Below are 43,819 nucleotides of genomic sequence, written 5' to 3'. Positions count from 1 at the left end.
GCGGCCCGGGCCCGCCTGCCCGCGCCCGGCGCCGCGCCCGCGCGCCGATAGCCGGGCCAAATCCCTTTTCCGACAGTAGCTTGCGCCTGCGCGCCGGGCTCGGGCATAATGCGCGGCTCCCCATCCCGGGGAGACCCTTGCTCCACGGCAGATGGCTCGCCATCTGAGGCCGGGGGCTGCCAGGCCGAATCACCGGCCGCATCCACAAGGAAACAACCCATGCGTCACTATGAAATCGTGTTCATGGTCCATCCGGACCAGAGCGAGCAGGTGCCGGCCATGATCGAGCGCTACAAGTCGCTGATCGAGGCCGAGGGCGGCAAGATCCACCGCCTCGAGGACTGGGGCCGCCGCCAGCTGGCCTACGCCATCGACAACCTGGTCAAGGCCCACTACGTACTGATGAACGTCGAGTGCGGCCAGAAGGAGCTCACCGAGCTCGTCGACGGCTTCCGCTTCAACGACGCCGTGCTGCGCCACATGGTCATCGCCCGCGAAGAGGCCGTCACCGAGCAGTCCCTGATCATGAAGACCAAGGACGAGAAGGGCGAGCGCCGCCCGCGCCGTGACGATGACGAAAACAGCGTTGGCACCGCCAACGACGACGCCGCCTGAGCCGAGACCGGAGACCGAACATGAGCAAGTTTTTCCGCCGCCGCAAGTTCTGCAAGTTCACGGCCGATGGCGTCAAGGAGATCGACTACAAGGATCTCAACACCCTGCGCCAGTACCTGACCGAGAACGGCAAGATCGTCCCGAGCCGCATCACGGGCACCAAGGCCAAGTACCAGCGCCAGCTGCAGACCGCGATCAAGCGCGCCCGCGAGCTCGCCCTGATCCCGTACACCGACAACCACCAGAACTGAGCCGGGGGCCCCGCCGGGGCCTTCGCTCCACCCGTCCCAACGGACAGCCAACAGTTGCGGGGCCGCGCGCCCCGCTAACGTGACGGAGCACTACCCATGAAACTGATCCTCCTGCAGAAAGTCGTGAACCTCGGCGGCCTGGGCGACCTGGTCGACGTCAAGCCGGGTTACGGCCGCAACTACCTGGTGCCGCAGGGCAAGGCCGTGCCGGCCACCCAGGCCAACATCGCCTCGTTCGAAGCCAAGCGCGCCGAGTACGAAGCCAAGGCCAACCAGGTCCTGGCCGACGCCGAAGCCCGCAAGGCCAAGCTCGAGGGCACCAGCGTCACCATCGCTGCGAACGCGTCCACCGAAGGCAAGCTCTTCGGCTCGGTCGGCCCGCGCGACGTCGCCGAGGCCTTCACCGCCGCCGGCCACAAGCTCGACAAGAGCGAAGTGGTCATGTCGGAAGGCGCGCTGCGCCGCACCGGCGAGTTCGACATCGAGGTGCGCCTGCACGCCGACGTCCACACCACGGTCAAGGTCGTCATCGAAGCCGAAGCCTGATCTTCGCTTCCCGCAACACCCCGAAGGGCGCCCCAGGGCGCCCTTCGTCTTTCCAGACCCCGGACCTGTAGGAGGGACTTCAGTCCCGACCCGTGCGCTCTGCGCACGAAAGGCTGGTGCTCGTGGCATCGCGGCAGCGCCGCCCTGCGACGATAGGGTTCGACGAAGTGGAGGCAGGATGCCGTAACGGCGCCGCCCATGGATGGGCAAGTGTCGCGGAGGGCATGGATGCCCGTGAGCGACCCGCCCTTCAATGGGCAGGACGCCGTGTTGAAGGGCGGGCGGCGAACCCTATCGTTGCTGGGCGGAGCTGCCGGGACGTCTCAAAGTACGGCGGTTCGTGCGCAAGGCGCACGGGTAGGGACTGAAGTCCCTCCCACAGGGCTGCTGTCGCAGGTTGTGAGACGGCGGGCGGGGAGGATGTGCACGGGTTATGCACAGACTTATCCGTGTCACCGCGCAGGGAGGCTCGCTAGGATGTCCGACCCGATGTTCCGCCTCCCGCTGATGCCGGTGGGCGCCTTCCTGAAGGCCGATATGTCTGCACGTTCCGAGTCCTTCCGCACCGAAGCCAAGATCGACGCCCTCCGGGTGCCGCCGCAGTCCGTGGAGGCCGAGCAGGCCGTCATCGGCGGCCTGATGCTGGCGCCCGAATCGCTCGACCGCGTCGGCGACTTCCTGACCGAGCATGACTTCTACCGGCGCGACCACCGCTTGATCTACCGCGCCATCCGCGAGCTGAGCGAGAAGAACCGTCCCTTCGACGCCGTGACCCTGGGCGAGTGGTTCGAGTCCAACAGCCTGTCCGAGCAGATAGGCGGCACCGGCTACCTGGTCGAGCTGGCGTCCAGCACCCCGTCGGCAGCCAACATCCGCGCCTACGCCGAGATCGTGCGCGAGAAGGCCGTGCTGCGGCAGCTGATCGAGGCCGGCACCGAGATCGTCAACGACGGCTTCCAGCCCGAGGGGCGCGACAGCCAGGAAGTGCTGTCGGCGGCCGAGATGAAGGTCTTCAAGATCGCCGAGCAGGGCCGCCGCGGCCGCGCCGACTTCGTCACCCTGCGCGAGGCGATGAAGGACGCGTTCCAGATCCTGCAGGAGCGCTACGAGAACCAGGGCGACGTCACCGGCCTGCCCACCGGCTTCCACGACCTCGACGAGATGACGGCCGGCCTGCAGCCTTCCGACCTGATCATCCTCGCGGCCCGCCCGGCCATGGGTAAATGCCTGAGTGCCGACGCCGAGATCGTGCTGTCGGACGGCAGCGTGGCCACCATCGAGGAGATCTGCCGCGCCCGCGGCGGGGTCATTGGCACGCTCACCGACGACCTGCGCCTGGCCCAGGCCGCGCCCTCCGACTTCGTCGACGACGGCATCAAGCCGACCTTCGAGGTCACCACGCGCCTCGGTCGCCGGGTGGAGTCCACCGCGCCGCACCCGTTCCTGACCATGGACGGCTGGAAGCCGCTGCTCGACCTCAAGCCTGGCGACTACGTGGCCGTGCCGCGGCGCCTGCCGGTGTTCGGCGACCAGCCGATGCGGGATTGCGAAGTGAGCCTGCTGGCCTACCTGATCGGCGACGGCGGCCTGACGGGGTCCAATCCGCGCTTCACCAGCACCAATCCCGAGATCACCGCCGATTTCCTCGCGGCCGTGGCAGCCTTCGGCGGCACCGTGGCCCGGCAAGTCGAAACGCGGCGCGGCTTTGCGCCGAGCTGGCGGATGTCGGCCGATTCCGGCGCGGTGGGGGTTCGCCGGGGACAGTTCGCGCAGGCGCTGGCCGGGCAGGTCGCCCGGTCCGGGCGCCCGGCGCGGTCGCTGGCGGCGGAGCTCGGCGTCAGCCCGGCCTCGGTATCGAACTGGCAGCGCGGCAAGACCGTGCCGTCGCCCGAGTTGATCGACAACCTCTGCCGGGTGCTCGAAGTGGAACCCGCGGCGCTGGGCCTGGAGGACGGCGCCTCGGCCCGCCGCAACATCGCCAACCCGCTGACGCTGTGGTTGCGCGAAATGGGACTGATGGGCCGCGACGCGCACGCCAAGCAGGTGCCAGCGCCGGTCTTCCGCCTGCCGCGCGCCCAGCTTGCGCAGTTCCTCAACCGCCTGTTCGCCACCGACGGCTGGGCCACCGTGCTGGCCTCGGGCCAGTCGCAGTTGGGCTACGCGACCGTGTCCGAACGACTTGCGCGGCAGGTCCAGCACCTGCTGCTGCGCTTCGGCGTCATCGCCAAGCTGCGCCAGCGCTGGGTTAAGTACGGCGAGTCGCGCCGGGTGTCCTGGCAGCTAGACATCACCGACGCGGCCTCCCTCCGCACCTTCATTGCCGAGGTCGGCATCCACGGCAAGCAGGCGGCGCTCGAGGCCGTCGCCACCGCGCTGGCCTCGAAGGCACCGCACCGCAACGTGGACAGCGTGCCGCCCGCAGTCTGGACGCGCATCGAGCAGGCCAAGGGCGGGATGTCCTGGGCTGAGCTGGCGCGCCGCACCGGACATGCCGACACCAACAGCCACGTGGGCGAGCGCGGCTTGTCGCGCGAGCGCCTGGCGCGCATCGCCATGGTGCTGCAGGACCCGGGTCTGGCCGCGCTGGCCAGTAGCGACGTGGTCTGGGACCGCATCGAGTCCATCGTCACCACCGGTTCGCAGCAGGTCTACGACCTGACCGTGCCGGGCACCCACAATTTCATCGCCAACGACATCTGCGTGCACAACACCACGCTGGCGCTGAACATCGCCGAGTACGGCGCGCTGAAGACCAAGAAGGCGGTCGCCGTGTTCTCGATGGAAATGTCGGCCTCCCAGCTGGCATTCCGACTCATTTCCTCCATCGGCCGGGTCAACGCCACCCGCCTGCGCACCGGCCAGCTTGAGGACGAGGACTGGTCGCGCGTGAACATGGCGATCAAGATGCTGTCGGAAGTGAAGGTGATGATCGACGACACGCCGGCGCTGTCGCCCGACGTGCTGCGCTCGAAGGCGCGCCGCATCAAGCGCGAGCACGACCTGGGCCTGATCGTGGTCGACTACCTGCAGCTGATGCAGGTGCCGGGCTCGGCCGAGAACCGCACCAACGAGATCTCGGAAATCTCGCGCTCGCTCAAGGCGCTGGCGATGGAGCTCAAGGTGCCGGTGATCGCGCTGTCGCAGCTCAACCGCGGCCTGGAATCGCGCACCGACAAGCGCCCGGTGATGTCCGACCTGCGCGAATCCGGCGCCATCGAGCAGGACGCCGACATCATCATGTTCATCTACCGCGACGACTACTACAACAAGGACTCCAACGACAAAGGCCTGGCCGAGGTCATCATCGCCAAGCAGCGTAACGGCCCGACCGGCGCGGTGAAGCTGAAGTTCTTCGGCGAGTACACCCGCTTCGACAACCTGGCCCGCGATTCGGTCGGCAGCTTCGAGTAGCCGGCGCCGTGGCTGCCGCGGAAGCGCTTTATATCTGACGCCAGTGCCACCGCGGAAGCGAAGGTCGCTTTCCCGGTGACGACGGCGCCAGGGCCAGCCAAGATACAATCCGGCCATGACCGACACCGCCCGCCCGACCCGCATCTGCGTCGACCTGGACGCGCTCACGCATAACCTTCGGGTGCTGCGGGCTGCGGCCGGTGTTCCGGTGATGGGCGTGGTGAAGGCCAATGCCTACGGCCACGGCCTGGTGCCGGTGGCGCGGCACCTGCAGGCGCAGGGCATCGAGCAGCTCGGCGTGGCCTTCCTCGAAGAGGGCGTGGCCTTGCGTCGCGCAGGCATCACCCTGCCGATCCTGGTGATGGGCGGCATCTTCGGGCCGCAGGCGGCTGAGCTGATCCGCGAAGACCTCGAGATCACCGTCTCCTCGATCGACAAGCTGCGCCAGGTCGAGGCGGCGGCCGAGGCGCTGGGCCGGAAGGCCACCATCCATCTCAAGATCGACACCGGGATGGAGCGCATCGGCGTGCACAGCTATCGCGCCGGGCCCTTCATCGAAGCGGCGGTGGCCTCGCGCTGGTGCACGGTCAAGGGCGTGTACTCGCACCTGGCCTGCTCCGACGAGCCGGACTCGCCGATGACCGCGCAGCAGCTCGAACGCTTCCTCGAGGCCTGCGCCCACTTCGACCGCCTCGGCGTGCCGATGCCGATCCGGCACCTGGCCAATTCGGGCGGCGTGCTGAACTTCCCGGATACCTGCCTGGACCTGGTTCGCCCGGGCATCGCGCTCTACGGCGTGCTGCCCGACCCGGACTCGCGCACGGCCCTGGACCTGCGGCCGGTGATGTCGCTGGTCTCGCAGGTGGTCTACTTCAAGGTGGTGCCGGCGGGGCAGCCGGTGAGTTATGGCGCGACCTGGGCGCCGAAGGTGGACACCCGAATGGTGACCATCCCGATCGGCTACGGCGATGGCTTCCCGCGGTCACTGTCCTCGCGCGGCGAGGTGCTGGTGCGCGGTCGCCGCCTGCCGATCGCCGGGCGCATCTGCATGGACCAGTTCATGGCCGACCTCGGGCCGGGCGGCACCGGCTACAACGAGGACGAGGTGGTGCTGATCGGCCGCCAGGACGGCCAGGCGATCCGCTGCGAGGACGTGGCGCGGGCGGCCGGCACCATTCCCTACGAAATCCTGGTGGGCCTGAACACGCGCATCCCCCGCGAATACCTGGGCGGGGACCTGTAGGAGGGACTTCAGTCCCGAAGCTTTCCAGCGCAAGCGCTTCGGGACTGAAGTCCCTCCTACATTTCCTGCACGGGGCAGGGGACAGACTTCCGCCATGGCCCTACAACTCCGCAATCTGGTCCTGGTCCTCGGTGACCAGCTCGACGCCGACTCGGCGGTGTTCGACGACTTCGACCCGGCCCGTGATGCGGTCTGGATGGCCGAGGTCGCGCACGAGGCGACCCAGGTCTGGAGCACCAAGCCGCGCATCGCCATCTTCCTGGCCGCCATGCGCCAGTTCCGCGAGGCCCTTCGGGCGCGCGGGTACACCGTGCACTACCTCGCACTCGACGAGCACGCGCACCCGGACCTCGAATCCGCACTGGCCGCCGACCTCGCCGCGCTGAAGCCGGCCAAGCTGCTGGCCGTGCGGCCCGGCGAGTGGCGGCTGGCGCAGTCGCTGCCCAAGGTGTGCGAGGCCGCGGGCGTGCGCTGGATCGAGCGCCCGGACCGGCACTTCTACTGCGACGACGATGATTTCGCCGACTGGGCCGGCAAGCGCAAGGAATACCGCCTCGAATTCTTCTACCGCTGGCTGCGCAAGCGCGAAGGCGTGCTGATGCAGGACGGCGAACCGGTCGGTGGCCAATGGAACTTCGACCACGACAACCGAGGCCGTTTCGACAAGCGCGGGCCGGGGCTGCTGCCGGCGCCGCGCGCCTTCGCGCCGGACGAGACCACGCGGCGCGTGCTGGCGCTGGTCAACGAACGCTTCGCCGCGCATCCGGGCCGGCTCGACGGCTTCGACTGGCCGCTGACGGCGGCGCAGGCGCAGGCGGCGCTGGACGACTTCATCGCGCACCGGCTGCCGCTGTTCGGCCGCTACCAGGATGCGATGTGGGAGGGCGAGCCCTGGCTCTACCACTCGCGGCTGTCGGCGGCGATGAACCTCAAGTTGCTGCCGCCGCGCGCGGTCGTGGCGGCGGCGGAGCAGGCGTACCGCGATGGCCATGCGCCCATCGAAGCGGTAGAGGGTTTCATCCGGCAGGTGATGGGCTGGCGCGAATTCGTGCGTGGCGTCTACTGGCAGCGCATGCCGGGCTTCCTCGAGGAAAACGCCCTGGGCGCCGAGGCGCCGCTGCCGGACTTCTACTGGACCGGCGACACCGACATGGCCTGCCTGCGCGATGCGCTGCGGCAGACGCTTGACCTCGGCTACGCCCACCACATCCAGCGCCTGATGGTCACCGGCCTGTTCGCGCTGCTGCTGGGCGTGCGGCCGCGCGAGGTGCACGAATGGTACCTGGCGGTCTACGTGGATGCGGTGGAGTGGGTGGAACTTCCGAACGTGCTGGGCATGAGCCAGTACGCCGACGACGGCCGCATGACCAGCAAGCCCTACGCCGCCTCGGGCGCGTACCTCCAGAAGATGTCGAACCACTGCGCCGGCTGCCGCTTCAAGCCCGGCGTGGCGGTGGGCGAACAGGCCTGCCCGTTCACCACGCTGTACTGGGATTTCCTGGCCCGGCACGAGGCGAAGTTCGCCCGCCATCCGCGCACGGCGCTGCAGTGGAAGAACCTCGCGCGCAAGCCAGCGGCCGAGGTGGCGGCGATCCGGGCCCAGGCGCAGGCCCTGCGTGCGGCGCTGGCGCCGGATTCACGGTCGAAACACGGGGTGGACGGGTAGGGTGCGTGGGCTGACTTCCTGACGGGACACCCATGAAAACCTGCCTGATCACCGGCGCCTCCGGCGGCGTCGCCACTGCCCTGGCCGCGCAGCTGCGGGACGCCGGCTGGCGCCTGGCGCTGGCCTCCCGTCGCGCCGACGAACTCGCGTTGTCCGAGGGTGAGCTCGCCATCGTCGCCGACGTCGCCACCGAGGACGGCGCCGAAGCCGCCGTCGCCCGCGCCACCGAGGCCTTCGGCCAGGTCCCCGACGCGGTGGCGCATTGCGCCGGCGCCATCCTGATCGCGCCGATCGGCCGCACCACCGAGGCGCAGTACCGCGCCTGCCTGGCCGCCAACCTCGACAGCGCCTTCTTCGTCGCCAAGGCCTACGCGCCGCGGGTGCAGAAGGCGCCGGCGCCGGGCGCGCTGCTGTTCTTCAGCTCGGTGGCGGCCGGCATCGGCGTCGCCAACCACGCGGCCATCGCCATGGCCAAGGGCGGCGTCGAAGCCCTGGTGCGCTCGCTGGCCGCCGATTTCTCCGGCGCCGGCCTGCGGGTGAATGCGATCGCGCCGGGCCTGATGCGTACGCCCGCCACCGAACGCATGCTGTCGAACGAGGCCGCCGCGAAGGCCATCGCCGGCCAGTACCCGCTCGGCCGCCACGGCGAGGCGGAGGACGCGGCCGCGCTCGGCGCATTCCTGCTGTCGGATGCCGCGGGCTGGATCAGCGGCCAGGTGATTGGCCTCGACGGCGGCTTCCAGGCGGTGCGACCCTACGTCAAGACCGCCTGAGTCCGCGCCATGGCCCATGCCCTGATCTGGTTCCGCCGCGACCTGCGGCTGGACGACAACCCGGCCTTGCAGGCCGCGCTGCGCGCGGGGCAGGCGCCCGTCTGCATTTATATCCACGCGCCGGAGGAAGAGGCGCCGTGGGCGCCGGGCGCCGCCACGCATGCCTGGCTGCATCGCTCGCTGCTGGCGCTGGACGCCGACCTGCGCGCGCGCGGTTCGCGGCTGGTGATCCGGCGCGGCGACAGCCTGGCCGAACTCGAGAAGCTCATCGCCGAAACCCAGGCCGAGGCCCTGCACTGGAACCGCCTGTATGAACCGGCCTCGATCGCCCGCGACACCCGGATCAAGCAGGGCCTGAAGTCCCGCGGCCTCACCGTGGAAAGCCACAACGCCGCGCTGCTGGTCGAGCCCTGGACGGTGCAGACCGGCGGCGGCGACCCCTACCGGGTGTTCACGCCGTTCTGGAAGAACGCGCGCCAGCGCCTGGACCCGCAGGCCCCGCCCGCCGCGCCCGCGCGCCTGCCCGAGCCGCCGCCGCGGCTGGCGGGCCTGGACGTCGCCGACCTGAAGCTGGAGCCGCGCGCGCCCGAGCCGCGCTGGGACGTCGGCTTCTGGGAGCACTGGCAGCCGGGCGAAGCCGGCGCAGCCGAGCTGCTCGATGCCTTCCTCGACGGCGCCGCCACCGGCTACAAGGAGCAGCGCAACTACCCGGACCGCATCGCCACCTCGAAGCTGTCGCCGCACCTGCACTTCGGCGAGATCTCGCCGCGTCGCATCGTCGCCACGGTGCTGGCGCGGCGCTGGCCGGCGGCGGTGCAGCCCGACGTCGACCATTTCCTGAGCGAGCTGGGCTGGCGCGAATTCAGCCACCACTTGCTGTTCCACTTCCCGCACACGGCCAACGAGAACCTCAACCCGAAGTTCAAGGAGTTCCGCTGGGCGAAGCCGGACGCCGCGCACCTGCACGCCTGGCAGCGCGGCCGCACCGGCGTGCCGATCGTGGACGCCGGCATGCGCGAGCTCTGGCACACCGGCTGGATGCACAACCGCCTGCGGATGGTGGTGGCCAGCTTCCTGACCAAGAACCTGCGCTACCACTGGCTGCACGGTGCGCGCTGGTTCTGGGACACGCTGGTCGATGCCGACCTGCCCAACAACACCCAGGGCTGGCAGTGGACCGCCGGCACCGGCGCCGACGCCGCGCCGTACTTCCGCATCTTCAGCCCGATCGCCCAGGCCGAGAAGTTCGACCCGGCCGGCAAGTACATCCGCCGCTGGGTACCGGAGCTGGCGAAACTGCCCGATTCCGCGCTCGCGGCGCCGTGGGAGCAGCCGGCCCTGCTGCGGCAGCTGGCCCCGGATTACCCGGCCCGGCCCATCGTGGATCTCAAGGCCAGCCGCGAGGCCGCGCTCGAGGCCTACTCCGGTCCCAAGGCCAAGCCGCCCGCTGAGCGTTGACGCCCGCGCGCCGCAGGCGGCATCCTGCCCCTTCACCGGGGAGGGGACATGGCCGAGGCGCGCACCAGGATCCGCAAGTCGCCGATGTCGCGGGTGGACACCGCCTGGCTGCGCATGGAGCGGCCCACCAACCTGATGATGATCACCGGCGTGATGATGTTCGAGACGCCGCTCGACATCCGCACCCTGCGCAAGGTCATCGAGACCAAGTTCCTGGCCTACCCGCGCTTCCGGCAGAAGGCGGTGGACACGCCCACCGGCGCCTTCTGGCAGGACGACGCCGATTTCGACCTCGACTGGCACGTGCGCCTGACCGCGCTGCCGGGCAAGGGCGGCAAGCGCGAGCTCGAGCGCCTGACCAGCCAGATGGCGTCCACGCCGCTCGACAAGACCAAGCCGCTCTGGCAGTTCCACCTGGTCGAGAAATTTGGCGGTGGCTCGGCCCTGATCTCGCGCATCCACCACTGCTATGCCGACGGCATCGCCCTGGTGCAGGTGCTGCTGTCGCTGACCGAGATGGGCGAGAACCCCAAGCGCAAGGCCGCGCTGGCCAAGCGCTGGCTGAAGAAGGAAGAGCATGCCCCGGTGGCGCAGCGGGTCGGCGCCATCGACCGCTACATGCAGCTGGGCAACAAGATGCTCGAGAAGGGCATGGACATCTACCGCGACCCGACGCTGGCGGCGGTGCTGGCCACCGAGGGCGTGGACATCGCCAAGGAAGTCGGCCTGGCGCTGTCGCTGGCGGACGACCCGGAAACCGTGCTCAAGGGCCGGCTGGGCGTCAGCAAGCGCGTGGCCTGGGCCGAGCCGCTGCCGCTGGAGGAAGTGAAGTCGGTGAGCCGCGCGCTGCGCTGCACGGTCAACGACATCCTGCTGGCCTCGGCCACGGGCGCGCTGCGCAGCTACATGCTCGAGCGTGGCGAGCAGCTCGAGGGCATCACCATCCGCGCCACCGTGCCGGTGAACCTGCGGCCGCTGGAGCACGCCAAGCAGCTGGGCAACCACTTCGGCCTGGTGTTCCTGGAGCTGCCCGTGGGGGAATCCAACCCGATGCGCCGGCTCGAACGCATCGCCGCCTGCATGCGCGTGCTGCGCAAGTCGCGCCAGGCCGTGGCCACGTTCGGCGCGCTGGCGGCGGTGGGCATGGCGCCGCCGGCGGTGCAGGCCTTCGCGCTGGAGATGTTCAGCCGCAAGGCCTCGGCCGTGGCCACCAACGTGCCGGGCCCGCAGATGCCGCTGTACTTCGGCGGCAGCAAGATCACCGACCTGATGTTCTGGGTGCCGCAGACCGGCTCGATCGGCCTGGGCATCTCGATCCTGAGCTACAACGGCGCGGTGCATTTCGGCCTGATCGCCGACGCCAAGCTGATGCCCGACCCGGATTCGGTGATCCGCCGTTTCCGCCCCGAGTTCGAGAAGCTGCTGTACCTGGCGCTGATGGCGAAGTGGGAGGGCGAGTTCTGCGCCGAGGCCGCCGACGCGCTGATGGTGGAGCCGGACTGACCGTTCGCCCGCGCCGGCCGCCTTCGCACCCGGTTCGCATGCGCGGGGGCAAGATGGCATCCCCTACGGAGTCATGACATGGCCGACCCGACCTGCGATCTTCCCGGCTCTGGCCTGCGCGTGCCGCCGGCGAAAGTCCCCGACCCCGCCGTAGACGTGCCCACCGCCGCCGACCGCGGCGAAGCCGTGCTGGCCGGCGGCTGTTTCTGGTGCACCGAGGCGGTTTACCGCCAGCTGGCCGGCGTCACCGACGTGGTGCCGGGCTACGCCGGCGGCGACGCCGACACCGCCAACTACAAGGCGGTGTGCAGCGGCGAGACCGCGCACGCCGAGGCCATCCGCATCCTCTACGACCCGATGCAGCTCAGCTACGGCCAACTGCTCAAGGTCTTCTTCGCGGTGGCACACGACCCGACCCAAAAGGACCGGCAGGGCAACGACGTCGGCCCGCAGTACCGCTCGGCGCTGTTCCCGCTCGACGCCGGGCAGGAGCAGGTGGCGCGCGCCTACCTGGCCCAGCTCGACGCCTCGGGCGCCTTCGCCGCCCGCCTGGCCACCCGCATCGAGCCGCTGGAGGCCTTCTTCGTGGCCGAGGCCTACCACCACGACTACGCCGCGAAGAACCCCGGGCAGCCCTACATCCGGTTCGTGTCGCTGCCCAAGGTGGCCAAGCTGGTGCAGGCCTTCCCCGACAAGCTGCGCTGACTCAGCGCCGCAGCGCGCGGCGGTCCTCCAGCACGTCGCCGACATTGTCGAAGCTGCCCAGGTGCACGGCGCCCTCGACGCTCAGTTCGTAAAGCTCGCAGGGCTTGTCCGCCGGGCAAACGCGGGCGTGGGCGATGTCGGCGGCCACCGGCGCGGCGCGCTTGCCGGCGCGGTTGGGCGAGATGTCCTCGAAGTTGCGATAGAAGGTGTTGAGCAGCCGGCAGCCCAGGTCGTCGCAGCGCCACACGGCGCAGACCTCGAGGTTGCAGGTGATGATGTAGCAGCCGTCGGTGCAGTCGTGGGTCTGCGCGGCGCGCGCCGGGGCGGGCGTGAGCGCAGCGGCTGCGGCGACGAGGCCGGCGAGCAGCAGTCCGGGTCCGATCTTCATGGCAGTCTCCTGGTCCGTGTGCGCCCGGGCGGGATGCGCGGGCTGGACTCAGGCTAGGGGCGCGCGTCCGCGCTGTAGTCAGCGCATCGGCGCGGCGGCGGGTAGGAGTTCCGCCAGCGCTTACTTCATCGTCGGCATCGTGAACTCGGCCTGCGCGCGCACGCCGGTGGGCCAGCGCGCGGTCACGGTCTTGAGCCGGGTGTAGAAGCGGATGCCGTCGGGTCCGTGCACGTGCAGCGGCCCGAACAGCGAGCGTTTCCAGCCGCCGAAGCTGTGGAAAGCCATCGGCACCGGGATCGGCACGTTGATGCCGACCATGCCGGCCTGCACGCGGTGCGCAAACTGCCGCGCGGCGTCGCCGTCGCGGGTGAACACCGCGGTACCGTTGCCGTATTCATGCGCGTTGACCAGCGCCAGCGCCGCCTCGAAATCCGGCACCCGCACCACGCACAGCACCGGCCCGAAGATCTCCTCGCGGTAGATGCGCATTGCCGGGGTGACGTGGTCGAACAGGCAGCCGCCGAGGAAGAATCCGGCCTCGGCGCCGGCCACGCGCAGGCCGCGGCCATCCACCACCAGCGTCGCGCCTTCCGCCACGCCTGCGTCCACATAGCCGCGCACCTTGTCGCGATGCGCGCCGGTGACCAGCGGCCCCATGTCGGGATCGCCCTGGCAGCCCGGGCCGATGCGCAGCGCCTCCACCATCGGCTTGAGTCGCGCGACCAGCGCATCGGCGGTGGCGTCGCCGACGCAGACCGCCACCGAGATCGCCATGCAGCGCTCGCCGGCCGAGCCGTAGCCGGCGCCCAGCAGCGCATTCGCCGCGCCGTCGAGGTCGGCGTCGGGCAGCACGACCATGTGGTTCTTGGCGCCGCCCAGCGCCTGCACGCGCTTTCCATTGGCGCAGCCGCGGGCATAGATGCATTCGGCGATGGGCGTCGAGCCGACGAAGCTCACCGCCTGCACGCGCGGGTCGTCCAGCAGCGCGTCCACCGCGGCCTTGTCGCCGTGCACCACGTTGAAGACGCCGTCGGGCAGCCCGGACTCCTTCAGCAGCCGCGCCAGGATCATCGGCGTGCCCGGGTCGCGCTCGGACGGCTTGAGCACGAAGGTGTTGCCGCAGGCCAGCGCCACCGGGAACATCCACATCGGCACCATGCACGGGAAGTTGAACGGCGTGATGCCGGCGACCACGCCCAGCGGCGCGTACTCGGTGTACGAATCCACGTCGCGGCCGACGTTCATGGAGTGCTCGCCCTTGAGCAGGTGCGGCGCGCCGCAGGCGAACTCGACCACTTCCAGGCCACGCGTCAGCTCGCCGCGGGCGTCGGCCAGCACCTTGCCGTGCTCGGAGGTGATGCACGCGGCGATCTCGTCGGCGTGGGCCTCCAGCAGTTCCTTGAACTTGAACAGCACCCGCGCGCGGTTGAGCGGGGTCGTGGCGGCCCAGGCGGGGAAGGCGGCCTGGGCGGCGGAGACCGCGGCATCGACGTCGGCGGGCGAGGCCAGCGCGACCCGGGCCTGCACTTCGCCGGTGGCGGGGTCGAAGACGTCGCCATGCCTGCCGCTGGTGCCGCTGAAGGCCTGGCCCTTGATGAAGTGCGGGATAGGGCGTGCGGTGTGGGGCATGGCGGGTCTCGGGTAGGGGATTGGCGAGGTTGTTTCCCCTCTCCCCGGCCCTCTCCCCAAGGGGAGAGGGAGTCCTTGGCCCTCTCCCCTTGGGGAGAGGGGTTGGGGAGAGGGGGCGCTCCTCAGCCCTTCAATGCCGCCGCCGCCGGCACGTAGTCGTAGCCCAGGTCCCTGGCCACGGCTTCGTAGGTCACCTTGCCGGCATGCACGTTCAGGCCGTTGAGCAGGTGCTCGTCGTCGAGCATCGCCGCCGCGCCCTTGTTGGCCAGCTTCACCGCGTAGGGCAGGGTGGCGTTGGTCAGGGCGAAGGTGGAGGTGCGGGCGACGCCGCCCGGCATGTTGGCGACGCAGTAGTGGATGATGCCGTCCACTTCGTAGGTCGGGTTCTGGTGGGTGGTGGCCTTCGAGGTCTCGAAGCAGCCGCCCTGGTCGATCGCCACGTCCACCAGCACCGAGCCCGGCTTCATCAGGCCCAGCTGCTTGCGCGAGACGAGCTTGGGCGCGGCGGCGCCCGGGATCAGCACGGCGCCGATCACCAGGTCGGACTGCGGCAGCAGTTCCTCGATCGCGTCGATGGTGGAGTAGAGCGTGGTGATCTTGTCGCCGTAGAGCTCGTCGAGGTACTTCAGGCGGTCGAGCGAACGGTCGAGGATGGTGACGCGGGCGTTCAGGCCCATGGCCATGCGCGCGGCGTTGATGCCGACCACGCCGCCGCCGATCACCAGCACTTCGGCCGGCTTCACGCCCGGCACGCCGCCCAGCAGCACGCCGGAGCCACCCTGGGCCTTCTCGAGCGCGTGCGCGCCGGCCTGGATGGACATGCGGCCGGCCACTTCCGACATCGGCGCCAGCAGCGGCAGGCCGCCCTTGCGGTCGGTGACGGTTTCGTAGGCGATGCAGGTGGCGCCCGACTTCACCAGGGCCTTGGTCTGCTCCGGATCCGGCGCCAGGTGCAGGTAGGTGTAGAGCAGCTGGCCCGGGCGCAGCATGGCGCATTCCACCGGCTGCGGCTCCTTGACCTTGATGATCATGTCGGCGCGCTTGAAGATCTCCTCGGCGCTGTCGACGATCTGCGCGCCGGCCTTCTCGTACATCTCGTTGGTGAGGCCGATGGCCTTGCCGCCGTCGCGCTGCACGATGACCTGGTGGCCGTGGCTGGTCAGTTCGCGCGCGCCGGCCGGGGTCAGGCCGATGCGGTACTCGTGGTTCTTGATTTCCTTGGGGACGCCGATAAGCATGGAGCTGCCCTCCCGGGGCGGTCTGTTCTTGGGTTCTTCCGCCCGGTCAGGCGGTGGCGCGTATGGTAGCGGCCAAGCGGTCGAAAATCCGGTCGATGTGCTCTTTTTGCAGGATCAGGGGCGGCGACAGGGCCAGCACGTCGCCGGTGCAGCGCACCATCAGGTTCTGGTCGTGGAAGGCCCGGTTGAAGGCGTCGTAGCCGCGTGAACCCGGGGCGCCCTCGCGGGCCGCCAGCTCCACCGCGCCGATCAGGCCGTAGTTGCGGATGTCGATCACGTTCGGCAGGCCCTTCAGGGCGTGGATGGCGTCTTCCCAGTAGCCGCCCAGCTCGATCGCCTTCTCGAACAGGCCTTCCTCCTGGTAGGTGTCCAGCGTCGCCAGGGCCGCGGCGCAGGCCAGCGGGTGGCCGGAGTAGGTGTAGCCGTGGAAGAGCTCGATCGCGCCTTCCGGCCCGTGCATGAAGGCGTCGTGGATCTTGCCGCTGGCGAACACCGCGCCCATCGGCACCGCGCCGTTGGTGAGGCCCTTGGCGGTGGTGATCAGGTCGGGCGTGACGCCGAAGCGCTGGGCCGCGAAGGCCTTGCCGACGCGGCCGAAGCCGGTGATGACCTCGTCGAAGATCAGCAGGATGCCGTGCTTGTCGCAGATCTCGCGCAGGCGCTTGAGGTAACCCTCGGGAGGCAGCACCACGCCGGCGCTGCCGGAGATGGGCTCGACGATCACGGCGGCGATCGTGCTGGCGTCGTGCAGCTGCACCAGCCGCTCCAGGTCCTCGGCCAGTTCGATGCCGTGTTTGGGCAGCCCGCGGTTGAAGCCGTTGCGGGCGATGTCGAGCGTATGCCGCAGGTGGTCCACGCCGGGGAGCATCGCGCCGAAGAACTTGCGGTTGTTGACCATGCCGCCAACCGAGATGCCGCCGAAGCCGACGCCGTGGTAGCCCTTCTCGCGGCCGATCAGGCGCGTGCGCTGGCCCTCGCCGCGGGCACGGTGGTAGGCCAGGGCGATCTTGAGCGCGGTGTCCACGGACTCCGAGCCGGAATTGGTGAAGAAGACATGGTCCAGCCCGTCCGGCGCGATCGCCTTCAGGCGCTCGGCCAGCACGAAGGGCAGGGGATGGCCCATCTGGAAGGTGGGCGCGAAGTCGAGCGTGGCCGCCTGCTCCTGGATCGCCTTGACGATGCGCGGGCGGGCGTGGCCGGCGTTGCAGCACCACAGGCCGCCGGTGCCGTCGAGGATCTCGCGGCCGTCGGTGCTGCGGTAGTACATGCCTTCGGCGCTGGCCAGCAGGCGCGGCGTTTTCTTGAACTGACGGTTAGCCGTGAACGGCATCCAGAACGCGTCGGTGTGCTCGGGCGCGGCGGTGGCCTGGTGGGCAAGGTCGTCGGCAGGGGTCATGGCAGGCTTCCGGAGGCGGATGCCGGCCAGCTTACCGCGTTGAATAAAATTTACAACGTGGTCAAATCCCGCGATTTATTTGACCCCGACGGGGTCGGGTGTTAAATATTCCGCAACATCCGGAGGTGGGCGCATTGGATATCGGGATCCGGCTGCAGGCCGTACGCAAGAGCAAGAACCTCAGCCAGCGGGAGCTGGCCAAGCGCGTGGGCGTCACCAACTCCACCATCTCGCTGATCGAGCAGAACAAGGTCAGCCCGTCCATCAGTTCGCTCAAGAAGGTGCTGGACGGCATCCCGATCTCGCTGGCCGACTTCTTCACCCTGGAGCTGGGCGATACCGGCGACAGCCCCTTCTACCCGGCCGACGAACAGCCCGACCTTGGCAACAACGAGATCCACTATTTCCTGGTCGGCCAGCACCGCGCCAACCGCCAGATGTGCATCCTGCGCGAGGTGATGCCGCCCGGCAGCGACACCGGCGAGACCATGCTCAGCCACGACGGCGAGGAGGGCGGAGTGATCGTGCAGGGCCGGGTCGAGGTCACCGTCGGCGACCAGGTCCGCGTGCTAGGCCCCGGCGAGGCCTACTACTTCGAAAGCCGCCAGCCCCACCGCTTCCGCAACGTCGGCCCCGACACCGCCATCCTCGTCAGCGCCAACACCCCGCCCACCTTCTAACGAAAGCCCCTCTCCCCTTGGGGAGAGGGGTTGGGGAGAGGGGATTCCCCACCCCGCCCCAGCGACCGGACGACCACCATGACCAAGCCCAAGACCCGCCAAGACTGGGAACACCTCGCCGCCGGCCTCAGCCTCCGCCACCAGGCCTTCATCGACGGCCAGTATGTCGACGCCGCCAGCGGCAAGACCTTCGATTGCCTGAGCCCGATCGACGGCCGCCTGCTGGCCCGCGTGGCCGAGTGCGGTTCGGTAGACATCGACCGCGCGGTGGTGGCGGCCCGCCGCAGCTTCGACGCCGGCAAGTGGTCGAACGCCCGGCCGGTGCAGCGCAAGAAGGTGATCCTGCACTTCGCGCAGCTGCTCCAGCAGCACGCCGACGAGCTCGCGCTGCTCGACGCGCTCGACATGGGCAAGCCGGTCGGCGACGCGCTGCACGTGGACGTGGCCGCCTCGGTGCGCTGCATGGCCTGGACCGGCGAAGCCATCGACAAGGTCTACGGCGAAGTCGCGCCCACCGGGCATGACGAGCTCGGCCTGGTCACGCGCGAGCCGCTGGGCGTCATCGGCGCCATCGTGCCCTGGAACTTCCCGCTGCTGATGGCGTGCTGGAAGATCGCCCCCGCGCTGGCCACCGGCAACTCGGTGGTGCTCAAGCCCTCCGAGAAGTCCCCGCTGAGCGCGCTGCGCATCGCCGAGCTGGCGATCGAGGCGGGCATCCCGGAGGGCGTGTTCAACGTGGTGCCGGGTACCGGCCGCGGCGCCGGCGAGCCGCTGGCGATGCACATGGACGTGGACGGCCTGGTGTTCACCGGTTCGACGGCGGTCGGCAAGCACCTGATGGTCTGCGCCGGCAGCTCGAACATGAAGCGCGCCTACATGGAGTGCGGCGGCAAGAGCCCGAACCTGGTGTTCGCCGACGCACCCAACCTCGAGCGCGCCGCCAAGGCCGCGGCCAGCGGCATCTTCTACAACCAGGGCGAGGTCTGCACCGCGGCCTCGCGCCTGTTCGTCGAGCGCCGCATCAAGGACGAGTTCGTGGCGAAGGTGGCCGAGTTCGGACGCAAGATGCAGCCCCAGCACCCGCTGGAGCCGGGCGCCGCGATGGGCGCGATGGTGGACGAGGCCCAGACCGGGCGCGTGCTCGGCTACATCGAGAAGGGCCGGGCCGAAGGCGCGCGCGTGGTGATCGGCGGCGAGCGGCTGCAGACGGTCGAGGGCGGTTGCTACATCGCCCCGACCATCTTCGACGGCGTGCAGCACGGCCACACCATCGCCCGCGAGGAGATCTTCGGGCCGGTGCTCAGCGTCATCGCCTTCGACAACGAGGAAGACGCCCTGCGCATGGCCAACGACAGCGAGTACGGCCTGGCCGCCGGCGTGTTCACCAGCGACCTCAACCGCGCCCACCGCGTCGCCCGCAGGCTGCGCGCCGGCAGCGTCTGGGTGAACTACTGGGATGGCGGCGACATGACCGCGCCCTTCGGCGGCTACAAGCAGAGCGGCAATGGCCGCGACAAGTCGCTGCACGCCTTCGAGAAGTACACCGAGGTCAAGGCCACCTGGTTCAACCTCGATCCCTGACGCCGCGCCTCAGCGCAGCAGCAGCACCGGGATCGGGCAGCTGCGCAGCACCTGGGTGGTGGTGCTGCCCAGGATCATCGTGCGGATGTGCGAGTGGCCGTAGGCGCCCATCACCAGCAGGTCGATGCCGAGGTCGCCGACGGCGCGGGCGATCACCGCCTCCGGGTGGCCGGGCAAGTGGCTGGCCCGGGGCGCGAAGCCCGCGGCCTCGAGCTGCGCCTTCGCCCACGCCAGGTGCTCGCGCTGGGTTGCATCGCCCTCGTCGCCCACCATCAGGAGTTCGCAGGCGAGGCCCTGGAGCAGCGGGCTGGCGCAGACCATCCCGACGCAGCGGCGGGTGGTGGCGCCGCCGTCGAAGGCAACCAGGAACCGCTGCGGCGCCTTGAAGGCACGTGCGGCCACCAGCACCGGGCGGTGCACCGCACGCAGCACGTGCTCGAGCTGGCCGCCAAGGCGGCCGGTCTCGAAGTTCGCGTGCTCGCCGCGCTTGCCGACCACGAACAGGCGTACGCCGGGTTCCAGTTCCAGCAAGGTGTCCGCCAGGCCGCCGTGTCGCTGCAGGGCCTTCGCCTCGACGCCGCAGGACTTCGCGAGGTGGCTGCGCACCTGGTCGAGCAGCATGCGGCCGTGCTCCTGGGCCAGCTTGCTGCGCTGCTCGTCGAGGTCGGCCAGCCGTGCCAGCAGGTCTTCCTGGCCACCCAGCGAAAGGTTGCCGCTCAGGTCGGCGGCGGCCGGCTTCAGGCCGCGTTCCAGGGTGTGCAGCAGCTCCAGCGGCGCGGACAGCCTGAGCGCGGCCCAGGCGGCCAGTTCGGCCACGCTGGGGCCGTACAGGGAGGCATCGATGGCGGCCAGCACGCGGCCTTCGGCGTGGATCAGGGGTTGGCTCATGCGGTCATCCTCAGTGGCCGCCCATCAGTCGTTCGGCGTCGGGCTTGTCGTGCACGCCCAGGCGGTCGACGAGCGTGGCGCTGGCCTGGTTCAGGCCGATGATATCCACCGCGGCACCCTCGCGGCGGAACTTCAGCACCACCTTGTCGAGGGCGCCGACGGCGCTCAGGTCCCAGAAATGGGCGTGCGAGACGTCGATGGTGACGCGCTCGAGCACCTCCTTGAAGTCGAAACCCGCGGCGAAGGCGTCAGCCGAGGCGAAGAAGACCTGCCCGGTCACGGTGTAGGTGCGCGCCTTGCCTTCGTCCTTCGATTCGGAACCGATGTGCAGCACGCGGCCGACCTTGCGCGCGAAGAACAGGGCCGAGAGCAGCACGCCGGTCAGCACGCCCTTGGCCAGGTCGTGGGTGAACACGGTGACCACCACGGTGGCGACCATCACCACGCTGGACGTGCGCGGATGCGTGGCCAGGTCCCGCACCGAGCTCCAGCTGAAGGTGCCGACCGAGACCATGATCATCACCGCCACCAGCGCCGCCATCGGGATCTGGCGGACCCACTCGCTGCCGAACACCACCATCAGCAGCAGGACCGTGCCGGCGACGAAGGCCGAGAGCCGGCCGCGTCCGCCCGACTTCACGTTGATCACCGACTGCCCGATCATCGCGCAGCCGGCCATGCCGCCCAGCAGGCCCGAGGCGATGTTGGCGACGCCCTGGCCGGCGCACTCGCGGTTCTTGTTGCTGGGCGTGTCGGTGAGGTCGTCGACGATCTGCGCGGTCAGCAGCGATTCCAGCAGGCCGACCACGGCCAGCGTGGCCGCCACCGGCAGGATGATCCGGAGCGTTTCCAGCGTCAGCGGGATGTCCGGGAACAGGAACACCGGCAGGCTGTCGGGCAGCTCGCCCATGTCGCCCACGGTGCGGATGTCGAGCTCCAGCCAGATCGCGACCACGGTCAGCAGCACGATGGCCACCAGCGGCGAGGGAATCGCCCGGGTGAGGTAGGGGAAGCCGTAGATGATGGCCAAGCCAGCAGCGCACATCACGTACACCGTCCACGGCACGCCGATCAGTTCGGGCAGCTGGGCCATGAAGATCAGGATCGCCAGCGCGTTGACGAAGCCGGTGATCACCGAGCGCGAGACGAAGCGCATCAGGCTGCCCAGCTTCAGCGCACCCGCGATGATCTGGAACACGCCGGTCAGCAGCGTGGCCGCCAGCAGGTACTGCAGGCCGTGGTCCTTCACCAGGTCCACCATCACCAGCGCCATGGCGCCGGTGGCGGCGGAAATCATCCCGGGGCGGCCGCCGAAGAAGGCGATCACCACCGCGATGCAGAACGAGGCATACAGGCCGACCTTGGGGTCGACGCCGGCGATGATGGAGAACGCGATGGCTTCCGGGATCAGGGCCAGTGCGACCACGAGGCCGGCGAGCACGTCGCCACGGACATTGCCGAACCATTCCTGGCCCAGGCGGGAGAACGTATTCAATGCGAAGGTTCCATCGCCCGGGCAGCGAATGCCGGGGCATAAAGCGTGAGGCCATGCGACGGGACGCCCCGTCGGAGCAGGGAAGGCGTTGCCTGGGCCTACGGTGGCGTCGTCACGGGGCGGGGTGTCCCGGTGCAGGGCGAGTGGCCCCCGGCGATTCTACCCGACGCCCCCTGGCCCCGCACCCCGCGACCTCACCAGAGGGCATCGCGCAGCTTGAACCACGCCATCGCGGCCACCAGCAGCGGCGTGCGCAGGGCGCGGCCGCCAGGGAAATTCCGGTGGCCGATTTTCGCGAAGGCATCGAGCCGCGACGACTGTCCGCGGATGGCTTCCGCCACGATGCGGCCCGCGAGTCCGGTGGCGGCGACCCCATGGCCGCTGAAACCCTGGGCGAAGTAGACGTTGTCGCCCAGCCGGCCCCAGTGCGGCGCGCGGTTGAGGCTGATGTCGATCAGCCCGCCCCACACCTGCTCGAACGCCACGCCTTCGAGCTGGGGGAACACGCGCGCCATCCGCCGCTGCATGGTGCCCGCGAGGTTGGGCGGGGGCAGGGTGGAGTAGCTGGCGCGCCCGCCGAACAGCAGGCGGTGGTCCTCGCTCAGGCGGAAATAATCGAGCGCCCAGTTGATGTCGGCCACGGCCATGCCGTTGCGGATCAGCGCGCGCGCGCGCTCCTCGCCCAGTGGCGCGGTGGCGCCCACGTAGGTGCCCACCGGCATGATCTTGTCATCGAGCTCGGGCGCGATGCCGTGCACCAGCGCGTTGCCGGCCAGGACGCAAAACGCCCCCTCGGCCTCGCCCTCCACGGTGCGCAGCACGGGGCGCGCACCGCGCGCGAGCGAAACCACGGGGGAGTGCTCGAAGATGCGGACGCCGGCGGCGACCGCGGCACGCGCCAGCCCCAGCGTGTAGTTCAGCGGATGCAGGTGGCCCGACGCCGGGTCGTAGAGCGCGCCCAGGTAGCGCGGGCTGTCGAGCTGCGCGCGCAGCTGGTCACGGTCCCACCAGGGCAGGGCGTAGCCGTAGTTCTCGACCAGGTCGCTTTGCCAGGCCTTGAGTTCGTCGATGTGCCGCGGCTTGATCGCCACGTGTGCATGGCCGTCGCGCCAGCCGGCGTCGATACCGTGCGTGGCGATCCGTTCCCGCACCAGGCGCACGCCCTCGAGCGACCAGTCGAACATCCGGCGCGACAGTTCGGGCCCCACCATGGCCGCGATCTTCGGCTGCTCGCAGCCGAAGCCGAAGATCACCTGGCCGCCGTTGCGCCCGGAGGCTCCCCAGCCCACGCGCTTCGCCTCGACAACGATCACGCGCAGCCCGGCCTGCGCCAGCTCCAGCGCCGCGGACAGTCCCGTGAGCCCCGCGCCCAGCACCACCACGTCGGCGGTCTCGCGGCCCTGCAGGCGCGGATGCGCCGGCGCCGCATGGGCGCTGCGTGAATACCAGGAATCCACGTGCGCGGCGGGCGAGCGCACACTCATCGTCAGACCGTCCGCAGGTACCAGTCGTATTCGAGCGTGGTCACTTCGCGGCTGAAACTGCGCAGCTCCTTGAGCTTCTGCTGGCCGTAGATGTGCCGGAACGATTCGCCGAAGTGCCGGGCCACGAATTCGCTGGCCTGGAAGTCGCGGATCGTGTCGTGCCAGAACAGCTCGCGGTGTTCGGTCTGCTCGTAGGCGTTGCCGGTCACCGGCGCGCCCGGGTCGCCCTGGTCGTCCAGGCCCTGCAGGATGCCGGCCAGCACCGCGGCCGTGACCAGGTAGGGATTGGCGTCGGCGCCGGCGATGCGGTGCTCGATGCGGGTGTTGGCCGGGTCGCTGTGCGGGACGCGCATCGCCACCGTGCGGTTGTTGAAGCCCCAGGCATCGTTCAGCGGCACGAAGGCGTTGAGCACGAAGCGGCGGTAGCTGTTGGCATGCGGCGCGAACAGCAGCATGCAGTCGGCGCTGGCCCGCTGCAGGCCGGCCACGGCGTGGCGCAGCGTGGCCGAGGGCGTGGCCGGGTCGCAGGCGAGCAGGTTGTTGCCTGCGGCATCGAGCACGCTGACGTGGATGTGGGTGCCGCTGCCGGCCTGGTCCACGAAGGGCTTGGCCATGAAGCTGGCGATCATGCCCTGTTCCTCGGCGGTGGCCTTGATCGCGCGGCGCAGCAGCAGCGCGTCGTCGCAGGCGGCCACGGCGTCGGCGCGGTGCTTGAGGTTGATTTCAAACTGTCCGGGCGCGTACTCGGCCACGGCCGTGTCGGCCGGGATGCCCTGCGCCGCGCAGGCGTCGGCGACGGCGTCGGTGAAGGCCTGGTAGTCGTTCAGGTCCTGCATGTAATAGACCTGCGTGCTGCGGTTGCGCTCGCCGGTGGCCGGGTTCACCGAGGTCTGCGGGCGGCCGTCGTGGGTGAGCTCGGCGTCGAGCAGGTAGAACTCCAGCTCGACCGCCACCACGGGCGTCAGGCCGCGCTCGGTGTAGCGGGCAACGATGCGCTTGAGCACTTCGCGCGGGTTGGCCTCGAACAGGCCGCCGCGGCCGTCCTCCATCTGCAGCAGCAGCTGCGCCATCGGCCGGTGTTGCCACGGGATCGGGCGCAGGCTGCCCGGCACCGGGCGGCAGATGCGGTCCTCGTCGCCGATGTCGTAGCCCAGGCCGGTTTCCTCGACCGTGTTGCCGGTGATGTCGGTGGCGATCAGCGACATCGGCAGGCAGACGCCGTCCCGGTAGACCTTGTCCAGCGCGTCGCGGGTAATCCGCTTGCCGCGCAGCAGGCCGTTCATGTCCGGCAGCAGCAGGTCGATCTGCTCGCAGTCCGGGATCTGCGCCAGGACGTCGGCGTCGGCAGACGGAAGGTAGGAGGTGGTCATGGGGCGGGCATCCGCTGGGGTCGGCGGAGTCTAGCATTCCGTCCCCGGCTGTAAAAAATAATCATCCCCCGTTGATGAAATCAAACGCCCGGAGTAAGGTCAGGCATCCCCTCGCGAGGCGTCCCATGCGTCAGCCCCCGCTGGTCGGCCTGCCTTCGGACCGCAAACAGATCGGGCCCCACCCCTTCCAGGCGGTGGGCGAGAAGTACCTCCGCGCCGTCGTCGACGGTGCCGGCTGCCTGCCGCTCATGATTCCCTCGCTGTCGCCGCCGCTGGACCTGCGGGCGCTGCTCTCGAGCCTGGACGGCCTGCTGCTGACCGGTGCCTACAGCAACATCGAACCGCATCATTACTCGGATGAGCCCAGCTGGGCCGGCAACCCGCACGACCCGGCCCGCGACGCCACCACCCTGGGCATCGTGCCGCTGGCGATCGAAATGGGCGTGCCCGTGCTGGCCCTGTGCCGTGGCTGCCAGGAAGTGAACGTGGCGCTGGGCGGCACGCTGCACCAGAAGGTGCACGAGCAGCCGGGCTTCGACGACCACCGCGAGAACCCGGACGACCCGCTGGGCTTGCAGTACGCGCCCTCGCACCCGATCGACCTGGCGCCGGGCGGCCTGCTCGAGCGCATCGCCGGCGGACCCGTGGCGCAGGTGAATTCGCTGCATGGCCAGGGCCTGCGCACGCTGGGCCGCGGCCTGGTGGTCGAGGCCACCGCGCGCGACGGACTGGTCGAGGCGGTTCGCCTCGATGACCCTGGGCCCTTCCTGCTCGCGGTGCAGTGGCACCCGGAGTGGAGGGTCGGCGAGAATCCCTTCTACCTGGGCATCTTCCAAGCCTTCGCGGCCGCCTGCCGCGAACGCGCCAAGCAAAGAAGCTAGCCAATGTCGAAGAAGAAAGAGCCCAAGCAAACCCCCGAGGAGCAGCAGGAGAGCACGCTCAAGCGCTGGCTCAAGGAGCGCCGCATCACCGAGGTCGAGTGCCTGGTGCCGGACATCACCGGCAACGCCCGCGGCAAGATCATCCCGGCCGCCAAGTTCTCCCACGATTACGGCACGCGCCTGCCCGAGGGCATCTTCGCCACCACGGTCACCGGCGAATACCCCGACAACTACGACGACCTGGTCTCGCCCTCGGATTCGGACATGCAGCTGCGGCCCGACGCCGACACCGTGCGCATGGTGCCCTGGGCCACCGACCCGACCGCGCAGGTCATCCACGACTGCTACACCAAGGAAGGCAAGCGCCACGAGCTGGCGCCGCGCAACGTGCTGCGGCGCGTGCTCGACCTCTACGACGACCTGGGCCTGCAGCCGGTGATCGCGCCCGAGCTGGAGTTCTTCCTGGTCCAGCGCAACACCGACCCGGACTTCCCGCTGCAGCCGCCGGCCGGCCGCAACGGGCGACCCGAGACGGCGCGCCAGTCGTACTCGATCGACGCGGTGAACGAGTTCGACCCCATCCTGGACCTGATGTACGACTACTGCGAGGCGATGGAGCTGGACGTGGACACGCTGATCCACGAGTCCGGCGCGGCCCAGCTGGAAGTCAACTTCGAGCACGCCGACCCGATGTCGCGCGCCGACCAGGTCTTCCTGTTCAAGCGCACCATGCGCGAGGCGGCCATGCGCCACGGCATCTACGCCACCTTCCTGGCCAAGCCGATGGAGAACGAGCCGGGCAGCTCGATGCATATCCACCAGAGCCTGGTAGACGCGCGCAGCGGCAAGAACGTGTTCGCCGGCCCGCGCAAGGGCGTGCACAGCCAGCTTTTCATGCACTACCTCGGCGGCCTGCAGAAGTACGTGCCGGCGGCGATGGCCATCTTCGGCCCGAACGTGAATTCCTACCGCCGCTTGGCCTTCGGCGAGGTCTCGCCCAAGAACGTGCAGTGGGGCTACGACAACCGCACCTGCGGCCTGCGCGTGCCGCTGGACACGCCCGAGAACACCCGCGTGGAAAGCCGGTTCGCCGGCTCCGACGTCAACCCCTACCTTGCGCTGGCCGCGACCCTGGCCTGCGGTTACCTGGGCATCGTCGAGAAGCTGGAGCCGACCGCGCCGCTGGCCGGCAGCGCCCACGCCAAGGGCTACGACCTGCCGCGCTCGCTGGAGGAGGCCATCGTGCTGCTGCGCAAGTGCAAGCCGCTGCGCGGGCTGCTGGGCGAACGCTTCGTCAAGGCCTACACCTCGGTGAAGGAAAAGGAACACCAGACCTATCTGCGCGTCATCAGTTCGTGGGAACGGGAGTTCCTGCTGCTGAACGTCTAAAGGAGTGAGCATGGAATCGATCGACACCCGCAGCCTGCAGCAGCTCGACGCCGCGCACCACCTGCATCCGTTCAACGACAACGCCGCGCTGGCGAAGAAGGGCACCCGCATCCTGACCAAGGGCGAGGGCTGCTACGTCTGGGATTCCGAGGGCAACAAGCTGCTCGACGCCTTCGCCGGCCTGTGGTGCGTGAACATCGGCTACGGCCGCCGCGAGCTGGGCGAGGCGGCGTCGAAGCAGATGACGCAGCTGGCCTACTACAACAGCTTCTTCGGCTGCACCACCGAGCCCACCGTACACCTGGCCGCCAAGCTGGCCGAACTGTGCCCGGGCGACCTCAACCACGCCTTCTTCTCGAACTCCGGCTCCGAGGCCAACGACACCATCCTGCGCCTGGTGCGGCACTTCTGGGCGGTGCAGGACCAGCCTCGGAAGAACATCGTCATCGGCCGCCACAACGGCTACCACGGCTCCACGGTGGCCGGCGCCAGCCTGGGCGGCATGAAGGGCATGCACAAGCAGGGCGGCCTGCCGATCCCGGACATCCACCACATCGATCCGCCGTTCTGGTTCGCCGACGGCGGCGACATGGACGAGGAGAGCTACGGCCGCCACTGCGCGCAGCGGCTGGAGGACAAGATCCTCGAGCTCGGCGCCGACCGCGTCGCCGCCTTCATCGGCGAGCCGATCATGGGCGCCATCGGCGTCTATATCCCGCCGAAGAACTACTGGAAGGAAGTCGAGCGCATCTGCCGCAAGCACGACGTGCTGCTGATCGCCGACGAGGTGATCTGCGGCTTCGGGCGCACCGGGGAGTGGTTCGCGGCCGACTACTTCGGCTTCCAGCCCGACATCATGACCCTGGCCAAGGGCATCACCAGCGGCTACATCCCCCTGGGTGCGGCCATGTTCAACGACCGCATCGCCAAGGTGCTGCACGAGAAGGGCGGCGAGCTGGCCCACGGCTACACCTATTCCGGCCACCCGGTCTGCGCCGCGGTGGCGCTGGAGAACATCCGCATCCTGCAGGACGAGAAGATCGTCGAGACCTGCCGAACCGACACCGGCCCCTACCTGGCGCAGAAGTGGAAGCAGCTGGGCGAGCACCCCCTGGTCGGCGAGGCCCGCATCGCCGGCATGGTCGGCGCGCTCGAGCTGGTGCCGTCCAAGCCTTCGCGGGCTTTCTTCGAGGACCGCGGCCGGGTGGGGCAGCTGTGCCGCGACATCGCCCTGAAGAATGGCCTGATCCTGCGCGCCACCTACGACGCCATGCTGCTTTCGCCGCCGTTGGTGATCAGCCGGGCGCAGGTGGACGAACTGGCCGAGAAGGCCTGGAAATCGCTGGACATGACCGCCCGCGAGCTGGGCATGGCCACCGGTTGATCAACCCGCCCCGCGCGGCGCGGCGCGGCCGGGGCGCGTGTGTATGATGCTGTACGTGGTTCGACCGCCGTCCAACGTTTCATTCACCTGCAAGGGGAAAGAGATGAAGCACCGACTGACCGCACTCACCGCACTTGTCCTCGCCGGCCTAGCCGCCGGCTGCGCCCGCGATGCGGGCACCGATGCCCAGTCCGGCGCCGAGCCGGCGCCTGCCGCGGCCTCCAAGGTCCTGAACGTCTATAACTGGTCGGACTACATCGCCGAGGACACCATCGCCAACTTCGAGAAGGAGACCGGCATCAAGGTCACCTACGACGTGTTCGACTCGAACGAGGTGCTCGAGGCCAAGCTGATGTCGGGCAACACCGGCTATGACATCGTGGTGCCCTCGCTCACCTTCCTTTCTCGCCAGATCCAGGCCGGCGTGTTCCAGGAGCTCGACAAGTCGCGCTTCGCGAACTACGCCAACCTCGACCCGGAGTTCATGGCCCTGCTGGCGCAGAACGACCCGGGCAACGGTCACGCCATCCCCTACCTGTGGGGCACCACCGGCATTGGCTACAACGTCGCCAAGGTGCGCGAGGCGCTGGGCGAGGATGCACCGGTCGACAGCTGGGCCCTGGTGTTCGAGCCGGAGAACCTTGCCAAGCTCAAGGGCTGCGGCGTCGCCTTCCTCGACACGCCGTCAGAGATCATCCCGCCGGTGCTGCGTTACCTGGGCGAGGAGCCCAACAGCTTCGACGAAGCCGTGATCCAGAAGGCGGTGGACCGCCTGGCCCAGCTGCGGCCCAGCATCACCTACTTCCACTCCTCGCAGTACATCAACGACCTGGCCAACGGCGACATCTGCGTCACCATCGGCTGGTCGGGCGACATCATCCAGGCCCAGGCCCGCGCCGAAGAGGCCGGCAAAGGCGTCGAGATCAGCTACGTGATCCCGAAGGAAGGCGCGCCGATGTGGTTCGACATGCTGGCCATCCCCAAGGGCGCCCGCAACGTCGACAACGCCTACCTCTTCCTCGACTACCTGATGCGGCCCGAGGTGATGGCCGGCGTGCAGAACTACGTCGCCTATGCCAGCGCCAACCAGGCCGCCCTGCCGATGGTGGACGAGGCCATCCTCAACGACCCGGGCATCTACCCGACCGAAGAGGCCAAGGCCGGCCTGTTCACGCTGGCGGTGCTGCCACCGGAGGTGGACCGCCTGTTCACCCGTCACTGGACCACGCTCAAGACCGGCCAGTAAGCGGCCCCGCACTTCGGAAGACCACGCATGGCAGCAGTACCCAACGGCGGTACCCCCGGGGCGCCGAGGCTTGAAAAGCTCGGCGCCGACGACTACCTCCGGATCGAGACGGTGCGCAAGGAGTTCGACGGCTTCGTCGCCGTCGACGACGTCAGCCTGACCATCCGGCAGGGCGAGATCTTCGCCCTGCTGGGGGCCTCCGGCTGCGGCAAGTCCACCCTGCTGCGGGTGCTGGCCGGCTTCGAGAAGCCGACCCGGGGCCGGGTGGTGCTGGACGGCCAGGACATCACCGACCTGCCGCCGTACGAGCGGCCGATCAACATGATGTTCCAGTCCTACGCGCTGTTCCCGCACATGAGCGTCGAGCAGAACATCGCCTTCGGGCTCAAGCAGGACGGCATGGCCAAGGCCGACATCGCCCGCCGCGTTGAGGAGATGCTGGCGCTGGTGCAGATGGAGAAGTTCGCGCGGCGCAAGCCGCACCAGCTCTCCGGCGGCCAGCAGCAGCGCGTGGCGCTGGCGCGCTCGCTGGCCAAGAGCCCGAAGCTGCTGCTGCTCGACGAGCCGATGGGCGCGCTGGACAAGAAGCTGCGCTCGCAGATGCAGCTCGAGCTGGTCAACATCGTCGAGCGCCTGGGCGTCACCTGCGTGATGGTGACCCACGACCAGGAAGAGGCCATGACGATGGCCCACCGCATCGCCATCATGGACGCCGGCTGGATCCGCCAGCTGGGCACGCCCGACGAGATCTACGAGCAGCCCAGCTGCCGCTTCACCGCCGAGTTCATCGGCTCGGTGAACCTGATCGAGGGCAAGATCAAGGACGACGAGAAGGATTTCATCACCATCGCCAGCCCGGCGCTGCAGCACCTGGCCTACGTCGGCCACGGCGTCACCGGCTTCGAGGGCCAGGACGTGGCGCTGGCGCTGCGCCCCGAGAAGGTCCAGGTCAGCAGCGAGGAGCCGGCGCAGCCGCACAACAAGGTGCACGGCATCATCGAGGAGATCGCCTACTTCGGCAGCCACTCGGTCTTCCACGTGCGCCTGCCCGGGGGCACCAAGATCCTGGCCAACATGATCAACAGCCAGCGCTGGGCCAGCGAGAAGTTCACCTGGAACGATGCCGTGTGGCTGAGCTGGGACGACCAGGCCGGCGTGGTGCTGACCTCGTGAGCAAGTTCCTGCGCTCGATCAGCAAGCGCATGCCCGGTCCGCGCTGGCTGGTGATCGCGGTGCCTTACCTGTGGATGCTGCTGTTCTTTGCCATCCCGTTCGCGATCGCGCTGAAGATCAGCTTCGCCAGCGCCGCCATCGCCATGCCGCCCTACACCGACCTGTTCAGTTGGGCGGGTGACAAGCTGCAGGTCACGCTGAACGCCGGCAACTATCTGTACCTGGTGCGCGACAGCCTTTACGTCAACGCCTACCTGAGCTCGCTGAAGATCGCGGTCATCTCCACCTTCCTGTGCCTGCTGGTGGGCTACCCGATCGCCTATGCCATCGCGCGGATGTCGCCGGCCAACCGCAACATCGCCCTGATGTTGGTGATCCTGCCGTCCTGGACCTCGTTCCTGATCCGCATCTATGCCTGGGTCGGCATCCTCAAGAACAACGGCCTGCTCAACAACTTCCTGATGAACCTGGGGCTGATCGACCAGCCGCTTCAGATACTGCACACGCCGGTGGCGGTGTACATCGGCATCGTCTATGCCTACCTGCCGTTCATGGTGCTGCCGCTGTACGCCAACCTGGTCAAGCACGATTACCGGCTGATCGAGGCGGCCAACGACCTGGGCGCCCGGCCCTGGAAGTCCTTCCTCACGGTCACGCTGCCGCTGTCGAAGGCGGGCATCATCGCCGGCGCCATGCTGGTGCTGATCCCGGTGGTGGGTGAGTTCGTGATCCCGGAGATGCTGGGCGGCGCCGACACGCTGATGATCGGACGGGTGCTGTGGCAGGAGTTCTTCAACAACCGCGACTGGCCGGTGGCCTCGGCGGTGGCGATCGTGATGCTGGTGCTGCTGATCGTGCCCATCACCATCTTCCACCGCTACCAGTCCAAGGAACTGGAGTCGCGCCTGTCATGAACCAGGGCAAGAACTCCAGGTTCACGCTGGCGATGCTGGTGCTGGGCTTCGTCTTCCTCTATGCGCCCATCCTCAGCCTGATCGTCTATTCGTTCAACGAGTCGCGGCTGGTCACCGTGTGGTCGGGCTTCTCGGTGAAGTGGTACGTCGAGCTGTTCCGCGACCAGCAGATGATGGATGCGGCCTGGGTCAGCGTGCAGGTCGCGTTCTGGACCGCCTGCGCCTCGGTGGTGCTGGGCACGCTGGCGGCGATGGTCATGACCCGCTTCCGCGACTTCCCCGGCAAGACGATCTTCGGCGGCCTTATCACGGCGCCGCTGGTGATGCCCGAGGTGATCACCGGCCTGTCGATCCTGCTGCTGTTCGTGTCGATCGGGCCCATCATCGGCATCGGCGAGCAGCGCGGCATGCTCACCATCTGGATCGCCCACGTCACCTTCTGCATGGCCTTCGTCACCGTGGTCATTTCCTCGCGGCTGGGCGAGCTGGACCGCTCGCTGGAGGAGGCGGCGATGGACCTGGGCGCGAACCGCATCAAGGTCTTCTTCGTGATCACGCTGCCGATCATCGCGCCGGCGCTGATTTCGGGCTGGCTGCTGGCATTCACGCTGTCGCTGGACGACCTGGTGATCGCCAGCTTCGTATCGGGGCCGTCCTCGACCACGCTGCCGATGAAGGTGTTCTCCTCGGTGCGGCTGGGCGTGAGCCCGAAGATCAATGCACTGGCGTCGCTGATGATCCTCGCGGTCACGGTGGCGGCGGTGATCGGCTGGTGGGTGATGACCCGCGAGGACAAGAAACGCCAGCGCGACATGCAGCTGGCCCTGCAGAAGGGATGAGGCCATGAGCGTCGAGAACCGCGACCCCTGGACCGGCGAGGTTCGCCGGCACGCCAAGCAGTCGGCCGCGGAAATGGAGCGCGTGCTGGCCGCGGCGGACAAGGCCTTCCCGGGCTGGGCGCGGCTGGGCGTGGCGCGCCGCGGCGAGGGCCTGCGCAAGGTGGCCGCCGTCATGCGCACCCACCGGGAGGCCATCGCCACCGTGATGACGGCCGAGATGGGCAAGCTGCGGCGCGAGGCGCTCACCGAGATCGAGAAGTCGGCGGCCGCTTGCGACTACTACGCCGACCACGCCGCCCGCTACCTGGAAGACACCTCGGTACGCACCGAGGCCAAGCGCAGCTTCGTCGTTTACGAACCGATCGGCCCGGTGCTGGCGGTGATGCCCTGGAACTTCCCGGTCTGGCAGGTGTTCCGCTTCCTGGCGCCCTGCCTGATGGCGGGCAACGTGGCCCTGCTCAAGCACGCCACCAACGTTCCGCAGTGCGCCGACATGATCAAGGCCGTGCTGGACGACGCCGGCATTCCCCAGGGGGTCTTCGGCGTGCTGCACATCGACAACGACCAGGCGGCCGGGGTGATCGGCGACCCGCGGGTGAAGGCCGTCAGCCTGACCGGCAGCGAGCGGGCCGGGCGCTCGGTGGCGGCCACCGCCGGCCAGCACCTCAAGAAGTGCGTGCTCGAGCTCGGCGGCAGCGATCCCTTCGTGGTGCTGGCCGACGCCGATCTCGACAAGGCGGTGCCGGCCGCGGTGCAGTCACGCTTCGGCAACGCGGGGCAGACCTGCATCGCGGCCAAGCGATTCATCGTGGTCGAGGCGATCGCCGACGAGTTCGTGCGCCGCTTCACCGAGGCCAGCGCGAAGCTCGCGGTGGGCGACCCGAACGACGACGCCACCGGCCTGGCGCCGATGGCCCGCGCCGACCTGCGCGACGAATTGCACAAGCAGGTCGAGGCGAGCCTGGCCGCCGGTGCCCGGGCCGCGCTCGGCTGCTCCCCGGGGGCCGGGGACACGCACTACCCGGCCTCCATCCTCGACCAGGTCCGGCCCGGCATGCCGGCCTACGACCAGGAGCTGTTCGGCCCGGTGGCCAGCATCCTGCGGGCCAGGGACGAGGCCGAGGCGATCGCGATGGCCAACGACACCGCCTTCGGCCTGGGCGCCAGCGTCTGGACCCAGGACCGCGACCGCGGCGAGGCGGTGGCCCGGAAAATCGTTGCCGGCGCCTGCTTCGTCAACGCCATCGTCCGCAGCGACGTGCGGCTGCCCTTCGGCGGCACCAAGGCCTCGGGCTTCGGCCGCGAGCTGGCCGAGCACGGCATGCACGAGTTCACCAACATCAAGACCGTGTACGTGGACTGACCCCGTCGCGCCGGCGTGAAAACCGGCTAGACTCCCGGCACCGGCTTGGTTCGTTGGGGGCGACCTGCCAATTCACCGGAGTAGGGGCTTGGACAAGAATTCGACGCGGCGTTCGGCCGCACTCATCCTGGTGCTGGCGCTGTGCGCCGGTGCCGGCCAGGCGCAGTCGCCGGCGCGGTCCCCCGAGGACCTGGCCCGGGTGCAGGCGCAGCTGCAGGAGGCCGCCACCGCCGTGGCCGCCGCCAAGGCGGCCCTGGCCCGCGGCAAGGAACAGCTCGCCGCCGCCCGCGCCAACCTCGACGCCGCCGAGCAGGCCCGCGACGAGGCCGAGCAAAAGCTGGCCCGCACCGAAGCCGCCGCCGCCCGTGGCCGCCTCACCCGCAACCAGGTCGACCGCGACCGCAAGCTGGCCGAGTCCGCTTCGGCTGCCGTCAATGCCGTCCGCGGCGAGATCCAGGCCGCCGAGGCCGACATCACCGCCAGCCAGGAAACCCTGATGGCCGCCAAGGCCGCGGTGGATGCCGCCAGCGCCAGTGCCGCCGCCTACCTGGGCGACGCGCCGGCGGGCGAGGGCGACGCCGCCGCCAGCGCCGGCCCGTCTGCGGATGCCGGGCCGTCCGCCGAGGCTTCGCCCGCGGACTGACGTTCCGCCGGAGGCACAAACGACAACGCCGCCCTAGGGCGGCGTTGTCGTGTTTGGTGGAGGTGGGGGCCCTCAAAAAGCCGTCCCAGAGGCCCGTACTGCGCGGGTTTCAGCCGGGTGCAGCTAGCGCGTACCCCCAAAAGTACCCCTGCCACCATTGCGAATCAGCAGGCGACCCGCTTCTTGTCTTCAGCCTGGGCCTTGTCCGGCTGCGCACTCGGTTGTTCGCGTACGAGCATCTCCGCAGCGATCGACTTAAACTCGGCTTCGCTGAAACGCTGAAGCACGCGCCGAATCAGCGGCTGATAGCCGAGCCCCTCGCGTTTGGCAATCACCTTGAGGTCTTCAATCAAGCTCTTTGGCAGCCTGATCGAAATCATGTGCATAGCCAGCGCATCATCCACTTCACGGGATTTTTCGGCACCCAGGACCACGGCATGCTCTTCGCTGTTTCCCAGTTCGCCGCTCTCCCAGAGGCACTTTTCCTCTTGAACGATTTTCGGCGTCATTGTCATCTTCCTCTCCGGGGTGGACACACAAACATGGTGGAACTTTCGATCACTTCTTCTTAGCGCGAATGCGCTCATACAGTCGATCCGAACCATCCGTTGGCTCGTACGCAGACTTGATCTCGAAGTGTTCGTCGCGCTCAACGAAAATTACCTTCAAAAGCCGTCCGCGATCGGTGGGCGCGCAGAACCAGATCGTCGGCGGATCGGTCCGGTGATCCAGTCGGTTGTCTGTAAGTAGGGGGCCTTCTCGGTTCATGAAGGCCTGCAAAACCTCTTCACGCGTAACTTGGTGCCGCGATTGCAGCTTCTCCAGTACGCGGGAACTGATCTTGAAGTCCTTCATCGATTTTTGCTGGCGGCTCGTCGAGAGGTCAGAGATTGTATATACACCATACGGGGCGGGGCAATACAACCGGCCGATGAACGGGGCTAGGGGCCGATGAACGTTCAGGTAGGAGCGTCGCAGCCGTCCCCGAGATTCTTGGGATGTACCGTCCAGCTTGGTCTCAGCCCCTGAGCCGCGAGCCCGTATCCTGCGGTTGTGCGCCGCATAGACCTCTCCCGTCTCCTCATGGACCCCCAAGTCCATGGCCGCACCCTCGAGCGTCTGGCCGACGGGCTGCGCCAGAAGCTGTGCCGGCCGTCGGGCGGGGAGGGCGGACGGGCGGGGAGGGCGGGCTGGCCGAGCCGCTGGCCGCGGTAGAGGCGACGCAGCAGCAGCTGGGCCATGCGGAAGCGTTGGCGAGGCAGCTGGCTGGCACCGCCGGGCCGAAGTTGGCTACGGCAGCAAGCCCCGCCATCGCGGTCGCCCGATCGGACTCGTCGATAACGTGCTCGATCGCGACTTCGCACCGGAAGCGCCAAACCGCGTCTGGGTGACGTACATCACCTACATCCGGACCTACGGAGGGTGGCTGTTCCTGGCCGCCGTCATGGACCTGTACTCGCGCCAGATCGTCGGCTGGGCAACGCAGTCGACAATGACCGCCGACCTGGTCCTGCAGGCGCTGGTTGCCGCGGTGTGGAAGCGCAAGCGGCCGACCGGACTGATGATCCACTCCGACCAGGGCAGCCAGTTCACCAGCAGCGACTGGCAGTCGTTCCTGAGAACGCATCGGATGGTTCCCAGCATGAGCCGTCGAGAAAACTGCCACGACAACTCGGTTGCCGAGAGCTTCTTCAGCGTGCTCAAGAAGGAACGGATCAAGCGGCGGATCTAACGGACCCGGGAGGCGGCACGATCCGACGTATTCGACTACATCGAAATTTTCTCCAACCCAGTTCGCCGGAATGGTTCTGCTGGCGACCTGTCCCCTGCGCCGTTTGAACGGCGCTATGCGCTGAGCGACCTCTGAGTGTCTACAGAAGGCTGGGCGGTCCAGTCGCCGGTCAACTGTCCACCAAATGCTGGGAACTCGAGTTCACTTGCTAAGCTGCCTCTTAACGAGCACCAGCAGACGCAAATTCTACTGTTCGCTCTGCGCGCTAGGGGAGAGCCTACGTCCCGGGCAATGCGACTACAGTGTCCGACCCACTCTGACGAAACTCCTCGCACAGAACGGAGGCAGCTGCGGTCCATGCGATACAACAAATCGCGAGATCCATAGATGAACTGAAGTTCTGGTATGGCATTAATGCGCTGGACAATGCAGTGAAGTAGAACATAAGGCTAACATCAGGCGCTGCAGTTCTTTTGCCGAAGCTCTCGTTCCGGATGTATGTTTTCAGCGAAATCGAGCCACAACAGTCCCCACTCGAACTGTGGGGACTGTGCACAAGATGTAAATGCACTTTCGCTTGACCGCCTACGAAAATAGCTGCCACTTCGGTCTCACTCTCCGGAGAGTAAGTCACGTAGCCGCGTTCAAATCGTTGTGCCACAAAGGATGTGCGCAGGAACTCGCGCACTGGTATGCGGCCCTGATATGCATGCAGGGGATTGTCGTGAAGTTTGTCTATCTCGAAGCGCAACAGCCTGAGCTCTTGCTGTCTTGCCTGATCCAATGCCGCCATGAAATCCACGTACATCGCTAGCTGGACTGAGTTTGACCTCTCCAGCATCATTGCGAATCTCTGCTCCGGAATCGAGAGGTGGATCAGATGTCGCCGATTCGGGTCTGATGTCAGGTCTGATACATGTCCGAACTTGCGAGATCGCTGCTCAATGCGGTCTCGCAAGAAGCTGGAAACATACTGGTAACTCCCATCATCGCAAAAGAGAATTTCGGCAGCATCGGGCGATGAAATGGTTTCAAGCATCAGCGCCTCGGCGATTTTCTTGTGTTCAGCATACTCGGCAGGCGTCGCATGAGACTTCAGCCACGCCTCCTTTACCAAGGAGGCCACTAGCCCTCTATGCTCTAGCTCTATAGCTGTCCTGTTCGCAGCGCGAACAAGTAACGAAAGTGTGTCCACGTTGAGTCCTATTGAATCGCAGCACCGTTGTGCTCGACAGCCTCACAAGTGGCCTCTGCTTTGCAGTCGGTCCTATGCGGGGTCAATTGCTCATCTGCCATTTGTATGTACCCAGGGTTCTACCCCGTTTCCGCGGACGGTTTGATTAAGGCCTGAAACTCCCGGTCACGCCGGGCAACTCTACGACGCATTCGCGGATTGTGGAACCGCTCCAGGTAGTCGAACAGATCGGCCCGCGCCTCGTCACGGGTCCGATAGTGGGTGCGGTACACGCGCTCCCGCTTGAGCACCCCGAAGAACCCTTCGCACGCCGCGTTGTCGCCGCAGTGGCCGACCGCGCTCATGCTGCAAACCAGGGCGTTGCCGCCCAGGAACTTCTGGTACGTGCCGCTGATGAACTGACCGCCACGATCCGAATGCAGGATCACTTCGTTCTCGCCTTCCCGCTGCCACACCGCCGCCTGGATCGCGCGCACCACCATGTGCCGGTCCTGGCGATGGTGCATCGACCAGCCCATCACCCGCTTGCAGTAAAGATCCAGCACGACGCACAGGAACAGCTTGCCCTCGTCCGTCAGGATCTCGGAGATGTCCGTGACCCATTTGGTCTCGGGCTCGAAGGCATCGAAGTCACGCTCGAGAAGATTCTCGACGCCGACCGGACGCGTGCCGGGCTTCTGGCCAAACCGCCGCTTTTTACGCTGCGGCCAGCCCTGAATCCCGTTGGCCGCCATCAGCCGGGCGACCCGGTTGAGGCTGGCAGTTTCGCCCTCGTCGCCCAGGTCTTCGTGGGTGCGCGGCGCGCCGAGAACGCCCTTGCTGTCCTCATGCATCTCACGGATACGCACCAGCAGACGCGCGTTGTCCTGCGCCCGCGGTCCGGGCTTGCGCCCGGACCAGGCGTAGAAGCCGCTGGTCGATACTTCCAGGCAACGGCACATCAGTCCCACGGGAAACTCGCTGCGGCAATACTCAATCACTGCGTACCGTTCGGTGATTGCTTCGCGAAGTACGCCGCCGCGCTTTTTAGGAAATCACGCTCCTTGGTCACCCGCGCCAGCTCGCGCTTGGTGCGGGCGAGCTCCTCATCGCGCGGGGTTCCGCCGCCCGGGAAGGCTTGGGTTCCGCCGGCGTCGGCTTCCCGCACCCAGCGGGTCAGCAGGGCCGGTTGGACCCCGACCTCCAGGGCGATCTTCCGGCAGCTCGACTTCGACCGGCGGACCAGTTCGACTAGCTCGTGCTTGTATTCAGGGCTGTAGCGCTTGCGCTTGGACATGGACACTCCTTTGACCCAGTATGGATCTTAGTGAAAGTGTCCGCAGAATCGGGGTAGAACCACCGGAAGGTGTCCCTAGCGAGGCGCTTTCGCTTTGTGAATGAGTGCTTGTCTTCTTCGAGGTAGACGCAATGCTCTTGGATCAGTCCGATGGCTGATATGAGCTCTTGGCGATACTTTGGCCAATGAGCTACGAAGACGACATTTCTTATCAATCCCCACCTGGCGTGCTGGAACGGTAGGGCAGTTGCGAGTGTAGTGAGCTCCGTTAGAGCCATTGGTGGAAAGTTAATTAGCCTTTCCTTTAATGAGGCTGCTGCGTATACGCAGGCTTCCCCGTCCGCGAGATCTTTTTCTTCCGATAGTAAGCGGGCAACAATCTTGCAGTCTTCCCGAACTGCGTCGATATCCCGATTGGCCTTCTTAACTCCAACAATCTTGCGCAGTGCGTCCTCCGTTACGAGATATGTTTCGTAGTGGGCGTATACCATCTCTATGAGCGGTCTCGCTTCGACGTCGTGGGCAAACCTTCGGGCTGCTTTTAGTATTTTCCTTAGCTCAAGCTGCGTGAGTGGCCTTCCACCTATGCCATCCAGTGGGCGTGAATGAATCGTTCTTGGTCTTCCGCTGCCCCGAACGCCAGGAAGTCGCTTCATGGGACTCGATTTCCTTGGCTGATCAGCTTCAAGGACTCTAGATGGTCGCTCCATTCCTGCATCATCCGTGTTCGTTCCGGTAAAAACTTTGCACGGTTGTATGCAGCGCGAACCTTGTTTCCAGGCGTATGAGCAAGCTGTGCCTCAATAGCGTCGGCGTTGTAGCCTTTCTCATTAAGCATAGTGCTGGCGATGCTCCTGAAGCCGTGCCATGTCATGGTGTCTCCGTCGTATCCCATTCGGCGCAGGGCAGCTGTAATTGCGTTCTCGCTCATTGGTTTCCCGTCGCTGCGGGCTCCAGGGAAAACATAGCGTCCGCCGCCAGTTAGCGCTTTGACGTCCTGCAGAACCGCCACGGCCTGCCGGCTGAGTGGGACAATGTGTGATCGGTTCATATCCGCTTTCGCGGCTTTTCCCAACTTCATCCGCGCGGCGGGAATGACCCACTGCTTGCCTTCGAGATCGAACTCTGTCCATTCGGCAGCGCGAAGTTCGCCTGGCCGGACAAAGACCAGAGGCGCGAGCTTGAACGCACACCGGACGACATGAGTTCCCTTGTAGTTATCGATCGAGCAGAGCAGGGCGCCAACTTCAGAGGGCTTGACCACGGCTGCCATTGGGCGGGCAATGGGAGTCTTGAGTGCCCCGGAGCCCAGATCTCGCGCCGGATTGCGGGACGCACTGCCGGTATCGATGGCATAGGCAAAGACCTGGCCGATCACAGTCTTGATCCGGTGGGCGCTTTCAATGGCCCCACGAGCCTCTACGCGTCGGAGCACCTGCAGAATCTCAGGCGCCTCAATCTCGGTGATCCGGCGCGAGCCCAAATAGGGGAGGACATCGCGGTCGAGCCGGCTTCTTACCGTGGCTTTATGTCCGGCCGTCCAAGCTTCCGTTTGCCGCCAGATCCATTCCTCCGCCACGGCGGCGAAGGTCCCGGCACCGCTGGCCTCAGCCTTTGCCTCACGCCGCTGGGCATTTGGATCGACGCCTCGGGCGATCAGCTGGCGGGCCTCGTCCCTCAGTTCCCGGGCTCGCTTGAGAGAGACGTCGGGATACCCGCCCAAGGCGAGGAGTTTTTCCTTGCCGCCAATCCGATATTTGAGGCGCCAGAGCTTCGATCCGCCCGGATTGACCAAGAGGTAGAGGCCACGCTCGTCGGCGAGCTTTTGCGGCTTGAGATCGGCCCGAGCGGTGCGGACGCGGGTTTCATGGAGGGGCATCGTCTGTTGGCTCCGTACCCCCAGATTGGAGGCCGTACCCCCAACGCCACCCCCAGCGACCGCGGGATCGCAAGAGATCGGATGGGACGCCCTGGGAACCCTAAAAACAAAAAAACCCCACGTTTTCAGTGGGGTTAGATGCGGGCTGGTACCCGGTGGAACCTTGAAATGGTGGAGGTGGGGGGAGTTGAACCCCCGTCCGAGAGCACGCCATCTCCGGCACTACATGCTTAGCTCGTTGTTGGTTCTCGTACGACGGCAACACAACGTGCGAGGCACACCGTCGTCCACACCCGCTAAGTTCACTACCGGTTGGCGGGTCGCCGCCGGCAGCTGTTCCGTGATAATGACCCTACATCCACGAGCACGGGCACAAGTGGGTTCGGGGCTTACGCCTTAAGCGGCGAGAGCGTAGTTGTCGTCGTTGGCAACTAAAGTTTGCTGCTGGATTAACGAGGAAAGCGGCCCCCTCGGCATGCACCAGTCGACTTTGCAACCCCCGTCGAAGCCAGGACACCCCCGGAAACGTTGGAGACACGCAGTACAACCGACGGGCCCAGTATGGGGCCGCAGGGCAGGGCTCACAAGCGGCGCGGAGTTGCGGTGTTCAGGCAAGAGTGATCTCCCCTCTCCCCAGCCCTCTCCCCAAGGGGAGAGGGGGAAACGCCTAGGCGTCCTTGTTGTGCTTGCGCATCGTGCGCTGTTTCTCGCGCTGCCAGTCGCGGTCCTTGCTGGCCTGGCGCTTGTCGTGCGCCTGCTTGCCCTTCGCCAAGGCGAGCTCGAGCTTGACCTTGTTGCCCTTCCAGTAAACCGCGGTCGGGATGAGGGTGTAGCCCTCGCGCTCGACGTAGCCCACCAGCTTGTCGATCTCGTGCCGGTGCAGCAGCAGCTTGCGGGTGCGGCGGTCGTCGGCGATGACGTGGGTGGACGCCTGGCTGAGCGGGGTGATCTGCGAGCCGAACAGGAAAATCTCGCCGCCCTTCACGATCGCGTAGGCGTCGCCCATGTTCATGCGGCCCGCGCGGATGGACTTGAGTTCCCAGCCCTGCAGGGCGATGCCGGCCTCGTAGCGGTCCTCGAGGTGGTAGTCGTGGCGCGCGCTGCGGTTGAGGGCGATCGTCTTGGGCGCGCCCGCCTTGTCCTTGCCGCTTCCGGTATTCTTGGCGTTGTTCTTCGACATGTTCCTTCCTTGGCGGGCATTGTCGCCCATTGCGGGCCGGCTGGGGGAGGGCAGAGCATCCGAGGCCCGATGACGAGCATCCACCGACACGCCCTGGTCCGCCATTCGGCCCTGCGCATGTACACCCTGGTCAACGACGTGGCCAGCTACCCCAAGCGCTTCGCCTGGTGCGAGGGCTCCGAGGTCATCGAGGCCAGCGACGCCCACATGCTGGCCCGGCTGGACCTCACCGTCGCCGGCCTGCGCACCAGTTTCACCACCCGCAACACGCTCGAGCCGCCCACGCGCATCGAGCTGCAGCTGGTAGAGGGGCCCTTCCGCAAGTTCACCGGCCTCTGGCAGTTCCACAGCCTGGCCGAGGACGCCTGCAAGGTCTCGCTGACCCTGGACTTCGACGTCGCCGGCGCGGTGCTGGGCACCGCCCTGGCCATCGGCTTCCAGGGCCTGGCCGACAAGATGGTGGACGACTTCTGCCGCGAGGCGGACCGGGCCTGAGCATGGCCGGCGAACTCCGCGTCGAAGTCGCCTACGCCCTGCCCGAGCGCTGCTGGCGCGTGGCCGTGGTGCTGCCAGCCGGCGCGCGCGTGGCCGATGCGGTGGCAGCGGCCGACCTGCCAGGCAAGGTGCCGGGTTTGGTGGTGGAGCCAGACATGCTGGCGATCTTCGGCCGCACGGCCACGCCCGATTCGGCGCTGCACGACGGCGACCGCGTAGAGGTGCTGCGGCCATTGCGAGCCGACCCGAAGCAGGCCCGGCGCGAGCGCGCGAAGACCGGCGGCAAGAACTGAAACGCCCCGGTCGCGAGGCCGGGGCGTTTCGGGCGAAACCTTCGGGACGATCAGTTGGCCGGCGGCGGCGTCTGCTGCGGACGCGGCTGGCGCGGCTTGTCCTTGTCGCGGGCGAGGTTACCGAAGCGGCGCATCTCGGCGGCGAGGGCCTGGTCGGCCTCCGGGAAATACTCGCCTTCCCAGCGCGTTAGCGAATTGCCGTCGAACCACAGGGTGAGGTTCTTGATCTCGGTGTCGCCGCGGCGACGGCGCTCGGTGGCGACATAGTCCCAGCGGTTCTGGTGGAACGGATCGGCGACCGGCGGCGAGCCGAGCAGGCTGAACACCTGCTGGCGGGTCATGCCGGCCTGCAGCTGTTCGACGTTCTTCGATTCGAGCAGGTTGCCCTGGAACACGGGCTGGCGGTAGATGAGTGCACAGCCGGTGAAGAACAGGGTGAAGACGAGGAGCGTCAGGGCCTTGCGCATTGCGTGCTGATCCGGAACGGTGACGGGCCGATGATACACTAAGCCCCGCGGCTGCCAGCCGGCCGCGTCGCATGCCGCGACGGACAGCATTCAGGAGATCCCATGGAATCGACGGACCTGCGCAAGGCCGGCCTCAAGGTCACGCACCCCCGGATCCGCATCCTCGACGTGCTGGAGACCTCCAGCCCCCGGCACCTGACGGCCGAGGACATCTACCGCCAGCTGCTCGAGAACGGCGACGACATCGGCCTGGCCACCGTCTACCGCGTGCTCACCCAGTTCGAGGCCGCCGGCCTGGTGCTCAAGCACAACTTCGAGGGCGGCCAGGCCGTCTACGAGCTCGACCGCGGCCAGCACCACGACCACATGGTCGACGTCGACACCGGCAAGATCATCGAGTTCACCAGCCCCGAGATCGAGCGCCTGCAGCACGAAATCGCCGCCAAGCACGGCTACGTCATCGAAGAGCACGCCCTCGTGCTCTACGTCCGCGCGAAGAAGAAAAAGTAACCGCGCTAGCCCTGCTGGGCGCGGGTGAGCATCTGGCGGGCGTTGGCGCGAACTTCCTTGGTGATCTCGACGCCGCCCAGCATGCGGGCCAGTTCCTCGATGCGGGCCTTGTCGTCCAGCGGCACGACCGCGCTGTGGGTGCTGTCGCCGGCCACGGCCTTGCTGACCTGGAAGTGATGGTGGCCCTGGGCCGCGACCTGCGGCAGGTGGGTCACGCACAGCACCTGGCGCTCGGCGCCCAGCGCGCGCAGCTTCTGGCCCACGACCTCGGCCACGGCGCCGCCGATGCCGGTGTCCACTTCGTCGAAGACCATGGTCGGCACCGCGTCCAGGCCCAGGGCCGCGACCTCGATGGCCAGGCTGATGCGAGCCAGTTCGCCTCCGGACGCGACCTTGCGCAGGGCGCGCGGGGGCTGCCCGGGGTTGGCCGAGACCAGGAACTCACAGCGCTCGGCACCCTGCGGGCTGGGGCGCGGGTGGTCCAGCGGCTCCAGCCGCACGCTGAAGACGCCGCCGCCCATGCCCAGCTCGGACATCAGGGCGGCCACGCTGTCGCCCAGGCGCTGGCCGGCGGCCTCGCGGTCGCGGGTGAGGGCCGCGGCGGCGGCCTGCCAGGCGCGGGCCGCCGCGGCCAGCTCGC

At 67.8% G+C, this 43,819-nt stretch carries 40 protein-coding genes, 1 other RNA gene and 2 pseudogenes; 25 read left to right on the top strand and 18 right to left on the bottom strand.

Features of this window, described 5'->3' with window-relative positions; all coding sequences use genetic code 11:
• Window positions 1-219 precede the first annotated feature (219 nt).
• The 10 genes from rpsF (at window position 220) to msrA (ending at window position 12,171) form a co-directional block, all read left to right on the top strand.
• Entirely contained in the window at window positions 220-615 is a 396-nt protein-coding gene (gene rpsF, locus Q0C12_RS06395) for a 30S ribosomal protein S6 (protein ID WP_290887789.1), read from the top strand.
• 20 nt (window positions 616-635) lie between these two features.
• A complete protein-coding gene (gene rpsR / locus Q0C12_RS06390; protein ID WP_034210977.1) occupies window positions 636-866 on the top strand; it encodes a 30S ribosomal protein S18 in 231 nt (76 codons plus the stop codon).
• A 96-nt stretch (window positions 867-962) separates the two neighbouring features.
• On the top strand, window positions 963-1,412 hold the full coding sequence (gene rplI, locus Q0C12_RS06385) for a 50S ribosomal protein L9 (RefSeq protein WP_034210978.1): 450 nt from the start codon (window positions 963-965) through the stop codon (window positions 1,410-1,412).
• Between the two features lie 198 nt (window positions 1,413-1,610).
• Window positions 1,611-4,823 (top strand): replicative DNA helicase, encoded by a 3,213-nt coding sequence (dnaB, locus tag Q0C12_RS06380; RefSeq protein ID WP_343212441.1) that lies wholly within the window; start codon window positions 1,611-1,613, stop codon window positions 4,821-4,823.
• A 115-nt stretch (window positions 4,824-4,938) separates the two neighbouring features.
• Window positions 4,939-6,066 (top strand): alanine racemase, encoded by a 1,128-nt coding sequence (alr, locus tag Q0C12_RS06375; protein WP_290887784.1) that lies wholly within the window; start codon window positions 4,939-4,941, stop codon window positions 6,064-6,066.
• Window positions 6,067-6,160: 94 nt separating this feature from the next.
• Window positions 6,161-7,732: a cryptochrome/photolyase family protein gene (locus Q0C12_RS06370; protein WP_290887781.1), complete on the top strand. Its 1,572-nt coding sequence runs from the start codon at window positions 6,161-6,163 to the stop codon at window positions 7,730-7,732.
• Between the two features lie 32 nt (window positions 7,733-7,764).
• Complete coding sequence (locus tag Q0C12_RS06365; protein ID WP_290887779.1) at window positions 7,765-8,505, top strand: SDR family oxidoreductase; 741 nt, start codon at window positions 7,765-7,767, stop codon at window positions 8,503-8,505.
• Between the two features lie 9 nt (window positions 8,506-8,514).
• The gene (locus tag Q0C12_RS06360) at window positions 8,515-9,963 is read left to right on the top strand and encodes a deoxyribodipyrimidine photo-lyase (RefSeq protein WP_290887777.1); all 1,449 of its coding nucleotides are present in this window, start codon (window positions 8,515-8,517) and stop codon (window positions 9,961-9,963) included.
• A gap of 48 nt (window positions 9,964-10,011) precedes the next feature.
• On the top strand, window positions 10,012-11,466 hold the full coding sequence (locus Q0C12_RS06355; protein ID WP_290887774.1) for a wax ester/triacylglycerol synthase family O-acyltransferase: 1,455 nt from the start codon (window positions 10,012-10,014) through the stop codon (window positions 11,464-11,466).
• 78 nt (window positions 11,467-11,544) lie between these two features.
• Window positions 11,545-12,171 carry a peptide-methionine (S)-S-oxide reductase MsrA gene (gene msrA, locus Q0C12_RS06350; RefSeq protein ID WP_290887771.1) on the top strand — a complete coding sequence of 209 codons (627 nt, stop codon included), beginning with the start codon at window positions 11,545-11,547 and terminating at the stop codon, window positions 12,169-12,171.
• Window position 12,172: 1 nt separating this feature from the next.
• Here msrA and Q0C12_RS06345 read toward each other — a convergent pair whose 3' ends face one another.
• The 4 genes from Q0C12_RS06345 to Q0C12_RS06330 all read right to left on the bottom strand — a co-directional run bounded on the left by Q0C12_RS06345 (window position 12,173) and on the right by Q0C12_RS06330 (window position 16,822).
• The gene (locus Q0C12_RS06345; RefSeq protein WP_290887768.1) at window positions 12,173-12,559 is read right to left on the bottom strand and encodes a hypothetical protein; all 387 of its coding nucleotides are present in this window, start codon (window positions 12,557-12,559) and stop codon (window positions 12,173-12,175) included.
• Window positions 12,560-12,679: 120 nt separating this feature from the next.
• Window positions 12,680-14,188 (bottom strand): CoA-acylating methylmalonate-semialdehyde dehydrogenase, encoded by a 1,509-nt coding sequence (locus Q0C12_RS06340; RefSeq protein ID WP_290887765.1) that lies wholly within the window; start codon window positions 14,186-14,188, stop codon window positions 12,680-12,682.
• Window positions 14,189-14,310: 122 nt separating this feature from the next.
• Window positions 14,311-15,426 (bottom strand): alanine dehydrogenase, encoded by a 1,116-nt coding sequence (gene ald, locus Q0C12_RS06335; protein WP_290887762.1) that lies wholly within the window; start codon window positions 15,424-15,426, stop codon window positions 14,311-14,313.
• A 46-nt stretch (window positions 15,427-15,472) separates the two neighbouring features.
• Window positions 15,473-16,822, bottom strand: a complete 1,350-nt coding sequence (locus tag Q0C12_RS06330) for an aspartate aminotransferase family protein (protein ID WP_290887759.1) — start codon at window positions 16,820-16,822, stop codon at window positions 15,473-15,475.
• A 134-nt stretch (window positions 16,823-16,956) separates the two neighbouring features.
• Here Q0C12_RS06330 and Q0C12_RS06325 point away from each other — a divergent pair, with 134 nt between their 5' ends.
• Together Q0C12_RS06325 and Q0C12_RS06320 are read left to right on the top strand one after the other, a co-directional pair.
• Entirely contained in the window at window positions 16,957-17,502 is a 546-nt protein-coding gene (locus Q0C12_RS06325) for a cupin domain-containing protein (RefSeq protein WP_290887756.1), read from the top strand.
• 78 nt (window positions 17,503-17,580) lie between these two features.
• Window positions 17,581-19,083 (top strand): aldehyde dehydrogenase, encoded by a 1,503-nt coding sequence (locus Q0C12_RS06320; protein ID WP_290887753.1) that lies wholly within the window; start codon window positions 17,581-17,583, stop codon window positions 19,081-19,083.
• Between the two features lie 9 nt (window positions 19,084-19,092).
• Here the strand turns inward: Q0C12_RS06320 and Q0C12_RS06315 are convergent, their stop codons facing one another.
• The 4 genes from Q0C12_RS06315 to Q0C12_RS06300 form a co-directional block, all read right to left on the bottom strand.
• On the bottom strand, window positions 19,093-19,971 hold the full coding sequence (locus tag Q0C12_RS06315) for a universal stress protein (RefSeq protein ID WP_290887751.1): 879 nt from the start codon (window positions 19,969-19,971) through the stop codon (window positions 19,093-19,095).
• 10 nt (window positions 19,972-19,981) lie between these two features.
• Window positions 19,982-21,466, bottom strand: a complete 1,485-nt coding sequence (locus tag Q0C12_RS06310; protein ID WP_290887749.1) for a SulP family inorganic anion transporter — start codon at window positions 21,464-21,466, stop codon at window positions 19,982-19,984.
• Window positions 21,467-21,660: 194 nt separating this feature from the next.
• Window positions 21,661-22,950 (bottom strand): FAD-binding oxidoreductase, encoded by a 1,290-nt coding sequence (locus tag Q0C12_RS06305; RefSeq protein WP_290887746.1) that lies wholly within the window; start codon window positions 22,948-22,950, stop codon window positions 21,661-21,663.
• A gap of 2 nt (window positions 22,951-22,952) precedes the next feature.
• Complete coding sequence (locus Q0C12_RS06300; RefSeq protein ID WP_290887744.1) at window positions 22,953-24,320, bottom strand: glutamine synthetase family protein; 1,368 nt, start codon at window positions 24,318-24,320, stop codon at window positions 22,953-22,955.
• Between the two features lie 125 nt (window positions 24,321-24,445).
• On the opposite strand from Q0C12_RS06300, the gene Q0C12_RS06295 reads away from it, so the two are divergent.
• The 9 genes from Q0C12_RS06295 to Q0C12_RS06255 all read left to right on the top strand — a co-directional run bounded on the left by Q0C12_RS06295 (window position 24,446) and on the right by Q0C12_RS06255 (window position 34,152).
• Window positions 24,446-25,201 (top strand): gamma-glutamyl-gamma-aminobutyrate hydrolase family protein, encoded by a 756-nt coding sequence (locus Q0C12_RS06295; RefSeq protein WP_290887741.1) that lies wholly within the window; start codon window positions 24,446-24,448, stop codon window positions 25,199-25,201.
• A gap of 3 nt (window positions 25,202-25,204) precedes the next feature.
• Window positions 25,205-26,590, top strand: coding sequence for a glutamine synthetase family protein (locus Q0C12_RS06290; protein ID WP_290887740.1), 1,386 nt, complete (start codon window positions 25,205-25,207; stop codon window positions 26,588-26,590).
• Window positions 26,591-26,600: 10 nt separating this feature from the next.
• Window positions 26,601-27,974: an aspartate aminotransferase family protein gene (locus Q0C12_RS06285; RefSeq protein ID WP_290887737.1), complete on the top strand. Its 1,374-nt coding sequence runs from the start codon at window positions 26,601-26,603 to the stop codon at window positions 27,972-27,974.
• Window positions 27,975-28,077: 103 nt separating this feature from the next.
• Entirely contained in the window at window positions 28,078-29,220 is a 1,143-nt protein-coding gene (locus tag Q0C12_RS06280; RefSeq protein WP_290887735.1) for an extracellular solute-binding protein, read from the top strand.
• Window positions 29,221-29,247: 27 nt separating this feature from the next.
• Entirely contained in the window at window positions 29,248-30,393 is a 1,146-nt protein-coding gene (gene potA / locus Q0C12_RS06275) for a polyamine ABC transporter ATP-binding protein (protein WP_290887732.1), read from the top strand.
• 29 nt (window positions 30,394-30,422) lie between these two features.
• Entirely contained in the window at window positions 30,423-31,307 is an 885-nt protein-coding gene (locus tag Q0C12_RS06270) for an ABC transporter permease subunit (protein ID WP_290887792.1), read from the top strand.
• Window positions 31,304-32,146, top strand: a complete 843-nt coding sequence (locus tag Q0C12_RS06265; RefSeq protein ID WP_290887729.1) for an ABC transporter permease subunit — start codon at window positions 31,304-31,306, stop codon at window positions 32,144-32,146. The genes Q0C12_RS06270 and Q0C12_RS06265 overlap by 4 nt, the downstream gene beginning before the upstream one ends.
• 4 nt (window positions 32,147-32,150) lie before the next feature.
• Window positions 32,151-33,509, top strand: coding sequence for an NAD-dependent succinate-semialdehyde dehydrogenase (locus Q0C12_RS06260; protein WP_290887727.1), 1,359 nt, complete (start codon window positions 32,151-32,153; stop codon window positions 33,507-33,509).
• A gap of 88 nt (window positions 33,510-33,597) precedes the next feature.
• Window positions 33,598-34,152 carry a hypothetical protein gene (locus Q0C12_RS06255; RefSeq protein WP_290887724.1) on the top strand — a complete coding sequence of 185 codons (555 nt, stop codon included), beginning with the start codon at window positions 33,598-33,600 and terminating at the stop codon, window positions 34,150-34,152.
• A 164-nt stretch (window positions 34,153-34,316) separates the two neighbouring features.
• Here the strand turns inward: Q0C12_RS06255 and Q0C12_RS06250 are convergent, their stop codons facing one another.
• On the bottom strand, window positions 34,317-34,661 hold the full coding sequence (locus Q0C12_RS06250) for a hypothetical protein (RefSeq protein WP_290887721.1): 345 nt from the start codon (window positions 34,659-34,661) through the stop codon (window positions 34,317-34,319).
• Between the two features lie 49 nt (window positions 34,662-34,710).
• Window positions 34,711-35,007, bottom strand: coding sequence for a DUF4258 domain-containing protein (locus tag Q0C12_RS06245; protein WP_290887718.1), 297 nt, complete (start codon window positions 35,005-35,007; stop codon window positions 34,711-34,713).
• Window positions 35,008-35,428: 421 nt separating this feature from the next.
• Between Q0C12_RS06245 and Q0C12_RS06240 the strand changes: the two are divergent.
• Window positions 35,429-36,019, top strand: a pseudogene (locus Q0C12_RS06240) (IS3 family transposase); the annotation flags it as partial.
• A gap of 142 nt (window positions 36,020-36,161) precedes the next feature.
• Here the strand turns inward: Q0C12_RS06240 and Q0C12_RS06235 are convergent.
• From Q0C12_RS06235 to smpB, 6 genes are all read right to left on the bottom strand, one after another.
• Window positions 36,162-37,079, bottom strand: a complete 918-nt coding sequence (locus Q0C12_RS06235) for a hypothetical protein (RefSeq protein WP_290887715.1) — start codon at window positions 37,077-37,079, stop codon at window positions 36,162-36,164.
• A gap of 119 nt (window positions 37,080-37,198) precedes the next feature.
• Window positions 37,199-38,355 (bottom strand): IS3 family transposase gene (locus Q0C12_RS06230; protein ID WP_290887712.1). Its coding sequence is split into 2 segments (ribosomal slippage): window positions 37,199-38,106 and window positions 38,106-38,355, totalling 1,158 coding nucleotides; the frame shifts between segments, so codons are not numbered across the junction.
• A complete protein-coding gene (locus Q0C12_RS06225) occupies window positions 38,310-39,011 on the bottom strand; it encodes a hypothetical protein (protein WP_290887710.1) in 702 nt (233 codons plus the stop codon). The genes Q0C12_RS06230 and Q0C12_RS06225 overlap by 46 nt, the downstream gene beginning before the upstream one ends.
• Complete coding sequence (locus Q0C12_RS06220; RefSeq protein ID WP_290887707.1) at window positions 39,008-40,234, bottom strand: integrase arm-type DNA-binding domain-containing protein; 1,227 nt, start codon at window positions 40,232-40,234, stop codon at window positions 39,008-39,010. Before Q0C12_RS06220 ends, Q0C12_RS06225 begins: the two co-directional genes overlap by 4 nt.
• 169 nt (window positions 40,235-40,403) lie before the next feature.
• Window positions 40,404-40,755, bottom strand: a transfer-messenger RNA (tmRNA) gene (ssrA, locus tag Q0C12_RS06215).
• A gap of 146 nt (window positions 40,756-40,901) precedes the next feature.
• Window positions 40,902-41,414: an SsrA-binding protein SmpB gene (gene smpB, locus Q0C12_RS06210; RefSeq protein WP_290887704.1), complete on the bottom strand. Its 513-nt coding sequence runs from the start codon at window positions 41,412-41,414 to the stop codon at window positions 40,902-40,904.
• Between the two features lie 69 nt (window positions 41,415-41,483).
• On the opposite strand from smpB, the gene Q0C12_RS06205 reads away from it, so the two are divergent.
• A complete protein-coding gene (locus Q0C12_RS06205) occupies window positions 41,484-41,909 on the top strand; it encodes a type II toxin-antitoxin system RatA family toxin (RefSeq protein WP_290887701.1) in 426 nt (141 codons plus the stop codon).
• Between the two features lie 2 nt (window positions 41,910-41,911).
• Complete coding sequence (locus Q0C12_RS06200) at window positions 41,912-42,202, top strand: RnfH family protein (RefSeq protein ID WP_290887698.1); 291 nt, start codon at window positions 41,912-41,914, stop codon at window positions 42,200-42,202.
• A 50-nt stretch (window positions 42,203-42,252) separates the two neighbouring features.
• On the opposite strand, the gene bamE is transcribed toward Q0C12_RS06200, so the two are convergent.
• Window positions 42,253-42,669, bottom strand: coding sequence for an outer membrane protein assembly factor BamE (bamE, locus tag Q0C12_RS06195; protein WP_290887695.1), 417 nt, complete (start codon window positions 42,667-42,669; stop codon window positions 42,253-42,255).
• 102 nt (window positions 42,670-42,771) lie between these two features.
• On the opposite strand from bamE, the gene fur reads away from it, so the two are divergent.
• Entirely contained in the window at window positions 42,772-43,179 is a 408-nt protein-coding gene (gene fur / locus Q0C12_RS06190; RefSeq protein ID WP_034211001.1) for a ferric iron uptake transcriptional regulator, read from the top strand.
• A 5-nt stretch (window positions 43,180-43,184) separates the two neighbouring features.
• On the opposite strand, the pseudogene Q0C12_RS06185 reads toward fur, so the two are convergent.
• Window positions 43,185-43,819, bottom strand: a pseudogene (locus tag Q0C12_RS06185) (DNA repair protein RecN); the annotation flags it as partial.

It is taken from the genome of Arenimonas sp. (genome assembly GCF_022842045.1).
GTDB lineage: Bacteria > Pseudomonadota > Gammaproteobacteria > Xanthomonadales > Xanthomonadaceae > Arenimonas.
Note: the sequence above shows the minus strand (reverse complement) of the source record. Positions and strands in the feature narration are given on the sequence as shown.

Excerpts from the sequence above, each read along its gene's own strand:
- Q0C12_RS06295 (WP_290887741.1), top strand. The coding sequence starts at position 24,446 with ATGCGTCAGCCCCCGCTGGTCGGCCTGCCTTCGGACCGCAAACAGATC.
- Q0C12_RS06355 (WP_290887774.1), top strand. The coding sequence starts at position 10,012 with ATGGCCGAGGCGCGCACCAGGATCCGCAAGTCGCCGATGTCGCGGGTG.
- Q0C12_RS06285 (WP_290887737.1), top strand. The coding sequence starts at position 26,601 with ATGGAATCGATCGACACCCGCAGCCTGCAGCAGCTCGACGCCGCGCAC.
- Q0C12_RS06205 (WP_290887701.1), top strand. The coding sequence starts at position 41,484 with ATGACGAGCATCCACCGACACGCCCTGGTCCGCCATTCGGCCCTGCGC.
- msrA (WP_290887771.1), top strand. The coding sequence starts at position 11,545 with ATGGCCGACCCGACCTGCGATCTTCCCGGCTCTGGCCTGCGCGTGCCG.
- Q0C12_RS06250 (WP_290887721.1), bottom strand. The coding sequence starts at position 34,661 with ATGACGCCGAAAATCGTTCAAGAGGAAAAGTGCCTCTGGGAGAGCGGC.
- fur (WP_034211001.1), top strand. The coding sequence starts at position 42,772 with ATGGAATCGACGGACCTGCGCAAGGCCGGCCTCAAGGTCACGCACCCC.
- Q0C12_RS06320 (WP_290887753.1), top strand. The coding sequence starts at position 17,581 with ATGACCAAGCCCAAGACCCGCCAAGACTGGGAACACCTCGCCGCCGGC.
- Q0C12_RS06360 (WP_290887777.1), top strand. The coding sequence starts at position 8,515 with ATGGCCCATGCCCTGATCTGGTTCCGCCGCGACCTGCGGCTGGACGAC.
- rpsR (WP_034210977.1), top strand. The coding sequence starts at position 636 with ATGAGCAAGTTTTTCCGCCGCCGCAAGTTCTGCAAGTTCACGGCCGAT.
- Q0C12_RS06290 (WP_290887740.1), top strand. The coding sequence starts at position 25,205 with ATGTCGAAGAAGAAAGAGCCCAAGCAAACCCCCGAGGAGCAGCAGGAG.
- Q0C12_RS06260 (WP_290887727.1), top strand. The coding sequence starts at position 32,151 with ATGAGCGTCGAGAACCGCGACCCCTGGACCGGCGAGGTTCGCCGGCAC.
- Q0C12_RS06305 (WP_290887746.1), bottom strand. The coding sequence starts at position 22,950 with ATGAGTGTGCGCTCGCCCGCCGCGCACGTGGATTCCTGGTATTCACGC.
- Q0C12_RS06280 (WP_290887735.1), top strand. The coding sequence starts at position 28,078 with ATGAAGCACCGACTGACCGCACTCACCGCACTTGTCCTCGCCGGCCTA.
- rplI (WP_034210978.1), top strand. The coding sequence starts at position 963 with ATGAAACTGATCCTCCTGCAGAAAGTCGTGAACCTCGGCGGCCTGGGC.
- dnaB (WP_343212441.1), top strand. The coding sequence starts at position 1,611 with ATGGATGGGCAAGTGTCGCGGAGGGCATGGATGCCCGTGAGCGACCCG.
- potA (WP_290887732.1), top strand. The coding sequence starts at position 29,248 with ATGGCAGCAGTACCCAACGGCGGTACCCCCGGGGCGCCGAGGCTTGAA.
- Q0C12_RS06220 (WP_290887707.1), bottom strand. The coding sequence starts at position 40,234 with ATGCCCCTCCATGAAACCCGCGTCCGCACCGCTCGGGCCGATCTCAAG.
- Q0C12_RS06330 (WP_290887759.1), bottom strand. The coding sequence starts at position 16,822 with ATGACCCCTGCCGACGACCTTGCCCACCAGGCCACCGCCGCGCCCGAG.
- Q0C12_RS06315 (WP_290887751.1), bottom strand. The coding sequence starts at position 19,971 with ATGAGCCAACCCCTGATCCACGCCGAAGGCCGCGTGCTGGCCGCCATC.
- Q0C12_RS06245 (WP_290887718.1), bottom strand. The coding sequence starts at position 35,007 with ATGAAGGACTTCAAGATCAGTTCCCGCGTACTGGAGAAGCTGCAATCG.
- Q0C12_RS06200 (WP_290887698.1), top strand. The coding sequence starts at position 41,912 with ATGGCCGGCGAACTCCGCGTCGAAGTCGCCTACGCCCTGCCCGAGCGC.
- smpB (WP_290887704.1), bottom strand. The coding sequence starts at position 41,414 with ATGTCGAAGAACAACGCCAAGAATACCGGAAGCGGCAAGGACAAGGCG.
- Q0C12_RS06270 (WP_290887792.1), top strand. The coding sequence starts at position 30,423 with ATGCCCGGTCCGCGCTGGCTGGTGATCGCGGTGCCTTACCTGTGGATG.
- Q0C12_RS06365 (WP_290887779.1), top strand. The coding sequence starts at position 7,765 with ATGAAAACCTGCCTGATCACCGGCGCCTCCGGCGGCGTCGCCACTGCC.
- Q0C12_RS06340 (WP_290887765.1), bottom strand. The coding sequence starts at position 14,188 with ATGCCCCACACCGCACGCCCTATCCCGCACTTCATCAAGGGCCAGGCC.
- Q0C12_RS06300 (WP_290887744.1), bottom strand. The coding sequence starts at position 24,320 with ATGACCACCTCCTACCTTCCGTCTGCCGACGCCGACGTCCTGGCGCAG.
- Q0C12_RS06225 (WP_290887710.1), bottom strand. The coding sequence starts at position 39,011 with ATGAAGCGACTTCCTGGCGTTCGGGGCAGCGGAAGACCAAGAACGATT.
- ald (WP_290887762.1), bottom strand. The coding sequence starts at position 15,426 with ATGCTTATCGGCGTCCCCAAGGAAATCAAGAACCACGAGTACCGCATC.
- Q0C12_RS06370 (WP_290887781.1), top strand. The coding sequence starts at position 6,161 with ATGGCCCTACAACTCCGCAATCTGGTCCTGGTCCTCGGTGACCAGCTC.
- Q0C12_RS06345 (WP_290887768.1), bottom strand. The coding sequence starts at position 12,559 with ATGAAGATCGGACCCGGACTGCTGCTCGCCGGCCTCGTCGCCGCAGCC.
- alr (WP_290887784.1), top strand. The coding sequence starts at position 4,939 with ATGACCGACACCGCCCGCCCGACCCGCATCTGCGTCGACCTGGACGCG.
- bamE (WP_290887695.1), bottom strand. The coding sequence starts at position 42,669 with ATGCGCAAGGCCCTGACGCTCCTCGTCTTCACCCTGTTCTTCACCGGC.
- Q0C12_RS06265 (WP_290887729.1), top strand. The coding sequence starts at position 31,304 with ATGAACCAGGGCAAGAACTCCAGGTTCACGCTGGCGATGCTGGTGCTG.
- rpsF (WP_290887789.1), top strand. The coding sequence starts at position 220 with ATGCGTCACTATGAAATCGTGTTCATGGTCCATCCGGACCAGAGCGAG.